Below are 57671 nucleotides of genomic sequence, written 5' to 3'. Positions count from 1 at the left end.
CTGCGTTTTCTGACCGAAATCTACGAACGAATGATTTATGGCATGAAAGGAATCGAACAAAAAGCTCGCTCGATCGTCGAAGAATTAATGGAAAGATTGACCCGTCAATTGAAGCCTTGAACAATGACTTTTCATCTGCTAGAATGACGATCAATGAGTCTCGTATAATCCTCAGGAATATGGCCTGAAAGTTTCTACCACCTGACCGTAAATTGGGTGACTACGAGGAGAGCACATCGGATTTTTGTACATGCAACTGCACATGTGTACACAAGCTGGGACTCTGCCGCCGTAATCAAATTTTCGGAGGCGACAGTCCCGGTTTTTTTCGGGTACAGTGCTTGTACGGGTTACGTCCTGCTCAAGGGAATCAACAAAACGGATGGAGTCGGAATGATCGTTTTCAGGCTCTGGTGCCGTCCTGTGTGTACAGGAGAAAGGAGAAATCATGGACAAGTCGATGGAAATGGTTGTCGTACTGGATTTCGGAGGGCAATACAATCAACTGATCGCACGTCGTGTACGCGATCTGGGGGTATACAGTGAACTGCTGCCATACAATACTCCCGTAGAGAAAATCAAGGAAATGAATCCAAAGGGGATTATTTTCTCCGGCGGTCCTGCCAGTGTCTATGAAGAAGGGGCACCGACAGTTGACCCTGCCATCTTTGAACTGGGTCTGCCTGTATTGGGGATTTGCTATGGCATGCAGCTGATGAGCCATATGCTGAAAGGAAAAGTGGAACGGGCAGGCAAACGTGAATACGGAAAAGCGGAATTGCGTCTGCAAGAAAAGCATGGCTTGTACGATAAATGGGAGCCAAATGAAATCGTTTGGATGAGCCACTCGGATAAAGTCGTGGAGCTTCCAGAGGGCTTCCGCATCGATGCGATCAGCGACAGCTGTCCGGTTGCAGCAATCAGCCATCCGGAACGCAATCTCTACGGCGTGCAATTCCATCCGGAAGTGCGCCATACGGTAAAAGGCTCGGAGTTTATCTCCAACTTCCTGTTCAACATCTGCGGCTGTGAAGGAAACTGGAGCATGACCTCCTTCATCGAAGACGAAATCGTCCGCATCCGTCAAACGGTAGGGAACAAGCAGGTGTTGTGCGCGCTGAGCGGCGGCGTAGATTCCTCGGTTGTAGCTGCCCTGATTCACAAAGCGATTGGCGATCAGCTCACCTGCATGTTCGTCGATCACGGTCTTCTGCGCAAAGGGGAAGCCGAAAGCGTCATGGAAACATTTGGCGAAAAGTTTTCCATGAAGGTAATCAAAATCGATGCTCGTGAACGCTTCCTGAACAAGCTGAAGGGTGTCAGCGACCCAGAGCAAAAACGGAAAATTATCGGAAACGAGTTCATTTACGTATTTGATGAAGAAGCGGCGAAATTAACGGACATGGATTTTCTGGCACAGGGCACACTATATACCGATATCGTGGAGAGCGGAACAGCGACTGCTCACACCATCAAATCTCACCATAACGTAGGCGGCCTGCCGGAAGATATGAAATTCGAGCTGATCGAGCCGTTGAAAACCTTGTTCAAGGACGAGGTTCGCAGGCTGGGTTCGGAATTGGGCTTGCCAGACGAGATCGTATGGCGCCAGCCGTTCCCGGGACCGGGCTTGGGCATTCGCGTTTTGGGCGAAGTGACAGAAGAGAAGCTTCACATCGTTCGGGAATCTGATGCGATTCTGCGCGAAGAGATTGCCAAGGCAGGTCTGGACCGTGACATTTGGCAGTACTTCACGGCATTGCCGAATATGAGCACAGTTGGCGTTATGGGAGATGTTCGTACGTATTCGTATACCGTGGGGATTCGAGCTGTGACGTCCATTGATGGAATGACGGCTGACTGGGCGCGTATTCCGTGGGATGTGCTCGAAAAAATTTCCACGCGTATCGTCAATGAAGTCGATCATGTAAACCGCATCGTCTACGATGTAACTTCCAAACCGCCAGCCACCATTGAGTGGGAATAATCTCGTCGCGTACCACCCAGTGGGGGCAAAAGACGATAATAAAACAAAGCTGCGAGATCAATTTTGTAAAACCGGATGATTATTCACGACAGAATAATAACGTTCGTATTTTTCGTTGACAGCACAAAATCTACCTGATACACTGTTCGATGTACGCAGGTAAATAAGAAAGTTCGTATATTCCTGAGGATATGGCTTAGGAGTTTCTACCAGGTCGCCGTTAACGACCAGACTACGAACAAAATGTCGACGGGATAGGTTTTTGTTATTATTTTTTCGTGATTGGTCCCGCATCGTTTTGTTTGCAGTCGAGGCGTTAATTCATGCGTCTCGACTTTTTTGTTTACCGCCAACCTACAAAACTCTGGGGGGACACTTCGGTGCGCAAGTATTTCGAGTTTGACAAACTAGGCACCAATTACCGCCGCGAGATTATCGCGGGTATCACTACCTTTTTAGCGATGGCTTACATTCTGGCAGTAAACCCGTACGTTCTCAGCGGCGCAGATTTGCCGCCTGAACTGAAGGCGAACTATCCGGAGTTCGATGCCGTGTTCACAGCAACCGCATTGGCTGCGGCGATCGGGACCCTGCTGATGGCGTTCATCGGTCGTCTGCCGATCGGACAAGCACCGGGGATGGGCTTGAATGCGTTTTTCACGTATACGGTCGTATTGACCATGCAAATTCCTTGGCAACAAGCACTGGCAGGGGTCTTCCTCTCGTGTACGATCTTCCTGATCTTGTCGCTGACCGGGGTTCGTGAAGCGATTATCAATGCGATACCGCAAAGCTTGAAATTTGCCGTATCTGCGGGGATCGGTCTGTTTATCGCCTTTATCGGTTTGAAAAACGCGGGGATTGTCGTGGCGAATGAAGCCACATTCGTCGCTTTGGGCCACCTCACCTGGTTCCATGAAAATATGACTCCTGAACAGGTGCTGTCGGCGAAGAATGCCGTGCTTGCAATTTTTGGATTGATTGTGACCGTGATTTTGATGACACGCAAGGTAAATGCGGCAATCTTTATTGGTATGTTAATCACTTCCGTTGCGGGGATGATCGTTGGTTTGGTCGATGTGCCAACGAAAGTATTTGCTGCTCCGCCAAGTCTGGCTCCCACGTTTGGTGCAGCTTTTCAATACTTGGGTGATGCATCTTCCCTGTTCACGGTAAACATGCTGATTGTTGTTTTGACCTTTTTGTTCGTAGACTTTTTCGATGCGACAGGCACGCTCTTGGGCGTAGCGAATCAAGCTGGTCTGCTCAAAGACGGCAAGCTGCCTCGCTCTGGACGCGCGTTTTCTTCTGACGCAATCGCGGGCATGGCTGGTGCCGTGCTGGGGACTTCCACGACGACAGCTTACATCGAATCTACTGCGGGTGTGGCTGCGGGCGGCCGTTCCGGTTTTACCGCTGTGGTAACAGGCTTGCTGTTCATTTTGGCCCTGTTCTTCTATCCGCTGATGTCTGTCGTTACTTCGGCTGTTACCGCACCTGCCTTGATCATTGTAGGTGTACTGATGGCGTCCAGCATCGTAAAGATTGCCTGGGACGAAATGGAGGAAGCATTCCCTGCCTTCCTGACCATCCTGATGATGCCGCTCACGTACAGCATCGCGACAGGTCTGGCTTCCGGCTTCATCGTGTACCCTGTCCTGAAAGTGATGAAAGGCAAGGCGCGCGAGGTTCATCCCGCGATGTACGTCCTGTTCTTCGTCTTCCTGGCGTACTTCATCTGGTTGCGGGAATAGATTTCATACTACCAAAGGCTTCTCTCTATCATTGGAGGGAAGCTTTTTTATGGGGATAAAATGAAAAGAATCAGGCATAGACTGGATACAAGGAAGACAAGCAGATGAAAGCAGGGGATCGCGATGGGGAAAAAAGGGGGGGCTTTGGCTCTCTTCTTGCTAGCAGGCATTGTTTTGGGTGTCTATCATGGGGCAGAAGCGTGGAAAGCTCCAGTCGCCGTAGAAGGGGCGCAGATGGCGCTATCCGAGCCGACACATGAGACAAACTACTTCGCTGATTTGCAAATCGATCCTGCCGCGCACCGTGTGACAGGCACCCTGACCGTCCGTTTTCAGCCACAAGATGACCGGGCGTATTTTCATCTGTATCCCAACGTCTTTCAATCGCAAGCGGATATGGGGGACCCGAACTGGGAGAGAATCCTCGGAAAGCAAAGAGAGCCTGGCGGAATGGAAATCAAGCAGGTGCGGGTAAACGGAAAAGAAGCTCCTGTGCAGGTGGAGGGCAAGACGAAAACACTTTTGCACGTTCCCATTCCGGCAGAGAAAAACGCTAAGCCGCCCCATGCGGAGGTGGAAATGCGTTTTAAGCTGCAGGTTCCCTATAATAAAGGAAGATTGTCGTATAACGATCATGCCATGTGGCTGGGCAACTGGCTCCCGATTCTGGCCGTAAAGGAGAAGGACGGTTGGCGGCTCGACCCCTATGCGTCCATCGGCGATCCTTTTTACAGCCAAGTAGCCAACTATCATCTGCGGGTCATGCTGGAGGAAAAATATCAGCTTGCGACCAGCGGTGTCGAGAGCGTGGCGGTGGTGACACAGTCCCGACCGCAGCGGGTAACCACCTATGAAATCGATGCCTGGAATGTACGGGACCTCGCTATGGTCGTGATGGATGAAAGTTACCGCAAAATGTCTGGAAAGGTCGGAGATACCGTCGTGCATACCTGGTCGCAGGAGGGTGACGATGCAGGTACGGCAGAACGCCTGCACGAGGTGGGGCAAGAATCGCTGCGGTACTTCAGCGAGCAGTTTGGAACCTATCCGTACAAGGAGTACGATGTTGTAAAGACAGGTGGATTTTTTGGAGGAATGGAGTATCCAGGCATCGTTTTTATCCAGGAGGATCTGTTCGAGCGGTCTGATCCGAGCGGCGAAGCAGTGGTGGCGCATGAGACGGCCCATCAGTGGTTTTACGCGTTGGTCGGCAATGACGAGGTACGCGAGGCATGGCTGGACGAGAGCCTGAGCGATTATGCCACGATGGCCTACCTGACTGCAGCCAAACGGCCCGGTGCCAGCTTTTATATCCAGATGCGCAAGGCTCAGTCTCAAGAGTCGCTTTCCTATGCGGGGAGGGGACTGACGGTCTGGCAGAGTGTCGAACAGTTCCCAGACTGGAACAGCTATGTGAATCTGGTATACGGTAGGGGTTCCACGATGCTTTGGGAGCTTCGCGAAGCCTGGGGTGAGGAAAGGCTTCACACTCTGTTACGCCAGTACGTCAAGGAGCATCAATACGGTCTGGCTACGGGGGAGAGGTTTGTGTCGATGCTGAGCCAGGAAGCCGGAACTGACGCTGCGCCGTTCATTGATTATTGGCTGCATCTGAAACAAGAGAAGCAAGAAGAGGCGGCTGCCTGGTTGGAAAAGAGTAAACACGAATGATAAGGAAGCTACTATCTATAATGTTCGGAATTGCGGTTGACAGGCTTCCATTCTCCCTGCTAAACTGAAGAAGTCGAAAGCAAACAAGTACGTATAGCCCAGGCGATAAGTACGGCACAGACGCCGTTAGTCGGTTGGGTTTTCTTCTGATGATAGGACAAGGGGCGATCGTTCATGACTAAAGCATGGGTAGGCGTCATCATGGGAAGCACATCAGACTGGGAGACGATGAAGGAAGCATGCGCTATACTGGATGAGTTGCAGGTTCCCTATGAAAAGAAGGTAGTATCTGCACATCGCACACCAGACCTGATGTTCGACTATGCGCAAACGGCAAAAAGCCGTGGACTGGAGGTCATCATTGCAGGAGCTGGCGGAGCAGCACATCTGCCCGGGATGGTTGCTTCCAAGACGGAGCTGCCTGTGATCGGCGTGCCCGTCAAATCCTCCAATCTGAACGGACTGGACTCTCTTCTCTCTATCGTGCAGATGCCGGGCGGTGTCCCTGTGGCGACTGTAGCCATCGGCAAGGCTGGCGCGATCAATGCGGGACTTCTCGCTGCTCAAATTCTCGGGATCAAATACCCGGAGGTTCAACAACGTTTTATGGATAGACGGGATGCCGTACGTCGTAAAGTGCTGGAGGACAGTGAACTGGGATGAGACACAACCAAAGCAAGCTAATCAAACCGGGAGCTACGATTGGCATACTTGGCGGCGGTCAGCTGGGACGGATGATTGCGCTCGCAGGACGAGCCATGGGCTACCGCTTTGTCACCATGGACCCGACGCCGGATGCTCCATGCGGACAGACGGCAGACGAGCAGATCGTCGCCCGTTACGATGATGTAGAAGCGGCGATGAGACTGGCAGCCGCAAGCGATGTCATTTCCTATGAGTTCGAAAATGTAGATGCTCAGGTGGCAGAGGTGCTGGAGAGCAAGTCCTATGTGCCGCAGGGAAGCCGGTTGCTTCGCATTACCCAGAACCGGATCCGTGAAAAAACGGCCATTCAGGAGATGGGGATACCCGTCGCACCATTTCGCGTAGTAGCCAGTCTGGCTGATTTGCAGCAAGCTGTGCGCGAACTGGGGCTTCCGGCCGTCATGAAGACAGCGACCGGGGGTTATGACGGCAAGGGACAGTGGGTATTGAAGCGCGAAGAAGAGCTTGCGGAAGCATATGAAACACTGGCAAAAGCGGGAACCGAACTGATCGTCGAGCAATTTGTTCCTTTCGAGCTTGAACTGTCCGTCATCGCAGCACGCAATCCGGATGGAGATCTGGCTGTTTTTCCGACGGCAGAAAACGTCCATCAGGACAATATTCTTCATTTGTCGATTGTGCCTGCACGGGTATCCGCGGAAATCAGGGAGCGGGCGGAGCGCATCGCTTTGACAATCGTCGAGAAGCTGGATGTAGTTGGGCTGCTCGCCATTGAGATGTTCCTTACCCGTGATGGTCAGCTGTACGTCAATGAATTGGCTCCACGTCCGCATAATTCGGGGCATTATACGATGGAAGCCTGTGCGACTTCACAATTCGAACAGCATGTACGTGCCGTCTGCAACCTGCCGCTGGGTTCAACAGAGTTGCTTACGCCCGTCGTAATGGTTAATATTTTGGGTGAGCATTTGCAGCCTATTTTGGATCGGATCGATGCCTTGCCAAGGAGTGCCAAGCTGCATCTCTACGGCAAAGCGGAAAGCAAGGAAAAACGGAAAATGGGCCATCTCAACGTACTGGCCCCTACGGTTGAAGAAGCGCTCGGCTTGATCGAGAAGCTGGAAATCTGGAGTACAAAAACGGAGGTACAATCATGATCGAACGTTACTCGCGCCCGGAAATGCGTGCCATCTGGACAGAGGAAAACAAGTTTCAGGCATGGCTGAAAGTCGAAATTCTCGCGTGTGAAGCATGGTCCAAGCTGGGCGTTATCCCGGAGGAAGACGTAAAAAAGCTTTGGGAGCATGCGAGTTTCAATATTGACCGGATCTATGAGATCGAGCAGGAGACGCGCCATGACGTGGTTGCTTTTACCCGTGCAGTATCGGAGACGCCAGCGCTGGGCGAGGAGAAAAAATGGGTGCATTACGGACTGACGTCCACGGACGTTGTCGATACCGCGCTCTCTTACCTGCTGCTGCAAGCCAATGAAATCCTGGAAAAGGACATTGAGGACTTCATCGCGATCCTGGCCGACAAAGCGCGTGAGCACAAAGATACGGTCTGCATGGGCAGAACGCACGGCGTGCATGCGGAGCCGACTACCTTCGGCCTGAAGCTGGCCCTCTGGCATGAAGAAATGAAGCGCAACCTCGCCCGTTTCCGCGCCGCCAAGAAAGAAGTAGCCTACGGCAAAATCTCTGGTGCGGTGGGAACCTACGCCAACATCGATCCGTTTGTAGAAGCGTATGTATGTGAAAAGCTGGGTCTGTCCGCAGCGCCGATCTCCACTCAGACGCTGCAGCGTGACCGCCATGCAGAGTACATGGCGACACTGGCGCTGATCGCGACATCCTTGGAGAAATTCGCCACAGAAATCCGCGGTCTGCAAAAAAGCGAATTGCGCGAGGTCGAAGAGGCATTTGCCAAGGGACAAAAAGGCTCCTCGGCCATGCCGCACAAGCGCAACCCGATCGGCAGCGAAAATATCTGCGGTCTGTCCCGCGTCATCCGCGGGCACATGCTGTCCGCTTACGAGAATGTTCCGCTCTGGCATGAACGCGACATCTCCCACTCTTCTGTCGAGCGCGTGATTCTGCCTGACGCGACACAGCTTCTCAACTACATGCTGCGCCGTTTCATGAACATCGTGAAGAACCTGACGGTGTTCCCCGAAAATATGAAGCGCAACATGGATCGCACCTTTGGCCTGATCTACTCGCAGCAGGTCATGCTGAAGCTGATCGAAAAAGGCCTGACCCGCGAGCAGGCTTACGACATCGTCCAGCCGCGCGCCATGCAAGCCTGGGAAGAGCAGCGCTCCTTCCGCGCCATTGTGGAGGAGGATGCGACAGTTGCTTCCACACTGACCAAGGAAGAGCTGGATTCCTGCTTTGACTACCGCTATCATCTCAAGCATGTGGATACGATTTTTCAGCGGCTTGGGTTGCTGTAATATTAGTGGTCCACCGGCTTTAGTGGAGCGGAGGAAAAAGGGAAAAACACTCCAGGCGGGTTGGGATCTTTGCTGAGGGTTGGCCAGGGCCGGCTCCACTCCAAAGGCGGAACCGCGGCCAAAAGCAGCCGATTCCAGGAAGGGATTCAGGGTTGGCCGCTGAAACCGTGTTCCGCCTTTTCCGTTGCGCCTGGGTCAAGATCCCAAATGCCTTCCGTTCTTTTTCCCTTTTTCCTCTACCAGCTTTGCCTGGTCCCCCTTTAACTTCAAAACTTAAAAATTTCTATGTATGGACAAAGACGCCCTCGATTCCGTTGGGGGCATTTTGCCATTTATCGCATCAAAACAGCTATGAAGAATGGGGAAAGCCACCCTCTTATCGCATGCAGCATTGACAAGTCATACAGCGATGAATCGGGTGAGTACCATATCACAATGAACCCTCCACTATGGATGACAGTTGGGGAAAATGCATCGTCTGCATGCATCTCCGCTTGATTGATATCCTCCCGATCTCCCTCTGCCAATTGTGAGAGTTCTTCACTTGCTTTCTGAAAGATGATTTTGGATTTCATGTTGTCTGAGTCCAGGTTATTTGCTTCAGCGGGGGATACGTATAATCCGAGTGATAATATGACACTGGCTGAGATCATAAAAAAACGTACACTTTTCTTAACCTTGCTCATAGGAATTCTCCTCTCATCACCACAAAAAATGGAAATAAAACCCATACTCTATCATAGCTGGAAGTCAATGCAGAAGTCATCATCCAAAAGGTACAAGCAATGTCTCCTCATGCGACTAGATCGTACAGCCAGGATTCCGCAATACACGCTATACCGAACAGGTGTTTGTGTTATTGTGGAATCTATGTTACACTACTCCTACCACAAATTGGGAGGATGGGTGTAAGTAGAGTGAATACAAATGCAGATATCGCAACGTATAAAGAGTTCGTTTCCTTCATAGCTGCATTGCATCATGTCAACGACACGGTGTGGACGAATCCGATCGCCAACGGCAAATGGTCAATCAGCGAGATTGTTTCCCACATTAAGAATTGGGATCGCTATCTGCTGGCGGAAACACTTCCAGCAGTAAGAAAGGGGGAAGATATCGAATTTCCCGACTTTGATACGTACAACCAGATCGCATCCGATTATGTGAAATCAGGCATTATGCATGCAGAATTGATCAAGGAAACGATCCTTACAAGAGAACAGTTAGTAATGGAGCTTTTCGAGATGCCAGTGGACGCCCTGCATCGACATGTGACAGTAAACGGCGCATCGCACTGCCCTCATACCGGAACACCCTATTCGCTGGCATACATCATCAAAGAATTTATTGAACACGACAATCTTCATAAACAGCAAATCGTGGAGTTCCTGAGTGAATCCAAATCCACAACAAAGTAACGCCTGAACCGTTTGCTTACGTAAAGCAAAAAACTTCCTTGCAAAAGTGTAAGGTTCCTGAAAGTTAACTCGATGGTTCCCTCACCCATTCTCTTTGCCCCTGAATCCTTTGGGGGCATTTTCCATTTTACCGCATCAAAACAGCTATGAAGAATGGGGAAAGCCACCCTCTTATCGCATGCCGCAGCGACAAGTCAAACAGCGATGAATCGGGTAAGTGCCATATCTGTCATGTTATCTGAGTCCAGGTTATGTATCTTCCTTTTTTCCTCCACATATTCTAGAGCTTTTTTCATTTCTTCCTCAGTTCCTTGAAAACCAACCAATCGAATTTTCATGCTCTCCTTTACTATGGTTGTATGGAGTTGATCGCCAGTTAATCGCTCATGTTCAGAAATTGCCATTTCTATTTTTTTCTCGAGGGCTGATGTGTGAAGGTTGCTAGTACCAAAAGTGATCTCTGTTCCATCTGCTTCAAATGTTACTTCCCGAACAGGAGAGGCCATGTCTTCCACCAGCAGAGAATAGTCATTCAACGTAATTCCATCGGGAAAGGAAAACTCAAGCAAATAGTCCCCTATTTTCACTACTTACAATAATGGAAGTAGTACCATTAAAGGCTATACAAAAGAACGAAGGCATTGTTTCGACAGATATCGGGAATTGTGTCGAACAATTGATATTCAAAAATTTGGGAAAAGCTGATATGATAGCAAATGTCATAATATGGTGTAAAATCAATTAAATACCTTATTAAATTTAAATAAGATTGCGGTCTTCTAACATACTTAAACCAAAATGGTTAATTACTTTGAGTTCATGAAGGTTACCTCATATAAATACAAAATCTTAGGATAGATGATGTCCATTCATAAACCCAATTACTGGAATAACCTTTGATAACTGCGCTTACGACTGTGGAAAGGGGATTGAAATGAGGAAAACTAGAAAACTGCTCTTATTGGTTAGCTACATTATAGTTTTTGTAATCGGAGGATATTCTTATAGTTTTATTTCTCATGTAGAAAACAAGGAAAATACGTATTTATCGGAATCTGAGATGAAGGATTTTAATGATTTTTCCAAAAAAATAAATGAAAATTTTAAACCGATGGGTTTTGAAGAATTGTTAAATGGTAATGAGAATCTATTAACAACTCCTGACAGTATCTTGGGACCCCAACAAAATGATATTAATGCTTCAATATTTGGAAGGCAAAAAAACTTCATCTATAAAAACAAATCAAACGGTACAGTAATTCTTATGAGTGTCAGTAAAAGACTCGGTACTCCGAGTGAACAATGGCAGCACAGTATTTATTATAGCAATGCAAGATATAATTCACCGGATAATGATCTGAATGCTTATTATGCAAATGTATATCCGTCCATTAATGCATATCATTATAGCTTTGAAAGAAACGGATACAGTATAAGTTGTATTTTAATTTCAAATTCTGAATATGAAGAAGGTGCGAATAATTTGGCGGATTTTATTAAACAAGTAGATAGTTTCCTTCGAGGAAATTTCTAAATACAAGAAGAAAGAAGGGTTTATTATGTTTAGGAATGGAAAGAGAGTTATCTTTAACGTTTTATCAGGTTCTCTAATCTGGAGTGTATTAGTCTCAGGAACAATTGTTTATGCAAAGGATGATAATGATAGTGATGCCAATCGAGAAGTAGGTTCCTATTCGGTCGGTAAATTGTATCGCGATTCCGATAGTAAATTCCCGAAATTCCAAAAGGAGCAAACAATAGAACCATTTTCCTCTAGTGTCGTGTACAAACAAGATGGGTTTGTTAGGCGATCTTTAACAGCCGAAAAGAATGGAACTGACCGTGACTACTTTCTAGTACACAGAGCAGATGTAGAAGTAATTGATGGCACCGAGATAACCTATAAATTCATGAAAAGTATAAAGAAAACAAGTGAAACTTCTCATTCACTTGAAACGGGTGTGAGGGCACAAGGAGGTAATAAATTCATTACCGAGTTAGAAGGGCATATCGATTATAGCTATGTTGCAAAGGAAGTAATTGAATATTCAAGGGGTACTGAAACAAATATCAGTGTAAATAAACCGGGGGACTATACAATATATTTCTATTCGGGGGCAAATCGTTATAATCTATATGCAGATTGGTATGGATATACAAGAGATAATCCAAAAGAAAGAAAATTAAAGCGATATGTTGGTGATGTATTTGAAGCAAATACTGACGAATATATTAAACCAAAGAGAAATAGGTAAAATTACGGATAGATCGTCATATGTAAGTGGTTATTTATAATGCGCCCATAGGTTGAGACACCGGAGAGTGGTGAAAAAGGCACAACGTAGGGGGGCATTAGAGGACTGCCAAAAAAAAAGCAGATCAAACGGCAACCCAGAAATGGTGTAACACCCGAACTGTTTACTTACACCCACAAAAAACTTCCTTACAAAAGTGTAAGGTTCCTGAAAGTTAACTCGATGGTTCCCTCACCCAATCTCTTTTAGAATGAAGTCAAGAATGAGGAAACAGGAGATCGAGGGTGAAAACCATGAATGCCATGAGTACAGCAAGAGTATATCCGCAATTAGATCATCAGCAAATCTACGAAGAGTACGCTGAAAAAATACATCGCTATTTTCGTTACCGCGTGAAAAACGTATGGGACGTGGAGGATTTGACCACGACCGTTTTTATCAAGGTCTATTCCAAGCTGGAGCAGTATGATCGCCGTCATCCATTTGGCGCCTGGATCTTTCGGATTGCTCACAACACATTGATCGATTACTTGCGCAAGAAGCGGGAGTGTCCAGTGGATCAGGAGATGTTCAGCTCCATCAAGGCGACGGATGAAGACGAATTGCCGGAAGCAAGTCTGCTGACCCAGGAGACGACGGAAGGTCTCTGGAAGCAGGTACATAACCTGACAGTGGACCAGCGCAATGTCATCAGCCTGCGGTATCTGGCAGACCTGCGGATGAATGAAATCGCTCAGATTCTGGGCAAGTCGGAGGCATCTGTAAAAATATTGCACTTCCGTGGCATTCGGAAGCTGCAGCAAATCATGAAAGCAGAAGCGTAGGATGGAGGGTGCTCCATCCTATTTGATTTGCCCGACACTTGGGACAGGTTGGCGTCGACCGTGATTCGCAGTATCATTAAGGGATGAGGAAAGTTGAGGGGAGAGAAGTCGCTGTCATGTCAACGATCATGATTGTAGAAGATGATCCGAAAATCAATCAGCTGCTGCAAAGTCAATTGGAGAAGTACGGCTATCGCATCGTGAACATCGAACAATTCGATCGCGTTATGGAGCTATTTACTGCCGAACGGCCCGACCTGGTCCTGCTGGACGTCAACCTGCCCAAGTTCGATGGTTTCTACTGGTGCAGGCAAATGCGTCAGGTCTCCAACTGCCCGATCCTGTTCATCTCTGCTCGGGAAAGCAAAATGGATCAGGTGATGGCTTTGGAGAATGGGGCCGATGACTATATCACCAAACCGTTTGACTATGATGTGGTTCTTGCGAAGATTCGCAGCCAATTGCGCCGCGCTTATGGGATGTACGCGCCGCAGGAAGGAGAGCGGACGGTGGAGGTCGCTGGCCTCAAACTGTATATCGAGCGGATGGAGCTGGCGATCCATGACCAGCGCATCGAGCTCAGCAAAAAGGAAGCGCTCTTGCTGGAGGCGTTGATGAATCAGCATCCGCGGGTCGTAAGCCGGGAGCGTTTGCTGGAAAAGCTGTGGGACGAGCAATTCGTGGATGAAAATACGCTAAACGTCTATATTACCCGCGTGCGGGCCAAATTGAAGGATATGGGGCTGGAAGGAGCGGTCGAGACCGTGCGTGGCTCCGGCTATCGGTTGAAGGCGACTTGGGAGGACCAGGCATGAAATTGTTTTTACGGGATCAATGGGCATTTGCCGTCTTCTTCCTCGTTCAGCTAATATTGCTGTTGCTGATATTTGCGCTGGACGGATACTGGAATCCCTCCTTGATGATTTATGCGATGTTCCTGTCTATCTTTTTTGCAGGAGGATTTTTGCTGAGCCGGTATTTGACGCATCGGGCGATCTACCAGCGCCTCAGCAACCCGGTCCTCTCGCTTGAGGAGCTGACCCAGACGAATGGGAACGCCCCCTTGTGTCGGGCAATGGACGAGAATTGCCTCGGGCAGTACCGGCTGTACAAAGCGGAGCTGCACGCCTATGAGAACAAGCAAAGAGACCATATCACCTTCATTCAGCAGTGGGTGCACCAGATGAAAACGCCCTTGTCCGTCATTCATCTGCTGATGCAGGATGACGACAGCGCCAAGGCGGAGAGCGTACGAGAAGAGCTGGATCGGCTCAAGCGCGGTTTGGAAACCGTCCTGTATCTCGCCCGCCTGGATCGGTTCGAGCAGGACTTTTTGATTGAGCCGGTGACGCTGCGCACCTTGGTATCGCAGGCTGTGGGAGAAAACAAGCGGCTATTTATCCGTAATCAGGTATATCCGGAATTGCAAGTAGATGAGAAGTGGCGAGCGGAATCCGATGAGAAGTGGCTCTCCTTTGTACTGAATCAATTGATGGTGAATGCCGTCCGCTATTCTGCAGGAAAAAGCAGCAAGGTCACCATCCGCGCCTATAAGCGGGGCTCGCAGGTGGTGCTGGAGGTCCAGGATTACGGCATCGGCATTCCGCGCGAAGACATCCGCCGTGTCTTCCAGCCGTATTTCACGGGGGAAAATGGGCGCAAATATGCCGAGTCTACCGGGATGGGGCTCTATCTGGTCAAGGAAATCTGCAATCGGCTCAATCATGGGGTCGAGCTGGAATCGACCGTCGACATGGGGACGACCGTCCGGATTGTCCTGTCAGCCGTTGTGCCGAACCTTACAAGATCGTAAGCTGGTTGAAAGTTAATTCGATGGCTTGAAAGGCATTGCCTTCTTATAGTAGAGGCAGGATGACGAAGGAGGCAAAATCGGATGGAGATGCTGCAAGTAAAAAGCTTGAGCAAAATATACGGCGGGAAAGTAACCTACCGCGCATTGACAGATATAGAGTTTTCGATCAATAAAGGCGAGTTCGTGGGAATCATGGGGCCTTCGGGCAGCGGAAAAACCACGTTGTTAAATATGATCTCGACGATTGATATTCCTACCTCGGGTGAAGTGCTGCTCAACGGCACCAATCCCCATCTCTTGAAAAAAGCGAAGCTGGCTTTGTTTCGTCGCAGAGAGCTGGGTTTTGTCTTTCAGGACTTCAACCTGCTGGATACGCTGACGCTGGGTGAAAATATTGTTCTCCCCTTGACTCTGGACGGCGAGAGCGTGCATGTGATGGAGGAAAAGCTTCATGCGGTGGCGACGAAGCTGGGGATTCAGGACATTTTGGAAAAATTCACGTACGAGGTGTCAGGGGGACAGCGGCAGCGTGCAGCCATCGCCCGGGCGATTATCCACTCGCCCTCCCTGCTGCTGGCGGATGAGCCGACTGGAAACCTCGACTCCAAATCCTCGCGCAAGGTGATGGAGACGCTGGAGGCGATCAACAAAGCGGATCAGGTGACGACCATGATGGTGACGCATGATGCCATGGCTGCCAGCTACTGTCACCGCGTGATCTTTATCAAGGACGGACAGTTCCACAATGAATTGTATCGCGGAGAGAGCAGGCAGGCCTTTTTCCAGAAGATCATTGACGCGTTGTCGTTTTTGGGAGGGAACACCTATGACCTTTCGACAATTCGCGTTTAACAACGTCACCCGCAACAAGCGCACCTATGCCGCGTTTTTCTTGAGCAGCGTGTTTTCCGTGATGATTTTCTTCGTCTACGCGATGTTTATTTTCCACCCGGGTATTGTGGATGAGGAGATTAACGCATCCGTAGCGACCGGAATGATGGTCGCGGAATACGTCATCTTCCTGTTCGCCTTTTTCTTCCTGCTCTACTGTGTCGGGGCTTTTTTAAAGAAGCGGGAGAAGGAGTTCGGGATTTTGTTCATGCACGGGATGACGCCCTTGCAGCGCAACCTGCTCATATTCATGGAAAATATGCTCATCGGCGTAGTTTCCATCCTGTTTGGAATCATCCTGGGGATGGTGCTTGGGAAGCTTTTCTTTCAATTCGCCGGGTTTTTGCTCGACGTGCAGGCTTTGCCCTTTTATTGGCCATGGAAAGCGATCGTGCTGACGGCAGTCGCCTTTTTGGTCCTGTTTGCGGCGATCTCGATCTTTACTGTCTTGTTTTTGCGCAAACGCAGCTTGCTGGAATTGCTGCAAGGCAGCCAGCGTCCAAAAACAGAGCCGAAAGCGTCGATCACACCGTCGGTGTTGTCCGCAGGTCTGTTGGGCGTCAGTTATCTGCTGGCGCTGCTGGCAGATGGCATGTATGTGCCCCTCTTGCTTCTGCCTGTCACGGCGATGACAATTGGCGGAACATACCTGTTGTTCACCCAGTTGAGCGTCTTTTTGATTGGTATTATGAAGAAAAACCGCTCCTTTTTCTGGAAAAGAACCAATTTGTTGACGCTGTCTGACATGGGCTACCGGATGAAAGACAATGCACGCATGTTCTTTCTTGTTTGTATTGTCTCGACTGTCGCTTTTTGTGCGGTGGGAACCTTGGCTGCACTGGCCGGATCGATCCAGGAAACCTCAGTCCGGATGCATCCATTTGCTTTTGAATACCACACCAAAAGGGACAATCCGGATGAGCAAAAGCATTTGTCCATGCTGGAGAGCGAGCTGCAGAAGGCGGGTTTTTCTTATGAAAAGCATTCATTGCACATGCGGGTCTTGCCGGACAAGGTAGACGGTGAGCATATCGGTGTAGCGAGGCTGACAGACTACAACACATTCGCGGATGCAGCAGATTCCGCGGACAAGATTGCGCTGGGAGAGCAGGAAATCTTCCCGTTCGTACGCTGGGTTGGAGATAGCGTAGATCGTCCAACCATTCAGGTGGGAGACAGCAGCTTGACTGTCAAGACAGATCCATCCGTCGTTCCGCTGACGAGAGGTTTGAGCTTTGAGCGACTGGCAGTGGTGCCGGATGCGGTATACGACCGTCTTCATGGCTTGGAGGAAGAAATTCTGTTTGGCTACAACGTGCCGAAATGGAAGGAAACGAAGGCGATCAGCATCAGCCTGGAGGAAGAAATCGGTCGATTCGGTGATGGAGAACAATACTACTTCACTACGCGAGCTCCTGCCTACCATTCCATGAAGCAGATGGCAAATACCGCGCTGTTCATCGGGTTGTTCGTCGGTGTTCTGTTCTTTGTGGCAGCAGCCAGCTTCCTCTACTTCCGCTTGTATACAGACCTGGAAAATGACAAGCGTCGGTACAGCGCCATATCCAAAATCGGCATGACCGAGGGGGAGCTGACCCGAATCGTGACCATTCAGATTGCGATGCTGTTCTTCGTGCCGATCCTGGTGGCAATTGCGCATAGCATCGTGGCATTCGTCTCGCTGCAAAGCCTGTTGAAGCTTATGCTGATCGCGTCTGTCGTCAAGCCGACTGCCATCGTGCTGATTAGTTTCGTCGTCGTCCAGACGATCTATTTCTGGATTATCCGCAACCGTTACCTGTTCCATATCAAACGGGCTTTGTCCTGATTCTTGCCCTCGCAGGTTTGTTCTTTTATCCGGATGGAGAAACATAAGATGATAGAGGAATCTGCGAGGAGGAGATCAGATGTCGCAGCATGCATGGATGGACAGGGCGATTGCGCTTGCCTTGGAAAACGTATTAAGCAGTCACGGAGGGCCTTTTGGAGCGGTCGTTGTGCGGGATGGGCAAATCGTCGGCACAGGGCGAAATGAAGTAACGGCCACCAATGATCCGACAGCCCATGCAGAGGTACAAGCGATCCGCGATGCTTGTAAAAATCTGGGGAGCTTTCAACTGACAGGCTGCGAGCTGTATACCAGCTGCGAACCTTGCCCGATGTGCCTCGGTGCCATTTACTGGGCGAGGCCAAGCAAGGTCTACTTTTCAGGAACGAAGGAAGACGCAGCGCAAGTAGGATTCGACGATCATTTTATCTATCGGGAGATCGAGCTTCCCTATGAAAATCGCTCGATTCCATTCGAACAATTGCAGCCATTAAAAGGAAAAACGCCGTTCGAGGCGTGGTCAGCATCAAGAGACCGGATCGAATACTAGACGTATGACAAGAGAAGGTTCCTTGCGAGCGGAGTGAGTTGCTCGCAGGGAATCTTTCCTTTTTTCACACCGAGCATAAAATTGAAAATGCTTTCAAACTCAAATTTTCAGAATAAGGGTTGCGATTTGTCGGAATTCGTATTATAGTATCTAACAAATGACGTAATTCGACTCAAAACTGTTTTTCTAGGACTGATCTCACGCATTTTCAATGGCATTTAAAGACGAACTAGGGTAGGTGCGTAGATGGAGGAAACATTTCGCAGATCGCTTTACTCGGAACTAGATGATATCGACTATGGCATTGTCCGAGCCTTGCAGGAAAATGCACGCCTTCCCTTTACGACGATCGCCAAGGAATTGGGCGTGACGGAGAAAACCGTCCGCATGCGCGTTCAGCAAATGCAGGATGAAGGTGTCCTGAGTCTGGTAGGCATCGTGAATCCTGTCAAAGCAGGGTTGAATGTTCAGTCGTTCATCCAGGTTGCAGTAGAAGCAAACAAGCTAGACGATGTGGTGGCGACCTTGAATGAGATCGTGGAGGTCAGACTGATTGTCTTGACGACAGGAGATTATCAGCTCATTATTCAGATCCTGGTCAGAAATTACGAAGAACTGGCACAGTTTCTCATGAACAAGCTGAACAAGGTTCCCGGTGTCACCCGCGTGAATGTGATTAATGAACTGAAAATTCTCAAGTCAAAGTACAAATTCATCCGCTGACCGGATACAGGAATGAAGGGGGGAATGCCTTTCGGGAGGGGAGAAGACAAGCTGAATTTTTTTATGTTCAAAATTGTCGGACTATAGAGACAAATAGAGAGAAGGGGAAGAATATGTTTTCTAAAAAGATGAACAAAGCTTTGTTAAGTGCCGTACTGGGTACAGTTCTGTTGGTGACAGGTTGCGGCGGAAACAGCGCTCCTAGCGACAACAATAATGGCGGTGCAGCTGCTCCGGCGCCATCCGATGAGAAGAAAGTCCTGAATATCGGACTGAAGGCAGATCCGCCTTCGATGGACCCGACGATCTCCACATCGCTGTATGATCGCCAGGTATATGCAAGCCTGTATGACAAGCTGTTCGATATTTCTCCAGATGGAAAAATCGTGCCGATGCTGGTTGATACCTATGAAGTATCCCCAGATGGCAAGACCTATACATTCAAGCTGAAAACAGGCATCAAGTTCCACGATGGCACCGATTTTAATGCAGAAGCCGTCAAATTCAACTTCGATCGCAACATGACAACGGAGAAATCCAAGCGCAAAGGCGATCTGAAATTCGTGGAATCAGTCAGCGTGGTGGACAATGACACCGTGACTGTTCAGTTGACAGAGCCGTTCGCGCCATTCCTCTCCGTTCTGACAGACCGCGCGGGTATGATGGTCTCTCCTACAGCAGCAAAAGAAAAAGGGGACGACTTCCTCAACGCGCCAGTAGGGACAGGCCCATTCGTTTTCGTCAAACAGGTAAAAGGCGACAGCGTCAGCCTGAAAAAGAACGAAAACTACTGGAACGGCGAAGTGAAGCTGGATGAAGTAAACTACAAGGTATTTACAAATGGAACGGCGAAAGTGCAAAATCTGCGTTCCGGCATGCTGGACATCATTGATGACACGCCAACGAAGGAAATCCCGGCGGTCGAAGGCGATTCCAACCTGCAGCTGATCGCAGAATCCGGTATGGGTCACCAAGGCTTGCACCTGAACAATTCCGCTGCTCCATTCGACAACAAATACTTGCGTGCGGCTGTGGATCGCGCCATCGACCGCGAAGCGCTGGTAAAAGTTTTGTTTAACGGCTACGCTGCTCCAGCCCGCACTGCTTTTGCCAAAGGCAACCTGGCCTACAACGAAGAGTTGAACAAGCCTGTAGCCCCAAATGCGGATGAAATCAAAGAGTTGCTTGCCAAAGGCGGAAAGCCGAACGGTTTTGAGTTCAAATTGCTGATCTCCACTTCTCCGGAGAATGAGCAATTGGGTGCAGTTCTGCAAAACATGCTGAAACAACACAACATCAATGTTGTGCTGGAAAAAGTAGAGTATGGTCAAATGCTGGAAGCAGGCAGCAAGGGTGACTTCCAGGCGATGCAACTGGGCTGGTCCGGTCGTCAGGACCCGGATGGCAACGTCCACGATTTCGTCGTGACGGGCAATGGCAACAACTATGGACGCATCAGTGTACCGCAACTGGATGAACTGATTCTGAAAGCTCGCTCAGAGCAGGATGAAAGCAAGCGCAAAGCTCTCTACGATGAAGTCATCAAAGTATCGCAGGACGAAGCTGTCTATGCGTATCTGTACCACCAATACGTATTGATCGGCATGAACAAGAAGGTAACAGGCTTTACGTATGTGCCAGATGGTCTGATCCGCACTGCAACACTGGACAAGCAATAAGCAAGATAAAGTTAACAGCTAGAGCGAGGGGGAATTGTCATGATGTTCATACTTAGACGTCTGTTGTTGACAATCCCGATTCTCCTGCTGGTGTCGATCATGACATTTTCCTTGATCCACATGATCCCGGGCGACCCTGCCCGGGTCATTTTAGGCCAAGAAGCGACACCGGAAGCGTATCAGGCACTGCGTACAGAACTTGGACTGGAAAAGCCGATCGTGGAGCAGTATTTTTCCTGGTTGGGAAAAGTAGTGACGGGAGATTTGGGGATGTCGATCACGGACAGAGTACCGGTCATCGATTTGATCATACAGCGGCTTCCCGCAACGGTGGAATTGACGATCGGGACCTTTCTCGTAGCGATCCTGATTGCCTTTCCCGCGGGAATTCTGGCTGCGGTTCGACGCGGAACCTGGGTTGATTATACGAGTACCTTTGCCGCTTTGGGCGGGATGAGTATCCCCAGCTTCTGGCTGGCGATGATGATGATTATTTTCTTCGCAGTAGAAAATCAATGGCTGCCTTCTTCCGGTTATGTGCCTTTTTCGGAAAATCCGGCGCAAAACCTGATGGCGATGATTCTGCCTTGTGTGGCCACGGGCCTTCGTGAATCTGCTGTACTGATGCGGATGCTGCGTTCCTCCCTGCTGGATGTCGTCAATATGGACTTTATTCGTACCGCAAAAGCAAAGGGCCTGAACGAGGCTCGCACGATTCTGGGGCACGCACTCCGCAATGCAATGGTTCCGGTCATCACGACGTCCGGTCTGATGATTGCTGGTCTCTTGGGCGGTCTGGTCATCACGGAATCGATTTTCTCCATTCCTGGCTTCGGACGTTTGATCGTCGAATCTGTTTTCAAACGTGACTATGTCACCGTGCAGGGAGCGATCCTCGTCTCGGCGATGCTGGTCGTGCTTGTCAATCTGGTCGTCGACATCCTGTACGCAGTCATCGACCCACGGATCAAGTCCGGGAAAGGAGCGGGCGAATAATGAAAACCTTTCGCAAATTTCTTCGCAACGGATTGGGTCTGATCGGAGCTTTGATCATTTTGACACTGATTGTTGTCGCCATCTTCGCTCCACAAATCGCCCCGTTCGATCCGAATGAACAAGATTACAGCAAGATTTTACTGCCTCCTGGCGATGAGCACTGGTTTGGTACGGATGATCTAGGACGGGATATTTTCTCACGCGTTGTATACGGTGCACGCATTTCGATTCAGGCGGCACTCATTTCTGTCGGAATCGCCATGCTGATCGGCGTGCCGATCGGCCTGTTATCCGGCTATTATCGAGGATTCTGGGACGAGTGGATCGTCATGCGTTCGGTGGATGCGATGCAGGCGTTTCCGTTTTTGATCCTGGCTTTGGCCATCTCCGCTGTGCTGGGCTCCGGCTTCGGGAATGCGATGCTGGCGATCGGGATCGGCTTTTCGCCGGCGTTTGTCCGTATCACACGCGGTCAAGTATTGTCCTTGCGCAACATGGAGTACATCCAGGCAGCGCGCTCCGTCGGGGTGAAAGACGCACGCATCATTTTTCGTCACATCCTGCCGAACGCGATGAATCCGATCATGATTCAGGCGACTTTGGCGATGGCTTCGGGGATTATCGCGGAAGCTTCCCTCTCTTATCTGGGTCTGGGGGTACAGCCGCCGACGCCTTCTTGGGGCAGTATGCTGAACCATGCGCAAAGCTTGATGTCGATTGCGCCTTACGCGACTTTTTACCCAGGTATTGCCATCTTCCTGGTGGTTTTGGGCTTCAACTTATTAGGTGATGGACTTCAGCAGGTATTGGACCCGCGGTCGCGTAAATAGAATAAGGGAGTGGAGCAGATGACGACGATCTTGGAAGTTGAACAACTGAGAACCCGGTTTCGCACGGACAATGGTGTCGTCAGTGTCGTTGACGGCGTCGACTTCTCCATCCGTGCCGGCGAAACGCTAGGCGTCGTGGGCGAATCAGGCTGCGGAAAAAGCGTCACTAGCCTTTCGATCATGCGACTATTGCCCCCCAACGGAAGTTCGGGAGGCAGCATTCGTTTCAACGGCAAGAATGTGTTGGAGCTGTCGGAAAAAGAAATGCAAACCGTGCGTGGAAATGAAATCGCGATGATTTTTCAGGAACCGATGACATCGCTCAATCCACTGCATACGGTAGGCAAACAAATCGAAGAAGCGGTCATGCTGCATACCAAGGTAAGCCGCGCACAGGCGAAAGAACGCGCGATTGCCATGTTGAAAGCAGTAGGAATGCCGCGTGCTGAGGAAATTTACGGAGAATTCCCGCATCAGTTGTCAGGCGGTATGCGTCAGCGTGTGATGATTGCCATGGCGATGTCTTGTGATCCCAAGCTGATCATCGCGGATGAGCCTACTACAGCGCTGGATGTAACGATTCAGGCGCAAATTCTTGATTTGATGCGTAATCTGAAAGAAAAAACAGGTACTTCCATCATGCTGATCACGCATGACCTGGGTGTAGTAGCCGAGATGTGCGACCGGGTCATTGTCATGTACGCCGGTCAGGTGGTGGAAGAGACGGATGTCGAGACCTTGTTTGAAGATCCCAAGCATCCGTACACGATCGGATTGATGAATTCGATCCCGGATCTGGAGAACGAACGTGAGTATCTGGAGACGATCCCTGGTTCCGTGCCATTGGCTCACCAGATGCCCACAGGCTGCCGCTTTGCTCCCCGCTGCACCAAGGCCATGCCGATCTGTGAGGAAAAAGCGCCGGACTTGTTGCAACTGGAAGGGCATAAATGCCGCTGCTGGTTGTACGCAGAGGAGGGGGAACAGGCATGACGACACCTCTATTGGAAGTGAAGGGGTTGCAGCAGCATTTTCCGATCAAGGGCGGATTCCTGAAGAAGACGACCGGGTATGTAAAAGCGGTGGACGGGATTGACCTGCAGGTATTCCCAGGTGAAACACTGGGGATTGTAGGGGAATCTGGTTGTGGAAAATCGACGACAGGACGTACCATTCTCCGTCTGCTGGAGCCGACTTCAGGGGAAGTATGGTTTGATGGTAAAGACCTGGCGAAACTGCCTAAAGAAGATATGCGCCGTATGCGCAAGGACTTGCAGATGATCTTCCAAGATCCTTACGCGTCACTGAATCCACGAATGACCATCAAGCAGATTTTGATGGAATCGCTGATGGTCCACAATATCGGCACACCTGCGGAACGATTGAAAACGATCGAGGAAATCATCGAGATCGTAGGACTCAGAAAAGAGCATTTGAACCGTCACCCGCATGATTTCTCCGGGGGACAACGCCAGCGGATCGGGATTGCCCGCGCGCTGGTCGTCAAGCCGAAGCTGATCATCGCGGATGAACCTGTATCTGCGCTTGACGTATCGATTCAATCGCAAGTACTGAATTTGCTCAAAGATCTGCGAAAAGAGTTTAATCTGACTCTCATGTTTATTTCGCATGATCTCTCCGTTGTCAAACATCTCTGCGATCGCATCGCCGTTATGTATTTGGGACGTATTGTAGAAATTGCCGACAAGCGCACTTTGTTTGAAAATCCGAGCCATCCGTATACGCGGGCATTGCTGTCTGCAGTACCGGTGGCCAAACCAAGACAAAAGCGGGAGCGGATCCTACTGACGGGCGATTTGCCAAGCCCTGCTAACCCGCCCAGTGGTTGTACCTTTCACCCGCGTTGTCCATACGCAACGGATATTTGCAAATCGAAGGTACCGAGCCTGTCTGACATCGGAGCTGGCCAGTTAGTCTCTTGTCACCTGGTTCAATCGGGAGAGCTGCTTAGCAAGTAGGGTCAGGATGGAGGTACAGTATGGTTTATTGGCAGTTGTTTGTCGCTTTTTTTCGTATCGGAATTTTTGGTTTTGGAGGGGGACCAACGATGGTTCCTCTGTTTCATACAGAATGCGTGAAGAAATACAAATGGGTTACGGATGACGATTTTGCGGACAATCTGGCTCTGGGTAATGCCTTGCCCGGTCCGATTGCGACCAAGCTTGCCGCGTACATCGGTTACCGGGTAAAAGGCTGGAAGGGCGCGCTCGTAGCGAATATCGCAGTGGTCATGCCTGTGGTGTTGCTGATGATCGGGCTTCTGCAGGTCATCTATCGCTATAAAGACGCCCCAGGTGTGTACGGCATGATTCAGGCAATCGGTCCAGTGATTGCGGTCATGACCGGGGTTATGACCTGGGAGTTCCTGCAAAAGGGCTGGCAGGGAGCATCTACGAAAACTGGTGCCAGCATCAGTCTTGCCCTGTCGGTCCTGGCGTTGATCATCCTGGATCTGCATCCGGGACTCGTCGTCGGAATCGCGCTTCTCTTCTCGTTTGCTTATACAACCTGGTCTATCCGGAAACGGAAGAAAAAGGACAGCGAGGAGGGGGCGGCATGATTTATCTGCAATTGTTTTGGGCCTTCTTTATCGCCAATACACTCGGGTACGGCGGTGGTCCTCCGAGTATTCCGCTTATTCAGAATGAAGTAGTCGATGTATACGGGTGGATGTCCGTTCAGGAATTCGGGGAAGTGCTGGCTGTTGCCAACGCGTTGCCGAGCCCGATCGGAACGAAGCTGGCTGGTTATATCGGCTATCAAGTAGCGGGAGTGCCGGGCGCTGCGGTCGCTTTGATCGCTACGGTCGCTCCAACGGCTATTGCGATGATTTTGCTGCTTCAATTTATTCATCTTTTCCGCAAGGCGCCACAAGTAAAAGCGATGACCCAATCTGTTCGTCCGGTAGTAACCGTGCTGTTGGGAACCCTGACATATCAGTTCCTGCTGGGGGCCGTCGAAGGCATCGGCTGGATGCAGACAGGGATTTTGAGCGTAGCTTCTTTTTTACTTTTGGAGACGTGGAAGGTGCATCCTGCACTGGTCATCATCGTTTCGATGGCGTACGGCTTCTTTTTTATTGGATAGGATCTCACTAGAAAACTGGGGGTACACAAGATGACGCAATTCGATGCACACGAATACCCGTACGCATCCCGGCGTATGACGACTTTTGCAAAGAATGGCATGGTTGCCACTTCTCAACCGCTGGCTGCACAGGCAGGTTTGGATATATTGAAGAAAGGCGGAAATGCCGTTGACGCAGCGATCGCGACCGCTGCTTGCCTGACGGTCGTGGAGCCGACATCCAACGGAATTGGCGGAGATGCTTTTGCACTGGTTTGGATAAAAGACGAGTTGTATGGTCTCAATGCAAGCGGTCCTTCTCCGCAAAGCATTTCCATCGACGCTGTGAAAGCCAAAGGGCATGAAGAAATGCCAGTGCTGGGATGGACTCCGGTAACGGTACCGGGTGCGCCGGGCGCTTGGGCGGCATTGTCGAAGCGCTTTGGCCGCTTGCCTTTGACCGAAGTGCTCAAACCAGCTATCGAATATGCGGAGAATGGCTACCCGCTCTCCCCGACGCTGGCTTTCTACTGGAACCAGGCCTATAAAAAATTTAAAAAATCATGCACGGGTGCAGAATTTGAGCATTGGTTCAAGACCTTTGCCCCTGACGGACATGTCCCCAAGGCGGGCGAGATCTGGAAATCGCCTGCACATGCCCAAACCTTGCGCCTCATCGCTGAGACGAATGCAGAGAGCTTCTATCGCGGTGAATTGGCTGAAAAAATCGACGCATTCTCCCGCGAGTGCGGCGGCTTCCTGACCAAAGAGGATTTGGCTGCTTACCAGCCGGAGTGGGTGGAGCCAATCAGCGTCAACTACCGCGGCTATGACGTGTGGGAAATCCCGCCGAACGGTCAAGGTATGGTCGCGCTGATGGCATTGAACATCATGAAAGGGTTCGACGTCACTGCGAAGGATTCGATCGATACGTATCACAAGCAGATTGAAGCGATGAAGCTTGCCTTTACGGATGGCATGCATTACATTACCGAGCCGAAACAAATGGGTGTAACGGTTGAGGAGCTGCTCTCCGACGAGTATGCTGCCGCCAGACGTTCCCTGATTGGAGACGAGGCCTTGACACCAGAGCCGGGCAAACCGAACGGAAGCGGTACCGTCTACCTGTCCACGGCAGACAATGAAGGCAACATGGTATCCTTCATCCAGAGCAACTACATGGGCTTCGGCTCCGGTGTCGTGATTCCGGATACAGGTATTGCGATGCAGAACCGTGGTCACAACTTCTCGCTGAATCCTGAGCACTATAATCGTTTGGAGCCGGGCAAACGGACGTATCATACCATTATTCCAGGCTTCCTGACGAAGGATGGAAAAGCTGTAGGACCATTCGGGGTGATGGGCGGGTTCATGCAGCCGCAAGGACATATGCAGGTCGTCATGAACACGGTAGACTTCCATCTCAATCCGCAATCGGCTCTTGATGCGCCGCGCTGGCAGTGGCTCGAGGGCAAGACCGTAGAACTGGAGCGCCACTTCCCTGAGCATTTGGCTCTGGCGCTGCAGCGAAAAGGTCATGACATTAAATGGGCCCAGCCGGGAAATTACTTTGGCCGTGGTCAGATCATCTGGCGAAACGAGCATGGGGTACTGGTTGGAGGTACCGATATGCGTACGGACGGTTGCATCGCAGCCTGGTAATGTTCTTGATGAAAAGTGAAAAGGTGTCCACCTGAGTAGGTTCCCTACTCGGTGGACACCTTTTTTGCTCTGTGCAAGGCATTTTCCAACTCGCCAAACACGACAATTCGCGATTGGCGATGTACCTCTTTTCCCTCCATGAACAGCAGGATGGTGGGGGCGGTAAAGACAAGCCATTCTCCCGCGAGTGAAGGCGTATCTTCGATAGAGACCACCCCGGCCGGTATTTCCGGGTAGGATTGCAGCAGTTGGACGGTTTTCTCCAAGGTTGCGTCGCATACCCCGCAGTTCGCCATTTTTATGAACAAAAGGCTTACTGGATTTGTTTCGACATGATCCTTGACTTCGGACAACAGTGTTAGCTTTTTCATGAGTGTGAATGCCTCCTGGTGCACTTTGCAAAAGGGAGTCGAGTGCGCTGCTATAAGCGGGTGTCGCTCTGCTTTTTACGAATCAAGATAAATCCTCCGCAAACGATGAGAATCATCCCCAAGATTCCTCCGAATTGGGTCGACAAGAGGTTTGACGCCAGAAAGATGAACGCGACGACGGTCAATAGGGAGATGGGAATCAACAAGGCGTGTTTGCGTCCGCCGAAGATGTACAGCTCAAAAAGACCCACGGCAGGGCCCAAGAGGAATACGGGCCAGGTCTTGCTCATGTCTCCGTCCAGCAACAGGGCGCTGAAAAAGAACAGGGGCGCGTAGACCAGCAGGATGCCGCCGGGTACGAGAAGGCCTGCTCGCTTGGGCTGCGGATTCATGAAAAACATCAGATGAAAACCAATCCCCGGAATCAACAGAAACGCGGGCCAGAGGACGTCCATCTTCATTTCCAGGCCACTGTAGGTCGCCAATACAAAGAGTGTGCCTATTCCAATCAAAACATAACCCATCATATCCTTCATCCAAAAGAATCCCTTTACCTCAATCTTCCATTCCATATTCTCCAGTCTAACACAGTCCAGAGTTCAGGTGATCCGTCTGGGGACGGACCATATAGCGCAAAGTGCTCGGATAAGGCGTTACTCCCAGCCAGACGGACAGGCTGCCTGTGAAAAGTCCTTGTTCCTGAGAAAAAAATCCAATATTTTTTGTCCCATTGCAACAAAATATGCCAATTGTCCGTCTGTGAGTTTGACGTCATAACCCAAATGTAGGAAGGAGGATGTGTTTGCTGACAGCCTACGTCTTCATTCCCATGCTGATCATCATGGGGGTTGCCGTCTACACCGATTTGCGCAGCAAGATGATTTACGACTGGGTTACCTTGCCTGGAATTGCTTACTTTTTGCTTTACCATGCGTTTGTCCATACCGACCGATGGTTTTCGTTCGTACTAGGCGTCGTCGTACTTGGAGGAATCACGCTCGTCATGGCTGTCATAAGCAGAGGGCAATTAGGCGGAGGAGATATCAAGCTGTTTGCGGTCGTGGGAGCGGCACTGGGGTGGCAGGCTGGCCTGCTCGTCATGGGACTAACTTACCTCCTCGCGGGACTCTGCGTGATCCCGATCTGGATTGCGGCCAAAGTCATGAAGAGGAGCAACAAACAGGAGATCCCCATGGCCCCGTATATCGCTTCTGGAACGATGTTTTTGATGATGGTTTCCTTCTATTACTAAGCACATAGAACGGGCATCCAGTAGGAAAACTGGAGGATCTGTAGGGGTTTCGTTTGGGACTTTTACCTTATTTTACCATCTTAACTAAAAATTTACGGTAAATGTGGCGATTTTTGCAGGTTAATCATGTAAAATTTCTTGTGGCTCCACCCTATAAACAAAAGCGTTTACCTAAGGAGAGGGAATCATCGCATGCTTGAATCCAAGCGTAGAGCCATTATTTTTCTGGCGCTATCCATATTGCTGGCGGCAGGAGCAGGCTTTTTGTTTTTAAAGAAAATCAAGGATCTGAATGCACAACTGGGTGAAATGGTGGAAATCTACGTGGCGAATACGGATATTGCATCCCGCGCCTTGATTCAACCGGACCAGATCACCACAAGAGAAATTCCGAAGAAGTTTGCAGATGATTCGTATATTACGGATAAAGCAAGCTTGAAAAACCAAGTTACCGTCGTTCCTTTGTCAAAAGGCAACATCATCACGAAAAACATCATCAAGCCGGCTACAACGGTACGAGATCAGAACAATCGTCTCGTCACGGTATACGCCTCGGGAAAAATCGTTTTCGATCAGCAGCTGGAGGCCTTGGACCGGGTGGATATCATCGTCTCTCATAATGACAATGGCAAACCTGCCACAGAGGTGTTCATGAAGGATGTGCCCGTCGCTATGGTCGCCAAATCGGATGATCAATTTCGCGGCGTCGCGCTGGAGATGCCATTTGAGCAAGTACCGATCTTTATCCATCAGCAGCACTATGCACAGGTCATGAGGATTCTGAAATCGAACGTCGGGAAGGGAGAATTGGGCATACCCGAGCCGTTCTCCGAGAAGCCGTCCGGGGAAGGGGCTCCACCGACAGAAGGGTCTCCTGAAAGCCAGCAGCCTGCGACGCCTCCTGCTGCACCAGCAACACCGGCAACACCTGGAACGCAGACACCTCCTACAGCGCCTGTCCCTGGTCAGCAACCACCGCCGGCACAGACCCCCGCGGCAGGGACTCCATCACCACCAGTTTCAAATCCAGGAGGCTAATGTATGAACACCGATATGAAGATACTCGTGGTCGCCGATTATGATTCCATTCAGAATCTGCTGCGCGAATCGCTTGCGCAGCGAAACGTCCACTATACGACTTCGCATGAAGTGAAGAAGGAGATCGACAGGATCGCGCCTGATGTCGTGTTGCTCGTCCAACCCGAGGATGGCACAGGGGTGGAGCTGGTTCAGTATATCCAGGGAGAACTCCCGGAAGGCATTATCATCTTTTTGACAGAGAAGCAGGACTTTGCCCTGGTGCGCGATGTCATCCGAGCAGGGGCCATCGAATACATCCTGATGCCGGACGAACTGACGCTGTTGACGGATCGCTTGGAGAAAATCGCAGAGCTGGAGCAGCATCAGCAGCGCAAAAAAGGGACTGTAGCTACCGGAAAGGCATTCGTCAGAGGACGGGGAAAGGTCTATTCCTTTTACAGCGGAAAGGGAGGGAGCGGCCGTACCCAGATGGCCACCGGTTTTGCGCAATCACTCAAGCTGGAATCGACCGCACGAGTACTGCTGATCGATCTGAACCTGCAATACGGTGGAGTAGAGACCTTCTTCTCGCTCGACAGCACGAGGACTTTGGCTGATCTGGTTCCTGTGATAAACGAGATGAATGAAAACCATATACGCAATGTGTCGCAGCGTGAGACCCATTCCAAGCTGGAAGTGCTGGTTAGCCCGCGCGATGCGGAAACGGCAGAAAATATATCTGAGGAATTCATTACGCGGCTGATCCGCGCCAGTCGTCGCAGCTATGATTTTGTCATCCTGGATCTGCCTTCCTACATGAACGAACTTACGTATTCGGCGCTTGAGGAGTCGGATATCATCTATTACGTCATGAATTTGGATACGCCGTCGGTGCAGACGTACAGACTGGTGGAAGATCTGTTCAGAAGATTGCGAATCGACACACAAGGAAGGCTTGAAATCGTCGTCAACAAGGTCGGCAGGGACAATGAACTGAACGTCTCCGATCTGAAAGGACTGATTCAAACCCCGATCACAGCCGAAATTTGCCGCGATCATCGCGGCGTACAGGCAGCAGTCAATCAAGGACAGCCGTTGCAACGAGAAGCCAATGAAAAAAAGCTTTCCGCCGCTGCCAAAGATATTCGCAAATGGGTACTTTCCAAGCTGTCATAGGAGGCGAAGGACATGGCATTATTTCGACGCAAAGAAGAACAGCCCGCAAAGCCTGACAACGACGCCCGTCCACTCGCAGCTCCTGCTTACCATAATCCGTACATCGACGAACTGGCGGATCACTATAAAGCGAGACTGTTGCGCGAGACCAATCTGGATCGTCTGACCAGCTTGTCTCCGGGAGAAATGCGACTGGCGATTGAACGCATGGTGTCCCAGTACATGTCAGAAGAAAAGGTCGTCATTCCCCGCACGGAAAAGGAATTGCTGCTGACCAGACTGATCAATGAGTCCGTCGGCTTGGGACCTTTGGAGCCATTGTTGGCAGATCCTGAGATTACGGAGATTTCCATCAACGGGCACAAGGAAGTGTATATCGAGAAAAAGGGACGACTGGAGCTGACGGATTTGAAATTCCGGGACGAGGAGCATCTTCGCCATATCGTCGACCGGATCGTAGCCCCGCTCGGGCGAAGAATCGACGAAAGCTCGCCGATGGTGGATGCCCGTCTCAAGGACGGCAGCCGTGTAAACGCCGTAATTCCTCCTGTCAGCCTGAACGGAACGCTCGTCTCGATCCGGAAATTCCGCAAAGAACCTTACTCGATGCAGGACTTGATGAATTTTAATGCCTTTGACAACAGAATGGCGTTTTTCCTCGAATCAGTCGTCAAGGCGAAGATGAACGTGCTGATCTCGGGAGGGACGGGAAGCGGGAAGACGACCCTGCTCAACGCCGCCTCCAAAGCCATTCCGTTGTTCGAACGCGTCATCACCATTGAGGACTCGGCGGAGCTGAAGCTGGATCGACCCAATTGCGTGGGACTGGAAGCGCGTCCCCCCAACATGGAGGGCAAGGGAGAGATCACGATTCGCCACCTGGTCCGCAACTCTCTGCGGATGCGTCCCGACCGTATCATCGTCGGGGAGGTTCGCGGCGCTGAGGCATTCGACATGCTGCAAGCCATGAACACGGGTCACGAAGGCTCCTTGACTACGGTGCATGCCAACACCCCGCAAGATGCATTCAACCGCTTGGAGGGGATGGTCATCATGGCCGGGATGGAATTGCCTTCTTCGGTCATACGCGAATACATCGTCAGTGCTCTCGACATCATCGTCCAGGTAACGCGCCTCTCGGACGGGACGAGGAAGATGGTCTCGATCTCGGAGGTTTACACAGGGCCTGACAAACAGATTGAGGTCAATGAGATTTTCCGTTTTCAACGCATTGGAATGGGCAAGACCGGAGAGGTGCTCGGCTATTTTACGCCGACAGGCATGATCCCGCGCTGCCTGGACCGATTGCGGACCTTCGGCATCGAAATCGACGAATCCCTGTTCAAGTCTGCGGAGGTGAAAAGGCGTGAGCATCTCCATCCTATTTAGTCTATCCGTCCTGCTCGGCATCTGGGGCATCTATGAATACCTGGGGTACCGGGCGAAGAAGACGGAGTGGAAGAAGCGTGCGGAGGAATGGTACGACGTCAAAGCGCAGCGCCGAAGCTTTCTGTCCGACTGGGGGGATCGCTTCGACCGCACGCCTCATGCCCAAGAGATTCATGGCAAGCTGATTAAGGCCAATATTTCTCTGGCTCCCTCGGAGTATTACGGAATCATGCTGATTGGTTCGTTTGGATTGGCATTCTTCCTAAACAATGTTGTCGGATTGAAATTTCCTTACAACCTGCTCATTGGTGCAGCCAGTATGTACATGATCCAAAACCTGCTGTTCATCATCCGTCGCAACAAATATCAGGAGCGGATGAACGATCAGCTCTCAGATGTATGCCGACTGCTCGCCAACTCGCTGCGTGCCGGGCTTACCCTCACACAGGGGATTGAGCTGGTGGCGCGAGAAATCCCCCAACCGGCCGGCATGGAATTCAAACGCATGGCGCGGGAACTGCAATTGGGCGTCGGTTTTGACAAAGCGCTGATGGATATGGAAAAGCGCATTCCGACGAGAGATTTTCGCATATTTGCAGCGACCCTGTACATTCAGCGGAGGGCAGGAGGAAATCTCAGCGAGGTCTTGCAGGAGATGGCTGAGACGCTGGAGGATCGGCGCATCGTCAATCAGGAGATCAAGACGATGACGGCCGAGCAGCGCTACGTCTCCATCCTGGTGCCGATCATGCCGATCGCTTTGGTGCTGATGATGAACACAATCAACAAAGGTTTTATCGACCCGTTGTTCTCCGGTTTTGGCCTGGTTTTGCTAGGGGTATTTATCGTCGGGACGATCCTGTCCTACGTCCTGGTCAAAAAAGTGACCAACATAAAGGTGTGAGAAGATGGACGCTTGGATCCTTACCTGTCTGTTTTTGTTCCTGTTATTTTTTATCATTTTCCTGAAGGAATTTTATCGCTATTCAATCGAGAAGGAAAAACTGATCAACCACGTGCATGAAACAACCGGCACGCGAGGCTATAAAGTACGCAAGCGGGAGACAGCATCCGAGAAGTGGATCAAAAAGCTGCTTGCCTACAGTGACGACTACTCCGCGCTCGGTCAACGCATCAATTTTTTCAGTGAGTCGCATGAGGTGGAGGAATGGCTGCTGAAGGCAGGGCGTCCGTACGATTTGAGTGTCGAGCGGTTTCAGGGCACGAAGATCTTCCTCGCTTTGCTTGGAGGGATTGTCGGGATTGTCTTGTTTATCCTGGGCTTCCCCTTTGCCACCTACGGACTGATTGTCTGGCCATTGGTCGGTTATTTCCTGCCGATTGTCCTGTTGAAAAATCGGGCGAAGGAACGGCAAAACCAGATTCGCTACGATCTGCCGGAATTTCTGGATACCGTGAGTGTTACCTTGCAGGCTGGGGTCAGCCTGGATCAATCACTGCGCGCGGTCATGCAGTTTTTCCAGGGGCCTATCCAAGAGGAATTCTCTCGGTTCAATCAAGAGCTGGATTTGGGAGTCCCCCGCGAAAAGGCGTATGAGCAGCTGCTGCGCCGCAATGACAACCCTGAGTTTCAGATGCTGATCAAGGCGTTGATTCAGGGCATGCGTTTGGGAGTTCCGATTGCCGTCACGTTCAAGATTCAGTCCGAAAACATGCGCCGCATTCGCAAAGAGCTGATCAAGGAAAAGGCGGCAAAGGCTTCTCCTAAAGTAACGCTGATCACGACGTTTGTTGTAGCGCCCACAGCTATTGCCTTGATTGGCGGGCTGATGGTTCTCAATATTTTGGAGAACACGTCGATGCTGTCTGACATGGTCTCTAAATAAGATTTTAAGTGGAGAGGAGGTGATGCCCCTCATCAGGATGAGCAATAGTGGATAACAGCAATTCGTATATTTTTCATTTTTAAAACCATGAGGGGAGTAATGAAATATGATGACAAACGCTATTCAAAAAATCTATGCAAAAACAATGGTTTCCTTGAACAACGAGAGAGGTGCGCAAGCGATCGAGTGGATCGCCCTGGCAGGGGTTATCCTGGCCATTTTTGCCGCGATTCAAGGGTTCTTTAAAGACGATGAAGTCGTGGGTGGTGCAGTTTCCCAGACTCTGTCCAACATCATCAAAGGCATCAGCAAGGGAGAATAAGGCCGGGTGCGCTGGCATGCAGGCATCTGTAATGCCAGCTTTTTTACATAATAAGAGCTTTTAAAAGAGGGGGAGGTACGGATACCGTCATGAAAACAACGAAATCATTCTTTATCGCCATCCTCTTGGTTTGTTTTGTTGGGTTGTACGCCTGTTCTGCGCCAGAATCAGAGCCAGTGGATGCACCCCCTGCCGATAATCCCCCTGTGAAGGTCGAGCCGCAACCGAATGGCAGCGAGCAAGGAAAAAAAGAGACACCTGAACCAGAGCCTAGCGCAAGCGAGCGAGAAGAGCAAGTAAAGGCGCTCAAGGCGATGATTCCTGCGGAACTAAGCAAACTGCCAAAAACCGCAGAGGATTTTTATAACATGCCGCCTGGCCTATTTTCTGGTACGACTTACGGCAAGCAGAAGGAAGAAATCCGCAAAGTGATAAGTCAAATCCCCAATATCAAAGACCCTGATCAGGAAACCATTGAATTGTATTATCTGGCCTTGCTTGGGCTTTTAGCCGAGGACTACCCGGAACCGCTGGAAATCATCAACCAAATCAAATTGAACGATTTCGGCAATCCCGAGGTAGATGATCCGCGTTTTCAGTTCAAAGAGCAGTACAATGTGATGATTGTCCTGGATGCAAGCGGCAGTATGGGGCATATGGCAGGAAATAAAACGCGGATGGAAGCAGCGAAAGAGGCGATTCGTTCCTTCGCTGCATCGCTTCCACCAGAGGCGCGGGTGGGCCTGCGGGTTTACGGACACGAAGGGAGCGGGGCGGAATCGCAGAAGGAGCTCTCCTGCAGCAAAAGCGACGTCATGTACCCGCTGCAAGGGTATGATTCGCAAAAGATGAATGAAGCCCTCGCGCAATTCAAACCGGCTGGCTGGACTCCGATCGCTTTGGCCCTGCAGCAGGCACAAGAGGATCTGCGTTCCTACAAAGGGGAAAACAGCACGAACATCATCTATCTTGTCAGTGACGGGATAGAGACATGCGGCGGTGATCCGGTGGCGGTGGCAAAACAGTTGGGCGATTCGGATATTACACCAATCGTCAATGTGGTCGGCTTTGGAGTAGATGGGGAAGGGCAGCGACAACTCAAACAGGTAGCGGAAGCGGCAGGCGGCCGCTACGTATTGATTCAGGATCAAAAAGAGTTGCAAAGTGAATTTCAGAAGGCGAATGAAATCGCTCGGAAATGGATCCAGTGGAGAAACGGCGCTACCTATGATGCTTTGTCGGCGAACCTGTCCCAAGCAGCATCTATCCATGTCTATGGATCGAACTGGTACAGCAATTCTGTAAGGGAAAGCTATAATTTTCTTTCTCTCTTTACCGATCTAAACAGATTGAAGATCCTGGACAAAGGAACCATCTCGGCCCTGGAAAAGATTGAAAAGCAGCAAGACCAGATTATCGTGAAGCATGGCAGGGAAATGGAAGCTTTTCTAAGAGATCTCAATGAAAAGTCATATAAGGAAGCAGTGGCAGCCATCGAACAAACATACGAAATGAGAAAAAACTAGCGTGACACAGGAGGGGTGGCTAGTGGATAAAAGACGAGGAAGACCTTGGATAGCCGGTATCTTCGCTTTTATTATTCTTTTGATGAATGCCTTCCCCGTGATCGTGCTGGCAGAGGGAGCGACGTTACAGCCACCGCAGCTTCAGGTGCCTAACTACGAGGCTCCTAATCTGCAAGCACCGGATTGGGAAATACCAAAACTGGATGGCGTTCAATGGGATATGCCTCAATTGGAGCCTCCGCCGGGAATTGTCCCACAGTTGGAAGAACCCGAATGGGATACACCTCAGCTTCAGGCTCCCAACGGGAATATGCCTCAAATGCAAGCACCGAACGGAAGCATGCCCCAGCTTCAGGCACCAGACGGTCGGGCACCTGCTCTGACGACACCGGATGGCAGCGGAGCTGCAGGAGGACGGGTCGGCAGTGAAGTACCGCAACTCACACCGCCTGGTCAGGGGCCGGGTCCCCAGGCAAATCCTCCGCCGTTTGGCGAGACCATGGCTTACAAGATGATGCAATTTTCCATCAAGGATATTATGGGGGACACCCTTAGTTACAGTGCAGATATGTTGCAGCATGGTCAAGTTTCTGTAGGAACGGGGGCAGGCGGATACTCCAAAGTCTTGCTGACACTTGGGCTGAAGGGTCTGGATATTGGCCTAGATGGTTCTCCTTACCAGAATTATACAAGTGGCGCTCTCGATATCATGGGGGCAAAGGGAGCGTACGACTCTTACAAACTCGTATTGCAGCAGAATGCGAACGCAGCGGCAAGAGCCGCCGAATACCAACGTTCATTCTCCAATGCGACTTCAGGAGCGAACGCTGCACGGGTACCCGGTCTGATAACAGGGTTGAATGTCGGGATTGCAGCAATCAGCCTTCCCTTTGACGCCTTTAATACCTACACATCATTTAGCCAAATTGATGACCCAAACTTGACTCCGGAGCAACAAGGGGAGAAATTCCTCAACGGTGTAGGCAGCTTAGGAAGTACTTTGATGGACGCAGGCGTGATCGCTTCCGTGATTCCAGGTGGGCAAACAGTTGCTGTTGTGCTTGTCACGGCAGGAGGAGTCTTGTGGCTGGGCAGTACAGCACTCAAGTGGATTGACAAGTTGGCCGACGGGAAAATAGGTAAGTGGCTCAAAGAGAAAACAACAGATGCGATTGATTGGGTCAAGGACACAGCAAAAGATACATGGGGCTTTGTAAAATCTATTTTTTCCTAGTCCATAGGAAACTGATCCCACCGCATCGTATACCAACAGCATGAACGACATAATGGTCTGGAGGGAGCTAAGATGGTCTCACGCATTATCGTAAAAGAAACACCACACATCCGAGAACAAATTAACAAACACAAAAAGTTCTTGGAAAAGCCAGACCTGTTTAATCATGCGGCAATGCTTGACGGTCAAGTCTATTACAATGTTCAGTACTGGAGATGGGGGAAGAGCAAGGCTGCTGGATATCTGATCCTGCGCAGTGATGGGAGTGTGCCTCCTCTTGCAGAAGCTAGACCGGTCGTTCGTTTATTCATGTCCCATAACAATGCTGTCATTAGTTTTACACAAGATTTTGCGAGGGATAAAGAAAAGCCGGTATGGATGTATCAGCAAAAGAGGGATTGTCTGCTGGAGTTACTCCCGTTCTGTGAACATGTAATGGATGCACAGACTCGCCAGGATGCAGAGGATTTGATCGAGATGTGCCAGTTGATGGTCAACAGTGTGGAGGAATTGCGGGCAATCTACGAACGGGGCATGCATTACCACGAAGAGATGCTTGCACGGAATTATACGACGATTGATGACGAGAAACAGATGCGGGATGCCTTGCTTGACTCTGATTATATTTTGTACCGGCGATTGCGCAAACAATGCGAAGTACAAAGCGCAGTCGATCGGATCTATCATTTTTTTGCTTCTTCTCGCCTTGAATTGGCTGGGAAACAAAGTGACATGGCAAAAAAGTTGGTCAGTCTGCTGCGTGATTACAGAAGGGAAGAGCTCTGGCGGATCATGAAACAATCCATTAAAGACATGGAAGTACAAGGAGTCCCTTATCAGGATGTCCTGGAAATGAGACAGGCAGTGAGTGAATTTAATGAAAAAATATTTCATTCAATCATGTCTAGCCTGCGAAATCCTTAGGAGAAGAGCACTGAGCAAAGGAAGTGCCAACATGATCTCCCGAATAAATGTAAAGGGAACAGCACAAGTACGAGAACAGATCAACAAATATAAACGCTTCCTTGAAAAGCCGGATTTGTTTAATCATGCGGCATTGTTAGACGATCAAGTCTACTACAACGTGCAGTACTGGAGATGGGGGAAAAATGAGGCGGTCGGATATCTGATCCTTCGAAGCGATGGAAGTGTTCCCCCTCGGGCAGAGGCGATCCGCGCTGTCCGCCTGTTTATGTCCCATAACAACGCTGCCATTAATTTTACAAAAGATTTCGCAGTGGATAAGGAGAAGCCTGTATGGATGTATGAGCAAAAGCGCGATTATCTGCGGGCGCTCCTTCCGTTTTGTGAACAAGCGATGGATGGTCAGCTTCGCCAGGACACAGCGGATGTGATCGAGATGTGTGACATCATGGTCAACAGTGTGAATGAATTGCAGGCGATCTACGAGCGGGGCATGCGTTATCACAACGAGATGCTTGCGCGGAATTATACGACGGTTGACGACGAGAAACATATGCGAGATGCTCTGCTGGATTCTGATTATATATTGTACCGACGCTTGCGCAGACAATTCGAACTGCAAGATGCTGTCGACCGTGTATATCATTTTTTTGATTCCTCTCGTCTGAATTTGGCCAAGGAGCAAAGGGAGATTGCCAAGAAGTTGGTCGCGCTGCTGCGTGACTACAGGCGGGGAGAAATCAGGAGAATCATGAGAAAATCCCTTCAGGACATGGAAGTAAAAGGGGTTCCTTACCAGGATGCAGCAGATATGAGACATGCACTGTTAGAAAAAAATGAAGAGATTTATCGAAACCAGCTCTTCACCATCCTGCGCAATCCTTAGCTGAGGAAGAAGGAGCGAACAAAGGGGGCCGACTTGGTGAATCCATTGAAAGAGAGCATTCACTTTTACGCGCGTCATATCGAATCGCTTTTGTTGATTTCGGCCGTTATTGTTTTGCCATTGCTGCTGGTACACAATGTGGCGATTAACTACGTGAATTTTCTGGCTGCCTTGACAGGGGCACCTGTCGTCGCCAGTTTTTATAATCTGTTCTTGCTTCTGCTGTTCCTGACATTAGTTCAGATTGTGTTCGCAAAATTCGTCATCAGCGAGATGGAGGGAGAAGAGAAGCCGCTGCGCAAGGCCTTCCGCACATTTTGGGAGTCCGGTTTCTCCGTTTTCCTGTATGGGATCGTCTACGTACTGGCGGTGTGTATTGGTTTGCTTCTGTTCGTCGTGCCGGGGGTCATCCTGCTAGTGCTGTTTTATCTGACCCCATATCTGACCGTCATGAAACAAGCATCTCCCTGGAAATGCTTGCGGTCTGCCTTCGAAATGGGGAAAAAGCATTTTGTCCCGATTCTGGGCCTGATCCTGTTGACGAGTGCGATCCAATGGGTGATTGGTCTGGTCGGGCTGGCATCGGTGACGTTTATTACGACCAGCTTCGGCGCGGTTTTCTTTACGCAAATGATTTTGACAGTGCTGATCTTCCCCTTCATCGCGGTGATGTTTACGATGTACACCGTCAAATGGCGCACAGAGCTGATGAAGGCGATCGAGGCAGAAAAAATGGAAGCAGAGAGAGTTGAAGCAGAAAGATTGGTAGTAGAGGGGTAGGCAGGGTTTTCTGCGGAGGTGACTGTCTTATGAAAAGATGGAGTCGGGCGTTACAAAATAAAAAAGGCTCTGTGACAGTGGAGTTTATTGGAATTCTGCCATTCGTCTTTTTGATTCTCTTGATTTTATGGCAATTTTTAACAGGTGTTTATGCCGTCATCATTGCCCAGTCCGCTGCTAACGAAGCGGCGAAGGTCTATTCGATTACCGGTAATTCCTCGGAAGCTAGAAAAGCTGCACGCGAAATCGTCAACTCCGCTGGGGGAGGCATTTCTTACAACGATTCGAATTCGTTGATTTCCCATGAAGGGGATAACCTGTTTGTTGCGCGTATTGGCGTGAATCTGGATCTATTTTTTATCCCGGATTTTATCAAGCAAAACATGGAGGAAAAAGACAGAGTCATCTCGCTGAGCCGCGAGCTGCGGGGGCGGGTGGTTCATTAGATGAGACAAATAGCGAATAGCTTACGTGATCAACGCGGCAATATGACGGTGTTTGTCCTGACGATCTTTTTCTTCTTTTCACTCGTTATGTTCACATTGCTGTTCAACATGTCGACCGTCTTTGTCGACAAGGAAGTGGCGGCGAATAGTGCTCAGCAGGCCAGCCTTGGTGCCACGCAGATTGTCTACGAAGAAGCGGAGAGGGCGATCGAAGTTTATGATGCAAACCTTCCGTTCAACATGGTCCCGATCTCGCCGCAGGTAAAGGCGGCCAAAATCTCCTTGCGCAGTGCCCATCCGAGCTGGTCGGATAGTGAGATACTGTACAACGCGATCGACCAGGTGCTCTTGGTTAATCTACCGACCAATTCTGTACTGGAAGGATACGTATGGCAACATATGGCAGTTGCAGAAAGAAAAATTCAAAGTACAGTTGGCAGCATCTTGTCTTCAAACGGTGCCATCAGAAGCGGGTCGCGTGTGAAGATGTTCAACAGCGAGCAGCGGATCGAAGTAAGGACGTCCGTCCGGTATGAGAGTGAAAATTTTGGCCTTGATTTCTTGTCCAATCATCGCGATGAGATCGAACAGACAGCGGAAGGCAGACGGATTCGCTTCGCGGAGGTGCTTCAATGGACAGACGTCCATCTTTCCTTATAGAGAAACAGGCAGATTAGCAGAAAGGAGGCGATGAGTGAGATGGCATGTAGATCCAGATGGCGTCATATCGTAAGCGGCTTGGTGTTGACCTTGTCGCTTGTCGGCTGTTCTTTCGGATCAGCCGTAACCGGAACTGCAGGCGTACCACGCATGCCTGAGACGACCCAAGAATTGATCGGCTCCCAGCCGGGTCCGCTGGCTGGCACTCAATTTTATCTGGCGAATTATCCGCATCGGGCACAGATTGTCAAAGTTCTGGACCGTCTGCCGCCCTTGATCGACGGGATGGATCAATCTCTGATCGATGTTTACTGGGGGCAGCTGCTCACGTTGTTTACAGAGGATTACCTGAGCCCGCAAATGGTCGTGGATCGTTGGCGGATGGCTTCATTCGGGAGTCCGGATGTGGGAGATGCCCGTTTTTTGTTTCGCGAAAATTTCAACGTGCAGATTATCCTTGATGCGAGCGGCAGCATGAAGGAGAAAATCGGCGACAAGACCAAGATGGAGCTGGCCAAAGAGGCGATCAAGGAGTTCGCGGAGTCTCTGCCTGAGGAAGCAAAAATCTCACTGAGGGTTTACGGGCATAAGGGGAGCGGTTCGGATGCCCACAAACAGCTTTCCTGCTCCAGCAGCGATCTCGTCTATCAGCTCCAATCGTATGATGCGAAGAAGCTGGACGATGCCTTGAAGCAATTTGAACCGAACGGCTGGACCTCGATTGCGCATTCTCTGCAAATGGCGCAGCAGGACATGGCCCAGTTCTCGGCAGACAAGAATACCAACGTCATTTACCTGGTGAGTGACGGGATCGAGACCTGTGACGGCGATCCGGTCGCGGTCGCCAGAGAGCTTTCCCAGTCCGAAATCATGCCGCTCCTGAATGTGATCGGCTTTGACGTCAACGCAGAGGGCCAGAAGCAACTGAAAGAGATCGCGGCCGCATCGGAAGGGCTGTACGCCAACGTCACCAATCGCGAGCAGTTCAAGCAAGAGCTGGAGCGAGCCAAAGAGATCGCGCAAAAATGGGAACAGTGGAAGCGCGATGCCTTGTCCGAAGTCGATGCGGTATTGATCGACCGGAAAAAATGGATCGATGCCTACGATCGGGATTGGTACGAGAAAAATTGGCGGGAAAGCCTCAATGTAGGCGCAGCCATCGATTATCTGACTGCGACAGGCAAGCTGGGCAATCAGCCGCGAGAATATCTGTTGCAGAAACGACTGGAAAGAGAGGCGCTGGTCACGCAATCCAAGGAGGAGTTGATCGACTACCTGGTCGGCTTGACGACGCAGACCTATAGTGAGATGCGTTCGGAGATTGAGGAGAAGTACAGCGGAGGGTAGGTCGAGGTATTCGTAAAAGATCACGGCGTGGGAACGGCATCGCTCAACCACGCCGTTTTTTTGTATAGGAAAAATAACTTCTTGAGAAACACGAAGAAGAAAGTGCGGGGACAAACTGAAGCTGGACGAGGAAAAAGGGGAGATAAGCGAAGATATTTGGGATCTTGACCGAGGCGCAGCGGAAAAGGCGGAACACTCTTTCAGCGGCAGAAAATAGAATTTTCCGAAAAAAGTTGTTAGACTTGTTGTATAAGTTTTTCCATGCAAAAAGGGGGAGGATGGAAGATGAACACGAAGGAACTCAACCAGGCCCTGCAGACGTATATCCGCACTGATACATTCCCGGTCGGAATCAAGATTGTGAAAGCGGAAGACGACCTGCCAGAGAAAACCAAGCGGCCCATGCGCGATTTCGGCTACCAGATCACGATTTGTCAGGCAGTCGGATTTTCCCGGCGCTACGGCTGGAGCGTCGCTATGAACGGATCAGACCTCTCCTGTCCCATCGCGCAGGTGGCGTTTGGCTACGAGCCGCAGCTGCCCTTTTACACAGAGGGAAATCTGGCTTGCGGCATGTACACCGATAGTCTGGAAGCTGGGGCCGCAAGCGAGCAGGATGTGCCGAAGCTGTCGGCGGAGGAAAGCGGGTATTACGTTTCCTATCCACTGGATCGTGCAACCGTCGAGCCGGATGTAGTCGTAATCTACGGCAATTCGGCGCAGGTGATGCGTCTCGTGGCGGGGATGCTGTACAAGCGGGGCGGTTCTATTCCTTCTACTTTTTCCAGCCGTGCCGACTGTGCGGATATTGCGATCAAGCCGTTGCAGACCGGCGAGCCCCAAGTCATCGTGCCGTGTTATGGAGACAGACTGTTTGCCCAGACGCAAGATCATGAGATGGCCTTCAGCTTTCACTACCGGGATGCCGAGGAATTGGTAGAAGGTCTGGCTGGTACGCAAAAAGGCGGCATTCGTTACCCAATCCCGACGTACCTTCGCTATCAGGCGGAGTTTCCTCCGACCTATCAAAAGTTGAATCATCTGTTCGCCGAAAAAGAGGAGAAGGCCTGACGCTTTGTGCGTCAGGTTTTATTGTTGGATGTCAGCCGTTCCATACATATCTACAGTCCAGATGTTCTGAAATTCCTCCCACTGCTTCAGATCCACTCGATAGGCAACCTTATCTTTGGTTATCACGAGAATATGGCGTAGATTATTGGTAGTGCTCATTGTTTGAAATGACTCCATTTCCTGTTTCAGGACATTTGTAAAGTAATCAGTAAGAACGATTTTGTAATCTTTTCGCCCAGGATCATGTTGAAGCCCCATCAACTCGGTTGTATCGAACTCCTCAGCGGAATTAAAGTCGTGAATGTAATTGATCCTGTCTACTATCGCGTCACGATCAACGACGGGCTGATAGGTATCCTTTTCCACGCATCCTATTACTAAGAGGAAAAAGAGGCAAAATGGCAAGTACTTCATAATTATACCTCCATTTTATAAGACGAAATTCCATACTACAGGTATTTTTGGTTGAATAGATTGAATTATGAAATAATATCAGCTATGATGATCAGAGATCGATAAAAAAATTCTTATCGAAAGAGGGATCATCATGAAAAAAGCATTGGTGATTGGCGGGACTCAGTTTTTTGGAAAGCGCTTGGTACGCAATCTCGTCGACAGCGGCTGGGATGTGACCATTGCGACGAGGGGAAGAACGCCAGATCCGTTTGGCGACAGCGTACAGCGTCTGATCATTGACAGGGAGGACAGGAAGACGTTGGAGGAAGCCTTTGGCAGCACAGATACCTTTTATGACTGTGTATTCGATCAATCCTGTTATTCTCCAATCGAGGTTAAAGATGCTTTAGAAGTTTTAAAAGGTAGAGTCGGTCATTATTTGTTTACGTCTACCATGTCTGTCTACGATTATGGCACATCCAAACAAGAATCGGAATACGACCCTTATGCCTACCCGATCGAGTTGAAATCCCGCAGAGAATACATAGGAGTTTCAGGGTACAAAGAGACGAAGAGACAGGCAGAAGCTGTCTTGTTCCAGACAGGCGATGTACCAGCAACTGCATTTCGCTTTCCGCTAGTCATCGGGGAAGACGACTACACGGGACGCTTGCAGTTTCATGTCGATCGAGTGAAGGCGGGTCTGCCGATCGGAATCGACAATCCCGAAAGCAGACTTGGCTATATCGACTCCGAGGATGCTGCCCGTTTTATCCAGTTCGCTGCTGATCAAAAGCTTCAGGGTCCCTACAATCCCGGCTCTCCCGGAGATCTCTCGCTGCAGGAATTGCTCGATCGCATCGCACATGCCGCAAACACAGAAGCAATCATTGTTCCATCGACGGAGAAGGAATCGACCTCCCCGTATAACTTCGAGGCATCCTTGTCTCCTGATGTAAGCAAGGCTGTTGCGACGGGCTTCGAGTTCCGCAAGCTGGATGATGTGATGGATGGATTGATCCAGTATTATTTGCAAACGGAATAGAGCTTTCTGCTCCAAATGCAGGTGTGCTTGCGATAAAAAAGCTGAGCCCTACCGGATTTAGGCAGGGCTCGAGCCGTTTCATTTTGAGGGAGGCGCTTATTGCAGCTTTTGAGACATGGTGTCAGTGGCAGCTGTACTGACGGAAGCTTTCATTTTGTGATAATACACATACGATCCGGCCAACAGCAGGAAGTATATGAGCATCGGCCAGCCTGCAATAATTGAATCGCCGACGGCAATGCTCGAATAAACGACGCTGATCAAGTCAAACGCCAATCCCGCGTAAGCCCATTCTTTCACTCGGGGGTAGCCGGGAATCAGGATCGCCGCAATGCCGAGTACTTTCACGATTCCGCTGTAAAAGACGAAATAGGCCGGGTACCCGAAGTGCTCCGTTATGAACTTCACTGTTTCCTTCTCTCCCAGAACGGCTGAAATAGTGGGGAATAACATCCCCAGCGAGAATAGGATGGTGCATATCCAGAAAGCGATACGGATCTTTCTCATGATACATTCTCCCCTTACATTTTCGTTTGTTTTCCACGATTCTGTGTGCTTGATACAATGCTCGTGCCTGCAGCTTCGTGTACTCAGGAAAAGGTGTATTTGCAGAATAGCATAGCTTCGCAGTTCAGATTTCTTATGAATTGCGCAAATATACAACAGAGATACGAAAGATCGTGAGAGCCGCGGCATCGACACCGTCAGGGGTGATTTTTGCTTCATTTCCTGCGGGTCCTTCATCCTCATGCCATCAAATGTAATGATGTCGACATGCAGAGTAGAATGATCAAGTAGAAAACTTTGAGCCGCACTCTAAGGAGAGGCGGCTCTATTTACGTTTTCTTTACCAGATGATTCAGGGCATTGGATTAGCACAGATCCTAGTGGACGGAGGAACGGTTACCGTTGTCCGTCACATTGTACCGCGTTGCCAAGTTGGTGATGTAACATATTTCCAAATGGAGGCGTCTTTACAAACGGGGGTTAACAGAAGAAAGGAGAAATGATGAATGCTGAAATTCAGAACGATTGCCAGTATGCTGCTTTTATGTGGGGGGTTGTCCCTTACCGGCTGCAGCAATGAGCCTGCGTCTGCTCCGGCCCCGACAGAAAAGCAAGTGATAAACGTTGATCTGACTGCTACAGTTGTAAAGGAAAAATTGAAGCTGGGAATGTCCAAAGAGGAAGTAAAAAACCTGCTTGAAGTCGACTATGATGCCGAGGTAACGAGCTCCATGAACGATACCAAGATGTGGCGATATGATTTTGGAAAAAAGGAAGGCTACACGTATACAGCACCGGATAACATGGATGACGTCGACATGCAGGGATTGGGGGACGGCTCCCTAAAATCACAATTATTTATCGAGTTTGATAAAGAGGAAAAAGTGCTGAGCTTTACTTTTTACAGCAAGAATGAAAAAGGAGAGCTTGTGGAATCCCGCCTGATGCAAGATGGTACGGTGAAAGAAAGCACGATAGAATGAATAATCAGCAGTATTGTACATTTTAGACGGGAGGAGCTTGCAGCTATTGAGTGACTTGAATAACGAAAAAATACCTAAGCAAGCGATCCAAGCATGTGAAGTTGTAAAGGAATTGCTTGGCGGTGCAATAGTCGGGGTATATTTATTTGGTTCTGCAGTAACTAGTGGCTTACGCATGAATAGTGATGTAGATGTCCTAGTGGTTGTAAATCAAAGCTTGAGTGAAGAAATTCGCAGAAAACTAACAGACAGACTCATGCATATATCCGGAAAGATAGGAAATACAGATTCTGTGCGACCATTTGAAGTTACGGTAATAAACCATGGAGATGTTGTCCCTTGGCGATTTCCGCCAAAAAATGAATATCTCTACGGTGAGTGGCTCAGGGATGAGTTTGAGAATGGGAAAATTCCGGAACCAACGTATGACCCTGATTTGGCTATTGTTTTAGCACAAGTAATAAAGAATAGCGTTCCTCTGTTTGGTTCTGATGCTTCCGATGTACTTGATCCCGTGCCAATGGCAGATATTCGAAGAGCGATTATGGAGTCTTTGCCAGGATTAATGGAGGGCATCAAGGGCGACGAACGAAACGTATTGTTAACCCTTGCACGGATGTGGCTGACAGTGGCTGTTGGTGAAATCGCATCAAAAGATACAGCTGCGCAATGGGCTATACCTCAGTTGCCTACAGAGCATGCGACTTTACTCAACTTAGCAAGAAAAGCCTATCGCGGAGAGTATGTGGATAAGTGGGAGGGACTGGACAGAGAGGTAATAGCACTCGTTAATCATATGAAAAATTCTATAGAGTCTTATCTTCGTATCTGAACCTAAAACATAGAGCCGTACTCAGAGAAGAGGCGGCTCTATCTACGTTTTCTTTACCTGATGATCCCTATAAATTACACGAGATTCTCCGGATTCAAGCCTTCCAGCTCCGGCAGGACAAACCGTCCGTCTTTGCGGATCAGCACATCGTCGAACCAGATCTCCCCGCCGCCGTACTCAGGGCGCTGGATTTGCACCAGATCCCAGTGGACGGAGGAGCGGTTGCCGTTGTCCGCCACATTGTACGCGTTGCCCGGTGTGAAGTGGAAGCTGCCGGCAATCTTCTCGTCGAACAAGATATCCAGCATCGGGTGGAGGATATGCGGATTGAAGCCGATCGCAAACTCGCCGATATAGCGCGAGCCTTCGTCCGTATCCAGGATGTCGTTCAAGGCCTTGGTGTTGGAGCTGGTCGCTTCGACGATTTTTCCTTCTTTAAAAGTAAACTGCACGTCGGTGAAGGTCGTGCCGTTGTAGTTGGTCGCGGCGTTATAGTAGATCGTTCCTTCGACCGAATCACGTACAGGAGCCGTATACACCTCGCCATCCGGGATGTTGCGCTTGCCGTCGCACTTGATCGCGCCGATTCCTTTGATGGAAAAGCGCAGATCCGTTTTCGGCCCGACGATGCGAACGCGGTCGGTGCGGTCCATCAGTTCCTTGAGCGGTGTCATGGCGCGGGACATTTTGGCGTAGTCCAGATTGCAGACGTCGAAGTAGAAGTTTTCAAAGCGCTCCAGGCTCATGTTGGACAGCTGCGCCATCGATTTGTTCGGGTAGCGCAGGACCACCCAGCGTTTGTTGGCAATGCGTTCATTCGTATGTACCTTTTGGTAGAGAACGCGGGCGTAAATGCCCATCTTGTCTTCGGGTACATCCGACAGCTCGTTGATATTTTCGTAGGCGCGGATGGCGATGTAGGCGTCCATATCTTTCATCCGCTCATATTCGTACTTCGCCATCAAAGCCATATGTTCTTCGCTTGTTCCTTCATATAAAGCACGCAGCACTTCCTGGTCCTTGAGCGTTACCAGAGGGAGCGCACCGACGGCAAAAGCTTCTCGGACCAGCGCACGCACCAGCTCCGGCTGAAGCCCCGTATTTTCGATCAGCAGCTTTTCCCCTTTTTGCAGGTTCAGCGAGTAACGAATAAGCCGGCTCGCAAGTTCGTTAATCCGTGGATCTGCCATAGCAAGACAACCCCTTAGATAAAAAATATTTTACTAATTTCTATTATGGCACAACTCGCCCAAATGATGCCAGAGTCAAGATGAGAGTCTGTTACAGGCAAGCCTCGTAGATCGACACTATGTCTTCTGCATTCAGATTGCGGGAGCTGGGCAGGTATCCGTATCCGCGTCCGCCGATATGTACCGCATCCTCTGCCAAGCGAGGGAGAGCGTCGCGGTTCACACCAAAATCAGACAGGCGTTCTGTGATTCCCATACGTTCGTACCATTGGCGTATGGCTTCAATCGTAGCGCGGGCGCAAGCATGGTCGTCAGCCTCCGTTATGCCAAAGCAGCTGCGTCCCATGCGAGCCAGCCGATCCGGGCGATCAGGCAGAATCACTTGTTCAAAATAAGGAAGGGACAGAATCGCCAGTCCGCGCCCATGCGCCATGTCGTAGAAGCCGCTCAACGGATGTTCGATGCCGTGCAAAGGCATGCCGACCCGAAGTCCGCGTCCAGCGAGGGCAAAGGGACTGATCCCGAGGGTGCTGGCCCACAGGAGTGTCCCGCGAGCTTCAGCGTCATCGGGCTGTTGGATCGCTCTGACGGAATGCTCCACGACCAGGCGGATCAGATTTTCGGAGATGCCGTCCTGAACATGCGTTCCAGGGGCGCTGATCAGATAGCTTTCAAAAATGTGGGAAAAAATATCCGCGCTCGCTTCTGCCGTAACCCGAGCGGGGACGGTAAAGGTGAGAGACGGGTCAAGGATCGCGATTTTCGGAAAGAGGGCCGGGCCGTTGAAGGACGATTTTTCATGGGTTTCCCAATGGGTCAGTACGGTGACGGAGTTGGCTTCTGATCCGGTCGCAGCTACTGTCGGGATGGTCAATATCGGCAAGGCCTCGACTACAGGAACGAGTGTTTTGGCGGACCCGCTCGGATTGCCGCGCATGTAGTCGTAGATCGGACGGCCGGATTTCGCTGCAGCAGCGATCGCCTTGGAAGCGTCCATGACGGAGCCGCCCCCTACAGCCAGTACAAAATCACAGCCCTGCTCACGCGCCAGTGCAGCCCCGGCATCTACAGTTGCTGTGCGTGGATTGGGTTCCACTTTATCAAAAAGAACAGCCGCGATATTGGCCTCTTCCAGGAGAGTCTGGACGCGTGCCAAAAGGCCGGTGCGCTTGGCAGAATTTCCTCCGGTGACAAGCAAGGCCTTTTTGCCAAGGGTTTTTGCCCTTTCTCCCAACAGATTGATTTCCCCCATGCCGAAAAAAATCTGCGTCGGAAAGGAGACCTCGAAAGACAACATCTGGATTCCTTCTTTCCCTAGTAGGTTTACTTCCTTAGTGTATCACAAGACAGGAAAGGAGCGCAGAAGCGAAGGGGGAATGGAGCGAGAACGGTTCATATGACGAATGATAAACAAATATATAAAGAAAATACCCAGTAAAAACCGAACGTTTGTCGAAGGTGTTTCTGGGAGTTTTCGTTGATAAATGCGTATGTTTATGTTTTAATGTATTTGAATCGTTCGTAAATTAATCGCAATACAACCCTTTTATCTGGGAAGGTGACTTCTACGGTGGAAAAACAAGAACAACTTTACGAAGGAAAGGCAAAACGGATTTATCGGACTTCTGTGCCCGGGCAGTACTGGGTGGAGTACAAGGATGACGCTACGGCATTCAACGGTGAAAAACGGGCTCAAATCACGGGAAAAGGTGAGCTGAACAACCGGATTACCGCCATCTTTTTCACGATGCTCAAAGAGCGCGGCATCGACAATCATTTTATCCGCCTCCTGTCCGCGACCGAGCAAGTGGTTCGTCAGGTTGAGATTATCCCGCTGGAGGTCGTCGTTCGCAATATCGCTGCCGGTTCGCTGGCGAAGCGATTGGGCATGGCAGAAGGCACCGTCTTGCCTGAACCTGTCGTCGAATTCTACTACAAGGATGACGCCTTGGGAGATCCGTTGGTCAATGCTTCCCATATCAAGGTCTTGGGGATTGCGAGCGAAGAGGACCAGGCGGCATTGGAACGCATGGGCCTCGCAGTGAATGAAGTGTTGCGTCCTTATCTGCGCGAACGCAAGATTACACTGGTTGATTTTAAATTGGAATTTGGAAGAACGCCGGAGGGAGACATTCTCCTCGCCGATGAAATATCGCCGGATACATGCCGGTTCTGGGATTCAGAAACAAATGAAAAATTGGATAAAGACCGTTTTCGCCGCGATCTGGGAAATGTGGAGGAAGCGTATCAGGAAATGCTGAGAAGATTGGGAGGGGATGTCCATGTTTAAGGCAATTGTGTATGTGACATTGCGTGAAAGTGTATTGGACCCGCAGGGGAATGCAGTAAAGGGAGCGTTGAACACCTTGGGCTTCGACGAGGTGGCGAACGTGCGCATCGGCAAGTACATGGAGCTGGAGCTGGGGACAAATGATCGTGCCCAGGCGGAAGAACGTGTCCGTGAAATGTGTGAAAAGCTGCTGGCCAATACGGTGGTTGAAGACTATCGCTTTGAGATCGTGGAGGGCTGAGTGATGCGAGTAGCCGTTATTGTCTTTCCCGGCTCCAATGCCGACATCGATTTGTACAACGCGGTGGAAGACGTCATGGGCGTGCCGGTGGATTACGTCTGGCACTCCGACACCGATCTTTCCGCGTATGACGTGATTCTTTTGCCCGGTGGCTTCTCGTACGGAGACTACCTGCGCTGCGGTGCTGTCGCCCAATTCTCGCCCGTCATGGAGCAAGTGGTGAAGGCGGCCGAGGAAGGCAAGCTGGTCATGGGGATTTGCAACGGGTTTCAGATCCTCACGGAAGCTGGACTGCTCCCAGGCGTCCTGCTGCGCAACCGCTCCCTCAAATTCCGCTGCAAGCTGTCCGCTTTGCGCGTAGAGAACAACGATACAGCCTTTACTAAGGATTACGACCAGGGCGAGGTCATCCACATCCCGATCGCGCATGGAGAAGGCAACTACTACTGTGACGAAGAAACGCTGGCCCAATTGAAAAGGGGCAATCAGATCGTGTTCCGCTATCATGGGGAAAACCCCAACGGCTCGCTTGAGGATATTGCCGGGATTATCAATGAAAAAGGCAACGTACTCGGTATGATGCCTCACCCGGAGCGCGCTGTCCATGCCTGGATGACATCCGATGACGGACGCCGCATGTTTACTTCAATCCTGAAGACCTGGAGGGAACGGAACCGTGCCACAACTCACGCATAATGAACCGACAGCTGAACAAATTGCCGAGCAGAAGCTGTATCGCGAAATCGGCCTGACTGATGACGAGTACCAACGCGTGGTCGACATCATCGGACGCAAACCGAACTGGACAGAGACCGGACTCTACAGTGTCATGTGGTCCGAGCATTGCTCCTATAAAAACTCCAAGCCTGTCCTGCGCCGTTTTCCGACGAAGGGTCCTCGCGTCCTGCAAGGCCCAGGCGAAGGAGCGGGTATCGTAGACATCGGCGACCAACAAGCCGTCGTCTTTAAGATCGAAAGCCATAACCATCCATCCGCCATTGAACCGTATCAAGGCGCGGCAACGGGTGTCGGCGGGATCATCCGCGATGTATTTTCGATGGGTGCCCGTCCGATCGCGGTTCTCAATTCCCTTCGTTTTGGCGAATTGACCAACCCGCGCGTGAAGTATCTGTTTGAGCATGTCGTGGAAGGGATTGCAGGCTACGGCAACTGCATCGGGATTCCGACCGTCGGGGGAGAGGTCAACTTCGATCCGACGTATGAAGGAAATCCATTGGTCAACGCCATGTGCGTCGGTCTGATCGATCACGAAAAAATCCAAAAAGGCGTCGCCTCCGGCATCGGCAACCCGGTCATCTACGTGGGAGCCAGCACGGGCCGCGACGGCATTCACGGCGCTACTTTCGCGTCGGAGGAGCTGAATGAAGACTCCGAGAAAAAACGTCCTGCCGTACAGGTGGGAGATCCGTTCATGGAAAAGCTGCTCCTGGAAGCATGCCTGGAGCTGATTGATACAGGGATTGTCGTCGGGATTCAGGACATGGGCGCGGCTGGCTTGACCAGCTCCAGCTCCGAGATGGCGTCCAAAGCAGGGAACGGGATCGAGATGAACCTCGACCTGGTGCCGCAGCGTGAAGCCGGCATGTCCGCCTACGAAATGATGCTCTCCGAGTCCCAGGAGCGCATGCTCGTAGTAGTAGAAAGCGGCAAAGAAGCCGAGGCCATCGCGATTTTTGACAAATGGGGCTTGGCTTCTGCGGTCGTCGGGAAAGTAACCGATGACAGCATGCTGCGTCTGCTGCACAAAGGGGAAGTCGTAGCGGAAGTGCCTGTAGACAGCTTGGCGGAAGATGCGCCCGTCTACCATCGTCCATCCGCTGTCCCTGCTTATTACGAAGCGAATGCAAAGGTAGATGTGCTGGCTGCGATTCCCGAGCCTGCTGACCTGAATGAAACGCTGAAAAGCATCCTGGCACAGCCGACTGTCGCCAGCAAAGCGTGGGTATACGAGCAATACGACCATATCGTCCGCGCCAACACCGCTGTAAAGCCTGGCTCTGACGCAGCCGTCGTCATGGTGCGCGGCACTCGCAAGGCTTTGGCGATGAGCACCGATTGCAACGGACGCTACGTCTACCTCGATCCAAAAGTAGGCGGCGCAATTGCCGTAGCCGAGTCGGCCCGCAACGTCGTCTGCTCCGGCGCAGAGCCATTGGCGATCACCGACTGCCTCAACTTCGGCAGCCCGGAGAAGCCTGAAGTGTTCTGGCAGTTCGAAAAGGCCTGCGAGGGCATGAGCGAGGCATGTGTGGCGCTGGACTCGCCGGTTATCGGCGGAAACGTCTCTTTCTACAATGAACGCAGCGGCGAGCCGATCTATCCGACTCCGACTGTCGGCATGGTAGGTCTGATCACCGATGTAGACCATATTACAACACAAGACTTCAAGCACGAAGGCGACGCCATCATCTTGCTGGGCGAGACATTCGCCGAGCTGGGCGGAAGCGAGTATCAGAAGCTGGTTACCGGCTCCATCTCCGGTCGTCCGCCGCAAATCGATCTGACCAAGGAAGCGGCTGTACAAAAGCTGGTTCTGACTGCTATCCGCAAAGGATTGGTCAAATCTGCACACGATCTGTCCGAGGGCGGTCTGGGCGCAGCCCTGGCTGAATCCTGCTTTGGGAAAGAATTCGGTGCGCAGGTAGAGCTTGAATCTTCCTTGCGTCCAGATGTTCTGCTGTTCAGCGAATCACAGTCCCGCATTCTGCTCAGCACTTCGCAGGAGCAGGCAGCGGCAGTGCTGGCGCTGGCTCAGGAACACGGTGTGCCTGCACAAGTGATCGGAAAAACCGGAGGCGACAGCCTCGTGGTAAACGTGAACGGAACAGAAGCCATCCGTGCTTCGATTCAAGAGGTGAAAGCAGCCTGGAAGGATGCGATTCCATGTTTGATAAGTTGATCTGGGACAAATTGAATGAAGAATGCGGCGTATTTGGCATCTACAACCACGAGGAAGCGTCTCAATTGACTTATCTGGGGCTTCACGCCCTGCAGCATCGCGGTCAGGAGAGCGCAGGGATCTGCGCCTCCGACGGCGAGAAGTGGTATAAGCATCGCGGAATGGGGCTCGTCTCGGAAGCGTTTGGCAAAGGAGATCTGGAAAAATTCCGCGGTCATATCGCCATCGGACACACCCGCTATACGACAGCAGGTTCCAGCAAGATTGAGAATGCCCAGCCGCTCTTTTTCCGCTATGCACAGGGCAGTATGGCAGTTGCCCACAACGGGAACCTGGTGAATGCAGCTGTTCTGCGCAAGGAATTGGAGGCAAAAGGCTCTATTTTTCAAACGACAAGCGATACCGAAGTCATCGCGCATCTGATCGCTCGTTCCGAGAGCAGCGATCTGCCCGGAGCGGTGAAGGATGCCCTGCAGCATATCAAGGGTGCTTATGCCCTCGTCGTCATGAACAATCACCAGCTCATCATCGCGCTCGATCCCAATGGACTGCGCCCCTTGTCGCTGGGACGCCTTGGAGATGCGATCTGCGTCGCTTCGGAGACATGCGCTTTTGATATCATCGGAGCGGAGTACTGGCGGGATGTGCAGCCGGGCGAGCTGATCATCATTGATGAGAATGGCTTGACCGAGACCAAGTTTACCCCGCATACACAACGTTCAATCTGCACGTTCGAATACATTTACTTCGCGCGTCCAGACAGCGACATCGACGGAATCAACGTCCACATGGCCCGCAAACGCCTGGGCAAGCAGCTTGCGCTGGAATCGCCCATAGAAGCGGATGTCGTGACAGGGGTGCCGGACTCCAGCATCTCCGCAGCGATCGGATACGCGGAAGCGACTGGGATCCCCTACGAGATCGGCTTGATCAAAAACCGCTACGTCGGCCGCACCTTTATCCAGCCGAGCCAGGAACTGCGTGAGCGAGCGGTCTACCTGAAGCTGTCTGCCGTGCGCAAAGTGGTGGAAGGCAAGCGTGTGGTCATGATCGACGATTCCATCGTGCGCGGCACGACCAGCAACCGAATCGTGCGCATGCTGCGCGAGGCAGGAGCCAGGGAAGTGCATGTGCAAATCAGTTCGCCGCCCGTCATGAATCCCTGCTTCTATGGAATCGATACCTCGACCCGCGACGAGCTGATCGCGGCGACCAAATCGGTGGAAGAAATCCGTCAGATCATCGAAGCCGACAGCCTCTCTTTCTTGTCGGTAGAGGGAATGCTGGCTGCGATCGGACGCAAGGATACAGCGCCCAACAACGGACATTGTCTCGCCTGCTTTACCGGTCAGTATCCGACGGAGATCCATTTCGAAGAGGCTTTGCCTGCTCTCAAATGCTAGACAGGAATTGTGATCCGAAAGAAACACCTCTTAGGGGGAGAAACGATGAGTGAAGCATACAAGCAAGCAGGGGTAGACATCGACGCCGGGAATGAAGCCGTCGAACGAATGAAAAAGCACGTCAAGCGGACATTTCGCCCGGAAGTGATGACCGATCTGGGGGGATTCGGCGCCTTATTTCGCCTGGACACGAAGAAATATGAAAAGCCGGTGCTGGTATCGGGGACCGATGGAGTTGGAACCAAGCTCAAGCTTGCTTTCGCGATGGAAAAGCATGATACCATCGGGATCGACGCTGTAGCGATGTGTGTCAATGACGTCGTCGTGCAAGGTGCGGAGCCGCTCTTTTTCCTCGATTATCTGGCGGTAGACAAAGTCATCCCGGAAAAAATCGAAGCGATCGTCAAAGGAATCGCCGAAGGCTGCTCCCAGGCAGGCTGCTCCCTGATCGGCGGGGAGACGGCTGAGATGCCTGGCATGTACGCGGAGGGCGAGTACGATATCGCAGGCTTTACAGTCGGTGTCGTCGACGAGCCCAAGATGATTACCGGAGCAGGTGTCGCTGCCGGAGATGTGCTGATCGGGCTTGCTTCCAGCGGTGTGCACAGCAACGGCTTCTCGCTTGTGCGCAAAGTCCTGCTCGCCGATAAAGGCATGTCTTTGCATGAGCATGTAGACGCTCTCGGCAAAAAGCTGGGTGAGGAACTGCTGACTCCTACCCGCATCTATGTGAAGCAGGTTCTCTCCGTTCTGGAAAAGCATCCGGTCAAGGCTTTGGCCCACATCACTGGCGGTGGCTTTACCGAAAACATTCCGCGCGTCCTTCCCGAAGGTACGCAAGCGGTGATCGAAGTCGGCTCCTGGCCTGTCCTGCCGATTTTCCAACTGGTCCAGGAGGCAGGCGACATTTCCTATCCCGATATGTACAAAACCTTCAACATGGGGATCGGCATGATGCTCGTCGTCAAGGCAGAGGATGCAGACGCTGTGATGGCGCACCTGCAGCAATTGGGTGAGCAGCCATATCGGATCGGACATATCGCCGCCGGGGAGCGAAAAGTCGTGTACAACGGGGTGGAATGGTGAGAAGAGTAGCCATTTTTGCCTCAGGCAGCGGCTCCAACTTCGAGGCCATCGTACAGGCCGTGCAGGCAGGAAGGCTGAGCGGAGCTGAAATTGCCCTCCTCGTCTGCGACAAGCCGGGTGCCAAGGTATTGGAGCGTGCGGCACGTCTGGGTGTAGAAACCTTCGTGTTTGACCCCAAAGCCTATGCGGGAAAAGCTGCTTTCGAAGCCGAAATCGTGGCAGAACTGCAAAAACGCGACATTACCCTGATCGTTCTGGCCGGCTACATGCGTCTGATCGGCGAGACGCTGCTCAAGGACTATGAAGGCAGCATCATCAATCTGCACCCGTCACTTTTGCCCGCTTTCCCAGGCAAGGACGCCGTCGGTCAGGCACTCGCCTGCGGGGTAAAGGTTACTGGGGTAACGGTTCATTTCGTAGATGCCGGACTCGACACCGGACCGATCATCGCCCAGCTTCCTGTACCAGTGGAGGAAGGCGATACGCCAGATACGCTCGCAGCTCGCATTCATCAGGTCGAGCACGGCCTCTTGGTCGAGGTCATCGGCTGGCTTTTGGCTGATAGAGTAAGACGGGATGGTCGTTTTGTACAAATTACACAGTAAAACGAACAGAGGGAGGCATAAGTGCCGTACCCTCTTTTTTTATGATCCAAATGTTCATTGAAAATATTGTTTTAGACTGAAAAAGTAAATAATTGATCCGGTTTAAAGCCAACGGGCAAAATATTGAGAAATGAACTTTTTTAACACAAGCTCAATTATGTAAAGGAGCTTAGAAATTTCCGGTACCAATTATCTTTTAATCTTTTGAACCACAAAAAGTAGAATAAAATAGGCAACTAAACCAAGAAAAAAAGGAACTAACATTTCGGCATTACCCGGTCTCTGAACGAAACCAAAACTTACTTCGTTTTGCAAATATTCAACGTCGTTATACGCATCAATGACATCAGGTGTATAGAAGTAGGTAAGAAGTAGTCCCGACAACACTGGGACGATAAAGAAACACACAAGATTTATGAGGGAGGAAAAGGCAACAGCTTTTACAACATACTTATATTTTTTCTTCTCAGGCGAAAAGAACCACCTCAATTAAAGCACCTCATTTTCAGAAGTTAACATATGTATTTCCTGATAATACCAAACTATTATGGAAATTTACCACAGTGCTTAGTATGTTCAGTGGGTCAACAAGATTTATCTCTCGCTCGTTTGAACATAGTAATACCGGAAAGAGAAAAACCGATAGCTCCGATGAACCATGCTACAAGTTCAATACTGGAGGAGTTACCGCTGAATATTTTCCAAAAAGCATTGATTGTCCATAGAACACCGACTGTTAAGAGGAAGTATTTACGCAATGAACCACCTAATTTCCATTTTCTAAATCATCGAACATTTAACAAGTACGCAAATTCTTCAGTTGCTTTTTACTA

The 57671-nt window shown here is 50.6% G+C and carries 59 protein-coding genes, 1 pseudogene and 2 riboswitches (1 of these 62 running past the window's edge); of the genes and pseudogenes, 51 read left to right on the top strand and 9 right to left on the bottom strand.

Annotated elements, in window-relative coordinates; translation table 11 throughout:
• The 7 genes from T458_RS39800 to purB form a co-directional block, all read left to right on the top strand.
• A protein-coding gene (locus T458_RS39800; protein WP_023556641.1) for a DUF4129 domain-containing transglutaminase family protein crosses the window boundary here: on the top strand, positions 1 to 120 show its end. 2118 nt of this gene lie to the left of the window's left edge; the window shows 120 of its 2238 coding nt (coding positions 2119-2238); its start codon lies off the left edge, out of view; its stop codon occupies positions 118 to 120.
• 20 nt (positions 121 to 140) lie between these two features.
• Positions 141 to 243: riboswitch (purine riboswitch) on the top strand.
• A gap of 205 nt (positions 244 to 448) precedes the next feature.
• Positions 449 to 1987: a glutamine-hydrolyzing GMP synthase gene (gene guaA / locus T458_RS39795; RefSeq protein ID WP_023556640.1), complete on the top strand. Its 1539-nt coding sequence runs from the start codon at positions 449 to 451 to the stop codon at positions 1985 to 1987.
• A gap of 153 nt (positions 1988 to 2140) precedes the next feature.
• Positions 2141 to 2242, top strand: a riboswitch (purine riboswitch).
• Between the two features lie 125 nt (positions 2243 to 2367).
• The gene (locus T458_RS39790; RefSeq protein ID WP_023556639.1) at positions 2368 to 3741 is read left to right on the top strand and encodes an NCS2 family permease; all 1374 of its coding nucleotides are present in this window, start codon (positions 2368 to 2370) and stop codon (positions 3739 to 3741) included.
• Between the two features lie 123 nt (positions 3742 to 3864).
• Positions 3865 to 5412 carry a M1 family metallopeptidase gene (locus T458_RS39785; RefSeq protein WP_023556638.1) on the top strand — a complete coding sequence of 516 codons (1548 nt, stop codon included), beginning with the start codon at positions 3865 to 3867 and terminating at the stop codon, positions 5410 to 5412.
• Between the two features lie 174 nt (positions 5413 to 5586).
• The gene (gene purE / locus T458_RS39780) at positions 5587 to 6075 is read left to right on the top strand and encodes a 5-(carboxyamino)imidazole ribonucleotide mutase (protein WP_023556637.1); all 489 of its coding nucleotides are present in this window, start codon (positions 5587 to 5589) and stop codon (positions 6073 to 6075) included.
• The gene (gene purK, locus T458_RS39775; RefSeq protein WP_023556636.1) at positions 6072 to 7235 is read left to right on the top strand and encodes a 5-(carboxyamino)imidazole ribonucleotide synthase; all 1164 of its coding nucleotides are present in this window, start codon (positions 6072 to 6074) and stop codon (positions 7233 to 7235) included. The genes purE and purK overlap by 4 nt, the downstream gene beginning before the upstream one ends.
• The gene (purB, locus tag T458_RS39770; RefSeq protein WP_023556635.1) at positions 7232 to 8533 is read left to right on the top strand and encodes an adenylosuccinate lyase; all 1302 of its coding nucleotides are present in this window, start codon (positions 7232 to 7234) and stop codon (positions 8531 to 8533) included. Before purK ends, purB begins: the two co-directional genes overlap by 4 nt.
• A gap of 332 nt (positions 8534 to 8865) precedes the next feature.
• Here purB and T458_RS39765 read toward each other — a convergent pair whose 3' ends face one another.
• Positions 8866 to 9219: a hypothetical protein gene (locus T458_RS39765; protein ID WP_023556634.1), complete on the bottom strand. Its 354-nt coding sequence runs from the start codon at positions 9217 to 9219 to the stop codon at positions 8866 to 8868.
• A 231-nt stretch (positions 9220 to 9450) separates the two neighbouring features.
• On the opposite strand from T458_RS39765, the gene T458_RS39760 reads away from it, so the two are divergent.
• On the top strand, positions 9451 to 9951 hold the full coding sequence (locus tag T458_RS39760) for a DinB family protein (protein ID WP_023556633.1): 501 nt from the start codon (positions 9451 to 9453) through the stop codon (positions 9949 to 9951).
• A gap of 194 nt (positions 9952 to 10145) precedes the next feature.
• Here the strand turns inward: T458_RS39760 and T458_RS39755 are convergent, their stop codons facing one another.
• The gene (locus T458_RS39755) at positions 10146 to 10520 is read right to left on the bottom strand and encodes a hypothetical protein (RefSeq protein WP_023556632.1); all 375 of its coding nucleotides are present in this window, start codon (positions 10518 to 10520) and stop codon (positions 10146 to 10148) included.
• Positions 10521 to 10885: 365 nt separating this feature from the next.
• Between T458_RS39755 and T458_RS39750 the strand changes: the two genes are divergently transcribed.
• The 17 genes and pseudogenes from T458_RS39750 (at position 10886) to ggt (ending at position 27089) form a co-directional block, all read left to right on the top strand.
• On the top strand, positions 10886 to 11485 hold the full coding sequence (locus T458_RS39750) for a hypothetical protein (RefSeq protein WP_023556631.1): 600 nt from the start codon (positions 10886 to 10888) through the stop codon (positions 11483 to 11485).
• Positions 11486 to 11510: 25 nt separating this feature from the next.
• Positions 11511 to 12206 (top strand): hypothetical protein, encoded by a 696-nt coding sequence (locus T458_RS39745; RefSeq protein ID WP_023556630.1) that lies wholly within the window; start codon positions 11511 to 11513, stop codon positions 12204 to 12206.
• A gap of 302 nt (positions 12207 to 12508) precedes the next feature.
• Positions 12509 to 13030, top strand: a complete 522-nt coding sequence (locus T458_RS39740) for an RNA polymerase sigma factor (protein ID WP_031305701.1) — start codon at positions 12509 to 12511, stop codon at positions 13028 to 13030.
• A 116-nt stretch (positions 13031 to 13146) separates the two neighbouring features.
• Positions 13147 to 13845: a response regulator transcription factor gene (locus T458_RS39735; protein WP_023556628.1), complete on the top strand. Its 699-nt coding sequence runs from the start codon at positions 13147 to 13149 to the stop codon at positions 13843 to 13845.
• A pseudogene (locus tag T458_RS39730) lies at positions 13842 to 14859 on the top strand (sensor histidine kinase). Before T458_RS39735 ends, T458_RS39730 begins: the two are co-directional and overlap by 4 nt.
• A 65-nt stretch (positions 14860 to 14924) precedes the next feature.
• A complete protein-coding gene (locus tag T458_RS39725) occupies positions 14925 to 15695 on the top strand; it encodes an ABC transporter ATP-binding protein (protein ID WP_023556626.1) in 771 nt (256 codons plus the stop codon).
• The gene (locus T458_RS39720) at positions 15670 to 17562 is read left to right on the top strand and encodes an FtsX-like permease family protein (RefSeq protein ID WP_023556625.1); all 1893 of its coding nucleotides are present in this window, start codon (positions 15670 to 15672) and stop codon (positions 17560 to 17562) included. Before T458_RS39725 ends, T458_RS39720 begins: the two co-directional genes overlap by 26 nt.
• Before the next feature lie 79 nt (positions 17563 to 17641).
• Entirely contained in the window at positions 17642 to 18112 is a 471-nt protein-coding gene (locus tag T458_RS39715) for a nucleoside deaminase (RefSeq protein WP_023556624.1), read from the top strand.
• 246 nt (positions 18113 to 18358) lie between these two features.
• Positions 18359 to 18835, top strand: coding sequence for an Lrp/AsnC family transcriptional regulator (locus T458_RS39710; protein WP_023556623.1), 477 nt, complete (start codon positions 18359 to 18361; stop codon positions 18833 to 18835).
• A gap of 113 nt (positions 18836 to 18948) precedes the next feature.
• A complete protein-coding gene (locus T458_RS39705) occupies positions 18949 to 20514 on the top strand; it encodes an ABC transporter substrate-binding protein (protein ID WP_023556622.1) in 1566 nt (521 codons plus the stop codon).
• A gap of 39 nt (positions 20515 to 20553) precedes the next feature.
• Complete coding sequence (locus T458_RS39700; protein ID WP_023556621.1) at positions 20554 to 21510, top strand: ABC transporter permease; 957 nt, start codon at positions 20554 to 20556, stop codon at positions 21508 to 21510.
• Complete coding sequence (locus T458_RS39695) at positions 21510 to 22340, top strand: ABC transporter permease (RefSeq protein ID WP_023556620.1); 831 nt, start codon at positions 21510 to 21512, stop codon at positions 22338 to 22340. The genes T458_RS39700 and T458_RS39695 overlap by 1 nt, the downstream gene beginning before the upstream one ends.
• A gap of 18 nt (positions 22341 to 22358) precedes the next feature.
• Positions 22359 to 23333 carry an ABC transporter ATP-binding protein gene (locus tag T458_RS39690; protein WP_023556619.1) on the top strand — a complete coding sequence of 325 codons (975 nt, stop codon included), beginning with the start codon at positions 22359 to 22361 and terminating at the stop codon, positions 23331 to 23333.
• Complete coding sequence (locus T458_RS39685) at positions 23330 to 24319, top strand: ABC transporter ATP-binding protein (RefSeq protein WP_023556618.1); 990 nt, start codon at positions 23330 to 23332, stop codon at positions 24317 to 24319. Before T458_RS39690 ends, T458_RS39685 begins: the two co-directional genes overlap by 4 nt.
• 20 nt (positions 24320 to 24339) lie before the next feature.
• On the top strand, positions 24340 to 24921 hold the full coding sequence (locus T458_RS39680; protein ID WP_023556617.1) for a chromate transporter: 582 nt from the start codon (positions 24340 to 24342) through the stop codon (positions 24919 to 24921).
• On the top strand, positions 24918 to 25448 hold the full coding sequence (locus T458_RS39675; protein WP_023556616.1) for a chromate transporter: 531 nt from the start codon (positions 24918 to 24920) through the stop codon (positions 25446 to 25448). Before T458_RS39680 ends, T458_RS39675 begins: the two co-directional genes overlap by 4 nt.
• A 30-nt stretch (positions 25449 to 25478) precedes the next feature.
• Positions 25479 to 27089 carry a gamma-glutamyltransferase gene (ggt, locus tag T458_RS39670; protein WP_023556615.1) on the top strand — a complete coding sequence of 537 codons (1611 nt, stop codon included), beginning with the start codon at positions 25479 to 25481 and terminating at the stop codon, positions 27087 to 27089.
• 44 nt (positions 27090 to 27133) lie between these two features.
• On the opposite strand, the gene T458_RS39665 is transcribed toward ggt, so the two are convergent.
• Both T458_RS39665 and T458_RS39660 read right to left on the bottom strand, forming a co-directional pair.
• Complete coding sequence (locus T458_RS39665) at positions 27134 to 27460, bottom strand: thioredoxin family protein (protein WP_023556614.1); 327 nt, start codon at positions 27458 to 27460, stop codon at positions 27134 to 27136.
• Between the two features lie 50 nt (positions 27461 to 27510).
• Entirely contained in the window at positions 27511 to 28032 is a 522-nt protein-coding gene (locus T458_RS39660) for a hypothetical protein (protein WP_023556613.1), read from the bottom strand.
• 230 nt (positions 28033 to 28262) lie between these two features.
• Here T458_RS39660 and T458_RS39655 point away from each other — a divergent pair, with 230 nt between their 5' ends.
• From T458_RS39655 to T458_RS39585, 16 genes are all read left to right on the top strand, one after another.
• On the top strand, positions 28263 to 28712 hold the full coding sequence (locus tag T458_RS39655) for a prepilin peptidase (protein ID WP_023556612.1): 450 nt from the start codon (positions 28263 to 28265) through the stop codon (positions 28710 to 28712).
• A gap of 192 nt (positions 28713 to 28904) precedes the next feature.
• Positions 28905 to 29750, top strand: coding sequence for a Flp pilus assembly protein CpaB (locus T458_RS57775; RefSeq protein ID WP_023556611.1), 846 nt, complete (start codon positions 28905 to 28907; stop codon positions 29748 to 29750).
• A gap of 3 nt (positions 29751 to 29753) precedes the next feature.
• Complete coding sequence (locus T458_RS39645; protein WP_023556610.1) at positions 29754 to 30908, top strand: CpaE/TadZ family protein; 1155 nt, start codon at positions 29754 to 29756, stop codon at positions 30906 to 30908.
• Between the two features lie 12 nt (positions 30909 to 30920).
• On the top strand, positions 30921 to 32297 hold the full coding sequence (locus T458_RS39640; protein WP_023556609.1) for a TadA family conjugal transfer-associated ATPase: 1377 nt from the start codon (positions 30921 to 30923) through the stop codon (positions 32295 to 32297).
• Positions 32275 to 33201, top strand: coding sequence for a type II secretion system F family protein (locus tag T458_RS39635; protein WP_023556608.1), 927 nt, complete (start codon positions 32275 to 32277; stop codon positions 33199 to 33201). The genes T458_RS39640 and T458_RS39635 overlap by 23 nt, the downstream gene beginning before the upstream one ends.
• 4 nt (positions 33202 to 33205) lie before the next feature.
• Positions 33206 to 34144 carry a type II secretion system F family protein gene (locus T458_RS39630; protein WP_023556607.1) on the top strand — a complete coding sequence of 313 codons (939 nt, stop codon included), beginning with the start codon at positions 33206 to 33208 and terminating at the stop codon, positions 34142 to 34144.
• Between the two features lie 106 nt (positions 34145 to 34250).
• Positions 34251 to 34466, top strand: a complete 216-nt coding sequence (locus T458_RS0128765) for a hypothetical protein (protein ID WP_035316085.1) — start codon at positions 34251 to 34253, stop codon at positions 34464 to 34466.
• A gap of 89 nt (positions 34467 to 34555) precedes the next feature.
• Entirely contained in the window at positions 34556 to 35992 is a 1437-nt protein-coding gene (locus tag T458_RS39625) for a vWA domain-containing protein (protein WP_023556606.1), read from the top strand.
• 22 nt (positions 35993 to 36014) lie between these two features.
• Positions 36015 to 37226, top strand: a complete 1212-nt coding sequence (locus T458_RS39620) for a hypothetical protein (protein WP_023556605.1) — start codon at positions 36015 to 36017, stop codon at positions 37224 to 37226.
• A 72-nt stretch (positions 37227 to 37298) separates the two neighbouring features.
• Complete coding sequence (locus T458_RS39615; RefSeq protein WP_023556604.1) at positions 37299 to 38150, top strand: hypothetical protein; 852 nt, start codon at positions 37299 to 37301, stop codon at positions 38148 to 38150.
• 31 nt (positions 38151 to 38181) lie between these two features.
• Positions 38182 to 39036 (top strand): hypothetical protein, encoded by an 855-nt coding sequence (locus T458_RS39610; RefSeq protein WP_023556603.1) that lies wholly within the window; start codon positions 38182 to 38184, stop codon positions 39034 to 39036.
• A 36-nt stretch (positions 39037 to 39072) separates the two neighbouring features.
• Positions 39073 to 39816 carry a YciC family protein gene (locus T458_RS39605; protein ID WP_023556602.1) on the top strand — a complete coding sequence of 248 codons (744 nt, stop codon included), beginning with the start codon at positions 39073 to 39075 and terminating at the stop codon, positions 39814 to 39816.
• Between the two features lie 29 nt (positions 39817 to 39845).
• Positions 39846 to 40262, top strand: a complete 417-nt coding sequence (locus T458_RS39600; protein WP_023556601.1) for a TadE/TadG family type IV pilus assembly protein — start codon at positions 39846 to 39848, stop codon at positions 40260 to 40262.
• Positions 40263 to 40922, top strand: a complete 660-nt coding sequence (locus tag T458_RS39595; protein ID WP_023556600.1) for a Tad domain-containing protein — start codon at positions 40263 to 40265, stop codon at positions 40920 to 40922.
• Between the two features lie 39 nt (positions 40923 to 40961).
• The gene (locus T458_RS39590; RefSeq protein WP_023556599.1) at positions 40962 to 42269 is read left to right on the top strand and encodes a VWA domain-containing protein; all 1308 of its coding nucleotides are present in this window, start codon (positions 40962 to 40964) and stop codon (positions 42267 to 42269) included.
• A 285-nt stretch (positions 42270 to 42554) separates the two neighbouring features.
• Complete coding sequence (locus T458_RS39585) at positions 42555 to 43340, top strand: DUF169 domain-containing protein (RefSeq protein WP_023556598.1); 786 nt, start codon at positions 42555 to 42557, stop codon at positions 43338 to 43340.
• An 18-nt stretch (positions 43341 to 43358) separates the two neighbouring features.
• On the opposite strand, the gene T458_RS39580 is transcribed toward T458_RS39585, so the two are convergent.
• Positions 43359 to 43754 (bottom strand): hypothetical protein, encoded by a 396-nt coding sequence (locus T458_RS39580; RefSeq protein ID WP_023556597.1) that lies wholly within the window; start codon positions 43752 to 43754, stop codon positions 43359 to 43361.
• 133 nt (positions 43755 to 43887) lie between these two features.
• On the opposite strand from T458_RS39580, the gene T458_RS39575 reads away from it, so the two are divergent.
• Entirely contained in the window at positions 43888 to 44781 is an 894-nt protein-coding gene (locus tag T458_RS39575) for an NAD-dependent epimerase/dehydratase family protein (protein WP_023556596.1), read from the top strand.
• 96 nt (positions 44782 to 44877) lie between these two features.
• On the opposite strand, the gene T458_RS57175 is transcribed toward T458_RS39575, so the two are convergent.
• Complete coding sequence (locus T458_RS57175; RefSeq protein ID WP_023556595.1) at positions 44878 to 45288, bottom strand: DoxX family protein; 411 nt, start codon at positions 45286 to 45288, stop codon at positions 44878 to 44880.
• A 506-nt stretch (positions 45289 to 45794) separates the two neighbouring features.
• Here T458_RS57175 and T458_RS56050 point away from each other — a divergent pair.
• On the top strand, positions 45795 to 46271 hold the full coding sequence (locus T458_RS56050; RefSeq protein WP_023556593.1) for a hypothetical protein: 477 nt from the start codon (positions 45795 to 45797) through the stop codon (positions 46269 to 46271).
• A gap of 46 nt (positions 46272 to 46317) precedes the next feature.
• The gene (ant(9), locus tag T458_RS39560; RefSeq protein ID WP_023556592.1) at positions 46318 to 47103 is read left to right on the top strand and encodes an aminoglycoside nucleotidyltransferase ANT(9); all 786 of its coding nucleotides are present in this window, start codon (positions 46318 to 46320) and stop codon (positions 47101 to 47103) included.
• Between the two features lie 74 nt (positions 47104 to 47177).
• On the opposite strand, the gene T458_RS39555 is transcribed toward ant(9), so the two are convergent.
• Both T458_RS39555 and T458_RS39550 read right to left on the bottom strand, forming a co-directional pair.
• Positions 47178 to 48293 carry an aminopeptidase gene (locus tag T458_RS39555; RefSeq protein WP_023556591.1) on the bottom strand — a complete coding sequence of 372 codons (1116 nt, stop codon included), beginning with the start codon at positions 48291 to 48293 and terminating at the stop codon, positions 47178 to 47180.
• Between the two features lie 91 nt (positions 48294 to 48384).
• Complete coding sequence (locus T458_RS39550) at positions 48385 to 49590, bottom strand: iron-containing alcohol dehydrogenase (RefSeq protein ID WP_023556590.1); 1206 nt, start codon at positions 49588 to 49590, stop codon at positions 48385 to 48387.
• 273 nt (positions 49591 to 49863) lie between these two features.
• Between T458_RS39550 and purC the strand changes: the two genes are divergently transcribed.
• Genes purC through purN form a run of 7 tightly spaced genes read left to right on the top strand, consistent with a single transcriptional unit; the run spans position 49864 to position 56838 of the window.
• Positions 49864 to 50583 (top strand): phosphoribosylaminoimidazolesuccinocarboxamide synthase, encoded by a 720-nt coding sequence (gene purC / locus T458_RS39545; protein ID WP_023556589.1) that lies wholly within the window; start codon positions 49864 to 49866, stop codon positions 50581 to 50583.
• The gene (gene purS / locus T458_RS39540) at positions 50576 to 50824 is read left to right on the top strand and encodes a phosphoribosylformylglycinamidine synthase subunit PurS (protein ID WP_023556588.1); all 249 of its coding nucleotides are present in this window, start codon (positions 50576 to 50578) and stop codon (positions 50822 to 50824) included. Before purC ends, purS begins: the two co-directional genes overlap by 8 nt.
• 3 nt (positions 50825 to 50827) lie before the next feature.
• Entirely contained in the window at positions 50828 to 51520 is a 693-nt protein-coding gene (purQ, locus tag T458_RS39535; RefSeq protein ID WP_023556587.1) for a phosphoribosylformylglycinamidine synthase subunit PurQ, read from the top strand.
• Positions 51501 to 53744: a phosphoribosylformylglycinamidine synthase subunit PurL gene (purL, locus tag T458_RS39530; protein ID WP_023556586.1), complete on the top strand. Its 2244-nt coding sequence runs from the start codon at positions 51501 to 51503 to the stop codon at positions 53742 to 53744. The genes purQ and purL overlap by 20 nt, the downstream gene beginning before the upstream one ends.
• Entirely contained in the window at positions 53729 to 55147 is a 1419-nt protein-coding gene (gene purF / locus T458_RS39525; protein WP_023556585.1) for an amidophosphoribosyltransferase, read from the top strand. The genes purL and purF overlap by 16 nt, the downstream gene beginning before the upstream one ends.
• A gap of 45 nt (positions 55148 to 55192) precedes the next feature.
• Positions 55193 to 56233, top strand: coding sequence for a phosphoribosylformylglycinamidine cyclo-ligase (gene purM / locus T458_RS39520; protein ID WP_023556584.1), 1041 nt, complete (start codon positions 55193 to 55195; stop codon positions 56231 to 56233).
• On the top strand, positions 56227 to 56838 hold the full coding sequence (gene purN / locus T458_RS39515; RefSeq protein WP_023556583.1) for a phosphoribosylglycinamide formyltransferase: 612 nt from the start codon (positions 56227 to 56229) through the stop codon (positions 56836 to 56838). The genes purM and purN overlap by 7 nt, the downstream gene beginning before the upstream one ends.
• Positions 56839 to 57027: 189 nt before the next feature.
• On the opposite strand, the gene T458_RS57910 is transcribed toward purN, so the two are convergent.
• Complete coding sequence (locus tag T458_RS57910) at positions 57028 to 57246, bottom strand: hypothetical protein (protein WP_354702689.1); 219 nt, start codon at positions 57244 to 57246, stop codon at positions 57028 to 57030.
• Positions 57247 to 57671: the final 425 nt, after the last annotated feature.

The organism is Brevibacillus panacihumi W25 (assembly GCF_000503775.1).
Lineage (GTDB): Bacteria > Bacillota > Bacilli > Brevibacillales > Brevibacillaceae > Brevibacillus > Brevibacillus panacihumi_A.
The sequence above is the reverse complement of the archived record's forward strand: the minus strand, read 5'-3'. Positions and strand labels throughout refer to the sequence as shown.

Bases quoted from the DNA above. Each gene is read 5' to 3' on its own strand.
- T458_RS39580 (WP_023556597.1), bottom strand. From the start codon at position 43,754: ATGAAGTACTTGCCATTTTGCCTCTTTTTCCTCTTAGTAATAGGATGC.
- T458_RS39745 (WP_023556630.1), top strand. From the start codon at position 11,511: ATGTTTAGGAATGGAAAGAGAGTTATCTTTAACGTTTTATCAGGTTCT.
- T458_RS39555 (WP_023556591.1), bottom strand. From the start codon at position 48,293: ATGGCAGATCCACGGATTAACGAACTTGCGAGCCGGCTTATTCGTTAC.
- T458_RS39735 (WP_023556628.1), top strand. From the start codon at position 13,147: ATGTCAACGATCATGATTGTAGAAGATGATCCGAAAATCAATCAGCTG.
- T458_RS39590 (WP_023556599.1), top strand. From the start codon at position 40,962: ATGGCATGTAGATCCAGATGGCGTCATATCGTAAGCGGCTTGGTGTTG.
- T458_RS57175 (WP_023556595.1), bottom strand. From the start codon at position 45,288: ATGAGAAAGATCCGTATCGCTTTCTGGATATGCACCATCCTATTCTCG.
- purS (WP_023556588.1), top strand. From the start codon at position 50,576: ATGTTTAAGGCAATTGTGTATGTGACATTGCGTGAAAGTGTATTGGAC.
- guaA (WP_023556640.1), top strand. From the start codon at position 449: ATGGACAAGTCGATGGAAATGGTTGTCGTACTGGATTTCGGAGGGCAA.
- purQ (WP_023556587.1), top strand. From the start codon at position 50,828: ATGCGAGTAGCCGTTATTGTCTTTCCCGGCTCCAATGCCGACATCGAT.
- T458_RS39665 (WP_023556614.1), bottom strand. From the start codon at position 27,460: ATGAAAAAGCTAACACTGTTGTCCGAAGTCAAGGATCATGTCGAAACA.
- ggt (WP_023556615.1), top strand. From the start codon at position 25,479: ATGACGCAATTCGATGCACACGAATACCCGTACGCATCCCGGCGTATG.
- T458_RS39725 (WP_023556626.1), top strand. From the start codon at position 14,925: ATGGAGATGCTGCAAGTAAAAAGCTTGAGCAAAATATACGGCGGGAAA.
- T458_RS39705 (WP_023556622.1), top strand. From the start codon at position 18,949: ATGTTTTCTAAAAAGATGAACAAAGCTTTGTTAAGTGCCGTACTGGGT.
- T458_RS39740 (WP_031305701.1), top strand. From the start codon at position 12,509: ATGAGTACAGCAAGAGTATATCCGCAATTAGATCATCAGCAAATCTAC.
- T458_RS39660 (WP_023556613.1), bottom strand. From the start codon at position 28,032: ATGGAATGGAAGATTGAGGTAAAGGGATTCTTTTGGATGAAGGATATG.
- purE (WP_023556637.1), top strand. From the start codon at position 5,587: ATGACTAAAGCATGGGTAGGCGTCATCATGGGAAGCACATCAGACTGG.
- T458_RS39690 (WP_023556619.1), top strand. From the start codon at position 22,359: ATGACGACGATCTTGGAAGTTGAACAACTGAGAACCCGGTTTCGCACG.
- T458_RS39595 (WP_023556600.1), top strand. From the start codon at position 40,263: ATGAGACAAATAGCGAATAGCTTACGTGATCAACGCGGCAATATGACG.
- T458_RS39700 (WP_023556621.1), top strand. From the start codon at position 20,554: ATGATGTTCATACTTAGACGTCTGTTGTTGACAATCCCGATTCTCCTG.
- T458_RS39610 (WP_023556603.1), top strand. From the start codon at position 38,182: ATGATCTCCCGAATAAATGTAAAGGGAACAGCACAAGTACGAGAACAG.
- purF (WP_023556585.1), top strand. From the start codon at position 53,729: ATGTTTGATAAGTTGATCTGGGACAAATTGAATGAAGAATGCGGCGTA.
- T458_RS39765 (WP_023556634.1), bottom strand. From the start codon at position 9,219: ATGAGCAAGGTTAAGAAAAGTGTACGTTTTTTTATGATCTCAGCCAGT.
- T458_RS56050 (WP_023556593.1), top strand. From the start codon at position 45,795: ATGCTGAAATTCAGAACGATTGCCAGTATGCTGCTTTTATGTGGGGGG.
- T458_RS0128765 (WP_035316085.1), top strand. From the start codon at position 34,251: ATGATGACAAACGCTATTCAAAAAATCTATGCAAAAACAATGGTTTCC.
- T458_RS39680 (WP_023556617.1), top strand. From the start codon at position 24,340: ATGGTTTATTGGCAGTTGTTTGTCGCTTTTTTTCGTATCGGAATTTTT.
- T458_RS39695 (WP_023556620.1), top strand. From the start codon at position 21,510: ATGAAAACCTTTCGCAAATTTCTTCGCAACGGATTGGGTCTGATCGGA.
- T458_RS39625 (WP_023556606.1), top strand. From the start codon at position 34,556: ATGAAAACAACGAAATCATTCTTTATCGCCATCCTCTTGGTTTGTTTT.
- T458_RS39640 (WP_023556609.1), top strand. From the start codon at position 30,921: ATGGCATTATTTCGACGCAAAGAAGAACAGCCCGCAAAGCCTGACAAC.
- purB (WP_023556635.1), top strand. From the start codon at position 7,232: ATGATCGAACGTTACTCGCGCCCGGAAATGCGTGCCATCTGGACAGAG.
- purN (WP_023556583.1), top strand. From the start codon at position 56,227: ATGGTGAGAAGAGTAGCCATTTTTGCCTCAGGCAGCGGCTCCAACTTC.
- T458_RS39615 (WP_023556604.1), top strand. From the start codon at position 37,299: ATGGTCTCACGCATTATCGTAAAAGAAACACCACACATCCGAGAACAA.
- T458_RS39630 (WP_023556607.1), top strand. From the start codon at position 33,206: ATGGACGCTTGGATCCTTACCTGTCTGTTTTTGTTCCTGTTATTTTTT.
- T458_RS39750 (WP_023556631.1), top strand. From the start codon at position 10,886: ATGAGGAAAACTAGAAAACTGCTCTTATTGGTTAGCTACATTATAGTT.
- T458_RS39585 (WP_023556598.1), top strand. From the start codon at position 42,555: ATGAACACGAAGGAACTCAACCAGGCCCTGCAGACGTATATCCGCACT.
- T458_RS57775 (WP_023556611.1), top strand. From the start codon at position 28,905: ATGCTTGAATCCAAGCGTAGAGCCATTATTTTTCTGGCGCTATCCATA.
- T458_RS39575 (WP_023556596.1), top strand. From the start codon at position 43,888: ATGAAAAAAGCATTGGTGATTGGCGGGACTCAGTTTTTTGGAAAGCGC.
- purM (WP_023556584.1), top strand. From the start codon at position 55,193: ATGAGTGAAGCATACAAGCAAGCAGGGGTAGACATCGACGCCGGGAAT.
- T458_RS39600 (WP_023556601.1), top strand. From the start codon at position 39,846: ATGAAAAGATGGAGTCGGGCGTTACAAAATAAAAAAGGCTCTGTGACA.
- T458_RS39645 (WP_023556610.1), top strand. From the start codon at position 29,754: ATGAACACCGATATGAAGATACTCGTGGTCGCCGATTATGATTCCATT.
- T458_RS39715 (WP_023556624.1), top strand. From the start codon at position 17,642: ATGTCGCAGCATGCATGGATGGACAGGGCGATTGCGCTTGCCTTGGAA.
- T458_RS39675 (WP_023556616.1), top strand. From the start codon at position 24,918: ATGATTTATCTGCAATTGTTTTGGGCCTTCTTTATCGCCAATACACTC.
- T458_RS39720 (WP_023556625.1), top strand. From the start codon at position 15,670: ATGACCTTTCGACAATTCGCGTTTAACAACGTCACCCGCAACAAGCGC.
- T458_RS39710 (WP_023556623.1), top strand. From the start codon at position 18,359: ATGGAGGAAACATTTCGCAGATCGCTTTACTCGGAACTAGATGATATC.
- T458_RS39785 (WP_023556638.1), top strand. From the start codon at position 3,865: ATGGGGAAAAAAGGGGGGGCTTTGGCTCTCTTCTTGCTAGCAGGCATT.
- T458_RS39685 (WP_023556618.1), top strand. From the start codon at position 23,330: ATGACGACACCTCTATTGGAAGTGAAGGGGTTGCAGCAGCATTTTCCG.
- T458_RS39550 (WP_023556590.1), bottom strand. From the start codon at position 49,590: ATGTTGTCTTTCGAGGTCTCCTTTCCGACGCAGATTTTTTTCGGCATG.
- purK (WP_023556636.1), top strand. From the start codon at position 6,072: ATGAGACACAACCAAAGCAAGCTAATCAAACCGGGAGCTACGATTGGC.